The sequence below is a fragment of the Tenacibaculum sp. genome, from assembly GCF_048269885.1.
Classification (GTDB): Bacteria; Bacteroidota; Bacteroidia; order Flavobacteriales; family Flavobacteriaceae; genus Polaribacter.
This window is the reverse complement of the sequence record NZ_JBLWTZ010000018.1, coordinates 1-57671: the sequence shown is the minus strand read 5'-3', so window position 1 is coordinate 57671 and position 57671 is coordinate 1. Positions and strand designations below refer to the sequence as shown.

Annotated in this window: 61 protein-coding genes (1 of these 61 running past the window's edge); 28 read left to right on the top strand and 33 right to left on the bottom strand. The window is 31.6% G+C overall.

Translation table 11 applies throughout. The annotated features are described in order from the left end of the window. The 3 genes from ACN0WY_RS13525 to ACN0WY_RS13515 all read left to right on the top strand — a co-directional run. On the top strand, positions 1–98 hold the 3' portion of the coding sequence (locus ACN0WY_RS13525; RefSeq protein WP_417800699.1) for a TolC family protein. Its footprint begins 1354 nt before the window's first position; 98 of the gene's 1452 nt are visible here — the last part of the coding sequence; its start codon lies off the left edge, out of view; its stop codon occupies positions 96–98. Between the two features lie 187 nt (positions 99–285). Continuing rightward, positions 286–1158 carry a cation diffusion facilitator family transporter gene (locus ACN0WY_RS13520; protein WP_330488087.1) on the top strand — a complete coding sequence of 291 codons (873 nt, stop codon included), beginning with the start codon at positions 286–288 and terminating at the stop codon, positions 1156–1158. An 18-nt stretch (positions 1159–1176) separates the two neighbouring features. Continuing rightward, a complete protein-coding gene (locus ACN0WY_RS13515) occupies positions 1177–2109 on the top strand; it encodes an NAD-dependent epimerase/dehydratase family protein (protein ID WP_330488086.1) in 933 nt (310 codons plus the stop codon). Between the two features lie 65 nt (positions 2110–2174). Here ACN0WY_RS13515 and ACN0WY_RS13510 read toward each other — a convergent pair whose 3' ends face one another. Beyond that, complete coding sequence (locus ACN0WY_RS13510) at positions 2175–2807, bottom strand: 7-carboxy-7-deazaguanine synthase QueE (protein ID WP_164723437.1); 633 nt, start codon at positions 2805–2807, stop codon at positions 2175–2177. A gap of 87 nt (positions 2808–2894) precedes the next feature. On the opposite strand from ACN0WY_RS13510, the gene ACN0WY_RS13505 reads away from it, so the two are divergent. From ACN0WY_RS13505 to ACN0WY_RS13490, 4 genes are all read left to right on the top strand, one after another. Continuing rightward, on the top strand, positions 2895–4415 hold the full coding sequence (locus ACN0WY_RS13505) for a helicase HerA-like domain-containing protein (protein WP_417800698.1): 1521 nt from the start codon (positions 2895–2897) through the stop codon (positions 4413–4415). A 32-nt stretch (positions 4416–4447) separates the two neighbouring features. Continuing rightward, positions 4448–5008, top strand: a complete 561-nt coding sequence (locus ACN0WY_RS13500) for a hypothetical protein (protein ID WP_417800697.1) — start codon at positions 4448–4450, stop codon at positions 5006–5008. A 65-nt stretch (positions 5009–5073) separates the two neighbouring features. Further along, a complete protein-coding gene (locus ACN0WY_RS13495; protein ID WP_417800696.1) occupies positions 5074–5616 on the top strand; it encodes a hypothetical protein in 543 nt (180 codons plus the stop codon). A 279-nt stretch (positions 5617–5895) separates the two neighbouring features. Then, on the top strand, positions 5896–6261 hold the full coding sequence (locus ACN0WY_RS13490) for a cupin domain-containing protein (protein WP_330488082.1): 366 nt from the start codon (positions 5896–5898) through the stop codon (positions 6259–6261). 45 nt (positions 6262–6306) lie between these two features. Here the strand turns inward: ACN0WY_RS13490 and ACN0WY_RS13485 are convergent, their stop codons facing one another. The 6 genes from ACN0WY_RS13485 to ACN0WY_RS13460 form a co-directional block, all read right to left on the bottom strand. After that, positions 6307–7095 carry a hypothetical protein gene (locus ACN0WY_RS13485; RefSeq protein ID WP_330488081.1) on the bottom strand — a complete coding sequence of 263 codons (789 nt, stop codon included), beginning with the start codon at positions 7093–7095 and terminating at the stop codon, positions 6307–6309. Positions 7096–7191: 96 nt separating this feature from the next. Continuing rightward, positions 7192–7833: a response regulator gene (locus ACN0WY_RS13480; RefSeq protein WP_417800695.1), complete on the bottom strand. Its 642-nt coding sequence runs from the start codon at positions 7831–7833 to the stop codon at positions 7192–7194. Positions 7834–7895: 62 nt separating this feature from the next. Next, positions 7896–9599, bottom strand: coding sequence for an ATP-binding protein (locus ACN0WY_RS13475; protein ID WP_417800694.1), 1704 nt, complete (start codon positions 9597–9599; stop codon positions 7896–7898). Between the two features lie 2 nt (positions 9600–9601). Beyond that, entirely contained in the window at positions 9602–10252 is a 651-nt protein-coding gene (locus tag ACN0WY_RS13470) for a hypothetical protein (protein ID WP_417800693.1), read from the bottom strand. A gap of 105 nt (positions 10253–10357) precedes the next feature. Continuing rightward, positions 10358–11035, bottom strand: coding sequence for a ZIP family metal transporter (locus ACN0WY_RS13465; RefSeq protein WP_417800692.1), 678 nt, complete (start codon positions 11033–11035; stop codon positions 10358–10360). Further along, complete coding sequence (locus tag ACN0WY_RS13460; RefSeq protein ID WP_330488076.1) at positions 11032–11760, bottom strand: class I SAM-dependent methyltransferase; 729 nt, start codon at positions 11758–11760, stop codon at positions 11032–11034. The genes ACN0WY_RS13465 and ACN0WY_RS13460 overlap by 4 nt, the downstream gene beginning before the upstream one ends. A gap of 113 nt (positions 11761–11873) precedes the next feature. Here ACN0WY_RS13460 and ACN0WY_RS13455 point away from each other — a divergent pair, with 113 nt between their 5' ends. Then, on the top strand, positions 11874–13055 hold the full coding sequence (locus tag ACN0WY_RS13455) for a THUMP domain-containing class I SAM-dependent RNA methyltransferase (protein WP_417800691.1): 1182 nt from the start codon (positions 11874–11876) through the stop codon (positions 13053–13055). Positions 13056–13093: 38 nt separating this feature from the next. Here ACN0WY_RS13455 and ACN0WY_RS13450 read toward each other — a convergent pair whose 3' ends face one another. The 7 genes from ACN0WY_RS13450 to ACN0WY_RS13420 all read right to left on the bottom strand — a co-directional run bounded on the left by ACN0WY_RS13450 (position 13094) and on the right by ACN0WY_RS13420 (position 20042). Then, positions 13094–14530, bottom strand: a complete 1437-nt coding sequence (locus ACN0WY_RS13450; protein ID WP_417800690.1) for a serine hydrolase — start codon at positions 14528–14530, stop codon at positions 13094–13096. A 1-nt stretch (position 14531) separates the two neighbouring features. Then, complete coding sequence (locus tag ACN0WY_RS13445; protein ID WP_417800689.1) at positions 14532–14966, bottom strand: MarR family winged helix-turn-helix transcriptional regulator; 435 nt, start codon at positions 14964–14966, stop codon at positions 14532–14534. A gap of 358 nt (positions 14967–15324) precedes the next feature. Beyond that, positions 15325–16095: a pentapeptide repeat-containing protein gene (locus ACN0WY_RS13440; RefSeq protein WP_417800688.1), complete on the bottom strand. Its 771-nt coding sequence runs from the start codon at positions 16093–16095 to the stop codon at positions 15325–15327. Between the two features lie 121 nt (positions 16096–16216). Continuing rightward, positions 16217–16489: an HU family DNA-binding protein gene (locus ACN0WY_RS13435; protein ID WP_099216100.1), complete on the bottom strand. Its 273-nt coding sequence runs from the start codon at positions 16487–16489 to the stop codon at positions 16217–16219. 186 nt (positions 16490–16675) lie between these two features. Beyond that, a complete protein-coding gene (fmt, locus tag ACN0WY_RS13430) occupies positions 16676–17620 on the bottom strand; it encodes a methionyl-tRNA formyltransferase (protein WP_417800687.1) in 945 nt (314 codons plus the stop codon). Beyond that, entirely contained in the window at positions 17621–19507 is a 1887-nt protein-coding gene (locus tag ACN0WY_RS13425) for a RecQ family ATP-dependent DNA helicase (RefSeq protein ID WP_417800686.1), read from the bottom strand. Then, entirely contained in the window at positions 19500–20042 is a 543-nt protein-coding gene (locus tag ACN0WY_RS13420) for an AAA family ATPase (protein ID WP_417800685.1), read from the bottom strand. Before ACN0WY_RS13420 ends, ACN0WY_RS13425 begins: the two co-directional genes overlap by 8 nt. A gap of 116 nt (positions 20043–20158) precedes the next feature. On the opposite strand from ACN0WY_RS13420, the gene ACN0WY_RS13415 reads away from it, so the two are divergent. The 6 genes from ACN0WY_RS13415 to ACN0WY_RS13390 all read left to right on the top strand — a co-directional run bounded on the left by ACN0WY_RS13415 (position 20159) and on the right by ACN0WY_RS13390 (position 25751). Next, on the top strand, positions 20159–20440 hold the full coding sequence (locus ACN0WY_RS13415) for a DUF493 family protein (protein ID WP_330488068.1): 282 nt from the start codon (positions 20159–20161) through the stop codon (positions 20438–20440). Positions 20441–20449: 9 nt separating this feature from the next. Further along, entirely contained in the window at positions 20450–22048 is a 1599-nt protein-coding gene (locus ACN0WY_RS13410) for a peptidylprolyl isomerase (RefSeq protein WP_417800684.1), read from the top strand. Between the two features lie 4 nt (positions 22049–22052). Continuing rightward, a complete protein-coding gene (locus tag ACN0WY_RS13405; RefSeq protein ID WP_330488066.1) occupies positions 22053–22910 on the top strand; it encodes a hypothetical protein in 858 nt (285 codons plus the stop codon). After that, positions 22873–24249, top strand: a complete 1377-nt coding sequence (locus ACN0WY_RS13400) for a peptidylprolyl isomerase (RefSeq protein WP_330488065.1) — start codon at positions 22873–22875, stop codon at positions 24247–24249. Before ACN0WY_RS13405 ends, ACN0WY_RS13400 begins: the two co-directional genes overlap by 38 nt. A gap of 100 nt (positions 24250–24349) precedes the next feature. Continuing rightward, positions 24350–25303 carry an AAA family ATPase gene (locus ACN0WY_RS13395; protein ID WP_417800683.1) on the top strand — a complete coding sequence of 318 codons (954 nt, stop codon included), beginning with the start codon at positions 24350–24352 and terminating at the stop codon, positions 25301–25303. Position 25304: 1 nt separating this feature from the next. Then, positions 25305–25751 (top strand): YybH family protein, encoded by a 447-nt coding sequence (locus tag ACN0WY_RS13390; RefSeq protein WP_417800682.1) that lies wholly within the window; start codon positions 25305–25307, stop codon positions 25749–25751. An 82-nt stretch (positions 25752–25833) separates the two neighbouring features. On the opposite strand, the gene ACN0WY_RS13385 is transcribed toward ACN0WY_RS13390, so the two are convergent. Next, positions 25834–26178 carry a winged helix-turn-helix transcriptional regulator gene (locus ACN0WY_RS13385; RefSeq protein ID WP_417800681.1) on the bottom strand — a complete coding sequence of 115 codons (345 nt, stop codon included), beginning with the start codon at positions 26176–26178 and terminating at the stop codon, positions 25834–25836. 132 nt (positions 26179–26310) lie between these two features. Here ACN0WY_RS13385 and ACN0WY_RS13380 point away from each other — a divergent pair, with 132 nt between their 5' ends. Next, positions 26311–27177: an MBL fold metallo-hydrolase gene (locus ACN0WY_RS13380; protein ID WP_417800680.1), complete on the top strand. Its 867-nt coding sequence runs from the start codon at positions 26311–26313 to the stop codon at positions 27175–27177. Positions 27178–27230: 53 nt separating this feature from the next. Here ACN0WY_RS13380 and ACN0WY_RS13375 read toward each other — a convergent pair whose 3' ends face one another. From ACN0WY_RS13375 to ACN0WY_RS13365, 3 genes are read right to left on the bottom strand one after another with little or no spacing between them, the layout of a single operon-like run. Continuing rightward, a complete protein-coding gene (locus ACN0WY_RS13375) occupies positions 27231–28118 on the bottom strand; it encodes a 3-hydroxybutyryl-CoA dehydrogenase (protein WP_417800679.1) in 888 nt (295 codons plus the stop codon). Positions 28119–28131: 13 nt separating this feature from the next. Next, complete coding sequence (locus ACN0WY_RS13370; RefSeq protein ID WP_028892570.1) at positions 28132–28473, bottom strand: hypothetical protein; 342 nt, start codon at positions 28471–28473, stop codon at positions 28132–28134. Positions 28474–28476: 3 nt separating this feature from the next. Continuing rightward, a complete protein-coding gene (locus tag ACN0WY_RS13365; RefSeq protein ID WP_330488059.1) occupies positions 28477–29436 on the bottom strand; it encodes a Gfo/Idh/MocA family oxidoreductase in 960 nt (319 codons plus the stop codon). 219 nt (positions 29437–29655) lie between these two features. On the opposite strand from ACN0WY_RS13365, the gene ACN0WY_RS13360 reads away from it, so the two are divergent. Beyond that, positions 29656–30297: a protein-L-isoaspartate(D-aspartate) O-methyltransferase gene (locus tag ACN0WY_RS13360; protein WP_330488058.1), complete on the top strand. Its 642-nt coding sequence runs from the start codon at positions 29656–29658 to the stop codon at positions 30295–30297. Here the strand turns inward: ACN0WY_RS13360 and ACN0WY_RS13355 are convergent. From ACN0WY_RS13355 to rlmD, 11 genes are all read right to left on the bottom strand, one after another. Then, the gene (locus ACN0WY_RS13355) at positions 30294–31016 is read right to left on the bottom strand and encodes a hypothetical protein (RefSeq protein ID WP_330488057.1); all 723 of its coding nucleotides are present in this window, start codon (positions 31014–31016) and stop codon (positions 30294–30296) included. The genes ACN0WY_RS13360 and ACN0WY_RS13355 overlap by 4 nt on opposite strands. A gap of 70 nt (positions 31017–31086) precedes the next feature. Then, positions 31087–31257 (bottom strand): hypothetical protein, encoded by a 171-nt coding sequence (locus ACN0WY_RS13350; protein ID WP_330488056.1) that lies wholly within the window; start codon positions 31255–31257, stop codon positions 31087–31089. An 18-nt stretch (positions 31258–31275) separates the two neighbouring features. Further along, positions 31276–32136 (bottom strand): substrate-binding domain-containing protein, encoded by an 861-nt coding sequence (locus ACN0WY_RS13345; protein WP_417800678.1) that lies wholly within the window; start codon positions 32134–32136, stop codon positions 31276–31278. Next, positions 32137–33006, bottom strand: a complete 870-nt coding sequence (locus ACN0WY_RS13340) for a nucleoside phosphorylase (RefSeq protein ID WP_330488054.1) — start codon at positions 33004–33006, stop codon at positions 32137–32139. Beyond that, a complete protein-coding gene (locus tag ACN0WY_RS13335) occupies positions 33007–33951 on the bottom strand; it encodes a DUF1835 domain-containing protein (RefSeq protein WP_417800677.1) in 945 nt (314 codons plus the stop codon). It abuts the gene before it with no gap. A gap of 147 nt (positions 33952–34098) precedes the next feature. Further along, positions 34099–34422, bottom strand: a complete 324-nt coding sequence (locus ACN0WY_RS13330; protein WP_073183642.1) for a translation initiation factor — start codon at positions 34420–34422, stop codon at positions 34099–34101. A gap of 5 nt (positions 34423–34427) precedes the next feature. Next, a complete protein-coding gene (locus ACN0WY_RS13325; protein WP_330488052.1) occupies positions 34428–35375 on the bottom strand; it encodes an isopenicillin N synthase family dioxygenase in 948 nt (315 codons plus the stop codon). A 60-nt stretch (positions 35376–35435) separates the two neighbouring features. After that, a complete protein-coding gene (locus ACN0WY_RS13320) occupies positions 35436–36161 on the bottom strand; it encodes a DUF6048 family protein (protein WP_330488051.1) in 726 nt (241 codons plus the stop codon). Further along, positions 36142–36618 carry a DUF6452 family protein gene (locus ACN0WY_RS13315; protein WP_330488050.1) on the bottom strand — a complete coding sequence of 159 codons (477 nt, stop codon included), beginning with the start codon at positions 36616–36618 and terminating at the stop codon, positions 36142–36144. Before ACN0WY_RS13315 ends, ACN0WY_RS13320 begins: the two co-directional genes overlap by 20 nt. Before the next feature lie 152 nt (positions 36619–36770). Beyond that, positions 36771–37133, bottom strand: a complete 363-nt coding sequence (locus ACN0WY_RS13310) for a four helix bundle protein (RefSeq protein WP_417800676.1) — start codon at positions 37131–37133, stop codon at positions 36771–36773. A gap of 44 nt (positions 37134–37177) precedes the next feature. Beyond that, entirely contained in the window at positions 37178–38629 is a 1452-nt protein-coding gene (gene rlmD, locus ACN0WY_RS13305) for a 23S rRNA (uracil(1939)-C(5))-methyltransferase RlmD (protein ID WP_417800709.1), read from the bottom strand. Positions 38630–38765: 136 nt separating this feature from the next. On the opposite strand from rlmD, the gene ACN0WY_RS13300 reads away from it, so the two are divergent. Both ACN0WY_RS13300 and ACN0WY_RS13295 read left to right on the top strand, forming a co-directional pair. Further along, positions 38766–39311, top strand: coding sequence for an RNA polymerase sigma factor (locus ACN0WY_RS13300; protein ID WP_417800675.1), 546 nt, complete (start codon positions 38766–38768; stop codon positions 39309–39311). 5 nt (positions 39312–39316) lie between these two features. Next, positions 39317–39694, top strand: coding sequence for a DUF6768 family protein (locus tag ACN0WY_RS13295; protein WP_330488047.1), 378 nt, complete (start codon positions 39317–39319; stop codon positions 39692–39694). 71 nt (positions 39695–39765) lie between these two features. Here the strand turns inward: ACN0WY_RS13295 and ACN0WY_RS13290 are convergent, their stop codons facing one another. Both ACN0WY_RS13290 and ACN0WY_RS13285 read right to left on the bottom strand, forming a co-directional pair. Further along, the gene (locus ACN0WY_RS13290) at positions 39766–40461 is read right to left on the bottom strand and encodes an OmpA family protein (protein WP_417800674.1); all 696 of its coding nucleotides are present in this window, start codon (positions 40459–40461) and stop codon (positions 39766–39768) included. Positions 40462–40475: 14 nt separating this feature from the next. Beyond that, positions 40476–40952, bottom strand: a complete 477-nt coding sequence (locus ACN0WY_RS13285; protein ID WP_330488045.1) for a hypothetical protein — start codon at positions 40950–40952, stop codon at positions 40476–40478. A gap of 210 nt (positions 40953–41162) precedes the next feature. Between ACN0WY_RS13285 and rocD the strand changes: the two genes are divergently transcribed. Further along, positions 41163–42407, top strand: coding sequence for an ornithine--oxo-acid transaminase (rocD, locus tag ACN0WY_RS13280; protein WP_417800673.1), 1245 nt, complete (start codon positions 41163–41165; stop codon positions 42405–42407). 275 nt (positions 42408–42682) lie between these two features. On the opposite strand, the gene ACN0WY_RS13275 is transcribed toward rocD, so the two are convergent. After that, entirely contained in the window at positions 42683–45658 is a 2976-nt protein-coding gene (locus ACN0WY_RS13275) for an AAA domain-containing protein (RefSeq protein ID WP_417800672.1), read from the bottom strand. Between the two features lie 289 nt (positions 45659–45947). Here ACN0WY_RS13275 and ACN0WY_RS13270 point away from each other — a divergent pair, with 289 nt between their 5' ends. From ACN0WY_RS13270 to ACN0WY_RS13230, 9 genes are all read left to right on the top strand, one after another. Continuing rightward, positions 45948–46256, top strand: a complete 309-nt coding sequence (locus ACN0WY_RS13270) for a hypothetical protein (protein ID WP_330488042.1) — start codon at positions 45948–45950, stop codon at positions 46254–46256. Positions 46257–46988: 732 nt separating this feature from the next. Continuing rightward, positions 46989–47471 (top strand): hypothetical protein, encoded by a 483-nt coding sequence (locus ACN0WY_RS13265; RefSeq protein ID WP_330488041.1) that lies wholly within the window; start codon positions 46989–46991, stop codon positions 47469–47471. Positions 47472–47473: 2 nt separating this feature from the next. Continuing rightward, positions 47474–48388 carry a hypothetical protein gene (locus tag ACN0WY_RS13260; RefSeq protein WP_417800671.1) on the top strand — a complete coding sequence of 305 codons (915 nt, stop codon included), beginning with the start codon at positions 47474–47476 and terminating at the stop codon, positions 48386–48388. Then, positions 48388–50778 (top strand): TonB-dependent receptor domain-containing protein, encoded by a 2391-nt coding sequence (locus ACN0WY_RS13255; protein ID WP_417800670.1) that lies wholly within the window; start codon positions 48388–48390, stop codon positions 50776–50778. The genes ACN0WY_RS13260 and ACN0WY_RS13255 overlap by 1 nt, the downstream gene beginning before the upstream one ends. A gap of 23 nt (positions 50779–50801) precedes the next feature. Continuing rightward, a complete protein-coding gene (locus tag ACN0WY_RS13250; RefSeq protein WP_417800669.1) occupies positions 50802–52022 on the top strand; it encodes a DUF4374 domain-containing protein in 1221 nt (406 codons plus the stop codon). An 8-nt stretch (positions 52023–52030) separates the two neighbouring features. Then, positions 52031–52732: an ABC transporter ATP-binding protein gene (locus ACN0WY_RS13245; protein ID WP_167713967.1), complete on the top strand. Its 702-nt coding sequence runs from the start codon at positions 52031–52033 to the stop codon at positions 52730–52732. Between the two features lie 43 nt (positions 52733–52775). After that, complete coding sequence (locus tag ACN0WY_RS13240; protein WP_330488036.1) at positions 52776–54206, top strand: DUF3526 domain-containing protein; 1431 nt, start codon at positions 52776–52778, stop codon at positions 54204–54206. Next, positions 54203–55624 carry a DUF3526 domain-containing protein gene (locus ACN0WY_RS13235; protein WP_417800668.1) on the top strand — a complete coding sequence of 474 codons (1422 nt, stop codon included), beginning with the start codon at positions 54203–54205 and terminating at the stop codon, positions 55622–55624. The genes ACN0WY_RS13240 and ACN0WY_RS13235 overlap by 4 nt, the downstream gene beginning before the upstream one ends. 15 nt (positions 55625–55639) lie before the next feature. Then, a complete protein-coding gene (locus ACN0WY_RS13230) occupies positions 55640–57013 on the top strand; it encodes an MATE family efflux transporter (protein ID WP_417800667.1) in 1374 nt (457 codons plus the stop codon). 19 nt (positions 57014–57032) lie between these two features. Here the strand turns inward: ACN0WY_RS13230 and ACN0WY_RS13225 are convergent, their stop codons facing one another. After that, entirely contained in the window at positions 57033–57641 is a 609-nt protein-coding gene (locus ACN0WY_RS13225; RefSeq protein ID WP_417800666.1) for a class I SAM-dependent methyltransferase, read from the bottom strand. Between the last annotated feature and the right edge of the window lie 30 nt (positions 57642–57671).

Sequence of the window (57671 nt, the reverse complement as noted above, 5' to 3'; positions counted from 1 at the left end):
AAGCATTAGAATCTAAAATTGAAATCATAGAGACCAAAAGAGACCAATTATTAGCAAACGTAAAAATATACAAAGCCTTAGGTGGAGGCTGGAACTAATTTTTTCATTCGTTATTAACTATTAATTGTTGTTAAAGCGGTAGTTTTATAAACTATCCAAAAAGACTCGCTAATTGGCGAGTCTTTTTTTAGTAATAGACTTTCTATTGTATAATTTGGGGTTTTTCAATACTTTTCAAGTACCTTCGTACTACCTCATAAAAAGAGATTGTAATATTATAACTTCATGAGTAAAGAAGAATTAGCCATCAAAACCACCTATTTTAGTATTCTTAGCAATACCAGTTTAGCAATTATTAAAGGATTAGCAGGTATTTTCGGAAACTCATACGCATTAATAGCAGATGCAATTGAATCTACGACCGATATTTTTTCTTCTATTTTGGTGTTATTAGGATTGAAATATGCGAAAAGACCCGCAGATAAGAATCATCCCTACGGACACGGAAAAATAGAACCCTTAATCACTTTTGTAGTAGTAGCCTTTTTAGTAACTTCAGCTACAGTAATAGCCTATGAAAGTATACAGAATATCCAAACACCACATAAAACTCCTAAACCGTGGACGTTACTCGTTTTAGGGGCAATTATTATTTGGAAAGAAATATCTTTTCAAATTGTAATTAGAAAAAGCAAAGAAACGAACAGCTCTTCCTTAAAAGCAGATGCGTGGCACCATCGAAGTGATGCAATTACCTCTGTAATGGCATTTATAGGAATTTCTATAGCTCTTATTTTTAAAGAAGGTTATGAAACAGCTGATGATTGGGCAGCTTTATTAGCTTCGTTTTTTATTCTATACAATAGTTATCTAATTTTCAGACCAGCGCTGGGTGAAATAATGGATGAACATGTATACGATGACTTAATAGATGAAATAAGAAAAAAATCTATGGAAGTAGCAGGTGTTTTAGGAACCGAAAAATGCTTTGTTCGTAAAGCAGGAATGAAATATCATGTAGATTTACATGCCATTGTAGATAGTACTATTACAGTAAAAGAAGGACACGATATTGCTCATAAATTAAAAGACTATTTAAGAGAAAAACTTCCGGATTTAGGACATATTTTAATTCATATAGAACCTAATGAATATTAATTATTAAACTTAAGAAGTATGCAAACAGTATTAGGAGCTAACGGTCAAATAGCGGAAGAATTAACGAGAGAATTGTATAAAAACTATACAAAAAATATTAGGTTAGTTAGTAGAAATCCTAAGAAAATACATGAGACAGATGAGCTCTTTTCTGCGAATTTGCTAGACCTTAAAGCGACTAAAAAAGCAGTAGAAGGATGTGAAATAGCATACCTTACAGTTGGGCTTCCAATGAATTCTCAAATGTGGGAAGACCAATTTGAGATAATGATGAAAAACGTTATTGAAGCTTGTAAAAAACATTATTGTAAACTGGTGTTTTTTGACAATACTTACATGTATGCAAAAACAAGTGAACCTCAAACAGAAGAAAGTCGATTTGAACCAATAGGAAGAAAATCAGTTGTAAGAGCAAAGATGGCTGAAATGCTGTTGAAAGAAATCAAGAATAAAACTATAGAAGCTGTTATTTGCAGAGCTCCTGAGTTTTATGGACCTAATAAAACACAAAGTATCACTAACACGTTGATTTTTGATAACATTCAACAAAACAAAAAACTAAAAGTACCCTTAAAAGATATTACTAAAAGAACATTAATATGGACACCAGATGCTAGTAGGGCAATGGCTTTGATAGGAAATACACCAGAAGCATATAATCAAACCTGGCATTTACCTTGTGACGATAGTAGACCTACCTATAAAGAATTGATTGAAATAACATCAGAAGTTTATAAAAAAAAAATTGCATATACAGTGGTAAAAATGTGGATGTTTAAGTTGGGAAGTCTATTCAAGAAGCAAATAAAGGAATTACAAGAACTCTTACCTAGGTATAAATATGATAATATATTTATTTCAGATAAGTTTAAAACAAAGTTTCCAGATTTTAAGATTACGACTTTTAAGGAAGGAATAGAAATAATTAAAGCAGAGAAGAGTTTATCGTAAAGTATAAAAAACAAAAAGCAACCTTTAGGTTACTGAGCGTAGTCGAAGTAAGGTTGCTTTTTTGTTTACGGTATATTTAAATATTTATGAGTTTGTAAGGAAATTTTCCATTGTGGATGCTCCATCACATAATCAATAATTTGCGGTGTCATTTTTTCCTTTTTACTCCATTCAGGTTGTAAAAACAACTTACACTTTTTACCAACTTTAGCGGCCTGTTCCTCAGCAAACTGAAAATCATTTTTATTGTGAATAATCATTTTCAATTCATCTGCTTCTTGATAAGCACGTTCTAAAGGTAATTTTGTTTTTTTAGGAGACAAACAAAACCAATCCCAAACTCCAGAAAAATCATAGGCTCCAGAAGTTTCAATATGTGTTTTAATACCTTTTTCTTGAAGCTGTTGTGTAATATAATCTAAGCTCCACATTAAAGGTTCACCCCCTGTAATAACTACAGTTTCGGCATATTTCTTTGCATTCTCAACAATAATATCCGTTTTTGTAGGTGGATGTAAATTAGCATCCCAGCTTTCTTTTACATCGCACCAATGGCAACCTACATCGCAACCACCAATACGAATAAAATAAGCAGCAGTACCAGTGTGCGCTCCTTCTCCCTGAATCGTGTAAAACTCTTCCATTAACGGAAGCATTTCTCCTGTATTAATTAACTCTTGTACTTCTTTTTTCAACATAAGGGTGCAAAGATAGGCAACATTAAAATTTAATGAATGATTTTTGTTACTTTTACGTGTTTTTATCACAAAAAAAGGTCAAAAATAATGAGTAATACTTCAGCGTTTTTCAATTACATCAAAGAAGGCTATACAACAAAAGGAGAGTTTATTACGCTAGGAGCAGGAATGTTAGGGGAAGAAACAGTAACAAATGCTCATGTAAATATCCCTTTAAAAACATTAAACCGACACGGATTAATAGCAGGTGCAACAGGGACAGGAAAAACAAAAACCTTACAAGTGCTGGCAGAAAATATGTCAGAAAAAGGAATTCCTGTATTGTTAATGGATGTAAAAGGAGATTTAAGTGGATTAGCACAACCAAGCCCTGGACATGCTAAGATTGATGAACGTCACGAAAAAATTGGATTACCCTTTACACCAACAAAATTTCCCATAGAAATTTTATCTATCTCAGAACAAGACGGAGTACGCTTACGAGCTACCGTTTCTGAATTCGGGCCTGTCTTATTATCGCGTATTTTAGATTTAACTGAAACACAATCAGGTATTGTAGCGATTATTTTTAAGTACTGTGATGACAACCAATTACCATTATTAGACTTAAAAGATTTTAAGAAAATTCTTCAATATATAACTCATGAAGGAAAAGAGGAGGTTCAAGAAGAATACGGACGAATTTCTACGGCTAGTACAGGAGCAATACTTAGAAAAATTATAGAAATAGAGCAACAAGGAGGGGACTTATTTTTTGGAGAAAAATCATTTGATGTTGACGATTTAACCCGTATTGATGAAAACGGACGTGGCGTAATTTCTGTATTACGTTTAACCGATATTCAAGACAGACCAAAACTGTTTTCCACCTTTATGCTACAATTACTAGCTGAGGTATACGAAACATTCCCAGAGCAAGGAGATAGTGGTCGACCAGAATTGGTAATTTTTATAGACGAAGCCCATTTGGTGTTTGATGAAGCTTCCAAAGCGTTATTAAGTCAAATAGAGAGTATTGTAAAGTTAATTCGTTCAAAAGGAATAGGATTGTATTTTGTAACACAAAATCCGAAAGATGTTCCTGAAGATGTATTAGCACAATTAGGAATGAAGATTCAACATGCCTTACGTGCATTTACAGCAAAAGATAGAAAAGCAATTAAATTAGCCGCTGAAAACTATCCAGATTCTGAATATTACGACACCAAAGAAGTATTAACTCAGTTGGGGATAGGAGAAGCCCTAATTTCAGTTTTAAATGAAAAAGGAATTCCAACTCCGTTAGCCCGAACCATGTTGCGTGCGCCTATGAGTAGAATGGATGTGTTAACAGAAAAGGAACTTAAACAGGTTTTAGATAATTCGAGATTAATTTCTAAATACAACGATACTATTGATAGGGAGAGTGCTTACGAAATGCTAAACGAGAAGATTGAAAAAATAAACGAAAAGAAAACTGAAGAAGCACGTAAAAAGGAAGAAGAAAAAACAAGAAAAAGTTCATCAACACGTAGTAGAAGTACTCGTATGAATCCTGTAGTAAAGGTATTAACAAGTGCTACCTTTATTAGGGCAGCTTTTGGAATCTTAAAAAAAGTAATAAAATAAGAAATAGACGTTTTAAATATAAAAGAAGACACATGAGAACATTTATGAAACCCTTAGTTATTGCAGTAATATCAGTGCTATTTATCCAGTGTGGTAATAGTAAGTTTGATATTGCTAAAGGAAAAGTAGGAAAATTAACTACTAAAACAACTGTTAATGAAATAGAAAACGTATTTAAGCAAGATTCAGTAGTAAAAGTATTAAGTGAAGGAGCTAAGGGCGAAAATCTTTTTCAGGAAGACGATAAGTACTTGGTCTATGAAAAAGGAGGAAAGCACTTGTTAACAATTACACCAAAAGAACAGTTAGATTCTACATCAACTATTAAAAGTATAGAGATTTTTGATGATCGTTTTAAAACAAAATCAGGAGTAAATATAAAATCTACTTTTCAAGAAATTAATGCCAATACTAAAGTAAGTAAGGTAGAGTCATCATTTTCATCAGCTACTTTATTTATTGATGATTTGAATGCAACTATAACCATTGATAACGAAGATTTAGGGCTGAAAGAATTCAGTACTCAAAAAGTAACCAAAGAGCAAATCCCAGATTTAGCCAAAATTAAATCATTTACCATTTGGTTTAACTAAAATATTCGAAGCCGAAACAGATGTTTCGGCTTTTTAATTAATAATAGCTATGTAATTTTTAAAAGATGGAAGTAATAAAAATAGCATTTTTTGTATTGGGAGTTTTCTTTGGAGAAAACAGTAGAATAGGAGCGGAGAAAACAACAGTTACCATAAACCCAAATAAGCAAACAATAACCATAGTTCAAGAAAACATATTTGCACTTATAGCGAATGAAGCAGATAGTATGCATGTTAGTTCAGAACTAAAAAAAGTGGTAGCAAGAAACTGGAGGAAAGAAATAGAAACCTATCCATCAAAATCATGTACTTTTTATGTTACTGATAAAGGGGATTTAAACGCAAAAATTACACTGAAGTATCCTTCTGAAAATGTATTAAGAGATTTTGCGTTAGATTTTAATAAAGAAGCAAAAGAGTTCTCTTTAATTAATATTCCTGATTGGAATGTTGAAACAGAAGATGGAGCATTAAAAGGAAATTATTGGCGATTTAGTGCCGATAACAGCTTTACTTTTGTTGTTACTCCTTTTAAAAACATGCCCAATAAGTTTAAAGGAGCAAAAAGAAATCTCAAACCAATTTGGGAAGCTGAAAAAGAAAAATAGGGCATTAAAAAGAAGGTTTTCGGATACTAATTGTTATTCAAAAACAAAATAATTTTTTTAAATTTGTGTTTATAATCACTAACCGAAGTGTGCAGTATATTGCCGGGGGGCTTGTAACTGCACATGGAAAAGATTGAGCATCCATTTTGGGTGCTCTTTTTTATTTTCAACATGTTGAATAGTAGCCCTCTTCATACTCTTGCTAGCAAGATATGAGAAAAATTAAGTAAGTTCGTAAAAGAATTACAGCTTTAAAAAGCGGAAAAAAGTAAGAAAAAAATGAGTAAAAAATATACCATTCAAAAAAGTCCGTTTGTAGTACCAACTACAGATGGAAAATTAATTGAGGAACACTTTGGAAATGCTACTGATGGAAATTCGAAAGTAAGTATTGCACATATGATAGCACCTCCTGGATGGAGTGAGCCATTTCAAACACCAGAATTTGAAGAGTATACTTATATAATAAAAGGGAAAAAACAATTCAATATTGAGGGGGAAATTGTGGTGTTAGAAGCGGGGCAATCTATAAAGATAGAAAAACACACACGTATTCAGTATGCCAATCCATTTACAGAACCTTGTGAGTATTTGGCGGTTTGTTTACCTGCTTTTTCGATGGAGTTGGTACATAGGGAAGAGTAAAACTAAAAGAGCACTATAAGTTCAACTCATAGTGCTCTTAAAAAATTAATCTTCATCATAAATTTCTTCAAAAACAGTATAGGACTCGATATCGTTGTTCAGTTGCTCTTGACTTTTGTAAAAAGGAGTTGCACTTTTTACTTTGTAGTTGTCAAATACCTTTTTAAAAAGTTTAGTTTTTACTTTAGATAAACGAAACATAGGTACTATTCCTTCTTTTCCTAAAATTTGTGTTTCTAAATTTTTACTATTCTTAATACTCAAGCCTAAATCGGCTTTAGCAATATCTAATTCAGAGGCAGAAAGTTCTCCTTTAGCGGTAATGTCTACTGTGTTATTTTTGCTTTTAGAAATTAAGATAGTACATGTGTCTGCTTGTGCAATTTCAGTAACAACCACTAAGTCTTTATCCCAGCGCTCACTAGGATTGCTAGATCTATATCTTCTCATAATTTCTTGCCCTAAGCCTAATTGATCTTCAATAGAATGATTAAAAACATTATTTGCTTGAAGTAATATGGAGTTTTCCTTTTCCATTTTTACACAAAAACCAGCTTCTAAAGTAGTTAAAGTACTACCAGTAATAGGAGAAACCCCTGATCCTTTTAGGGTAATTTCAACTTCACCTTTTGAAGCATGTGAAAGATTTACCGGGTCTTCATCTTTGCGCATTTCGAAATCAATTCCTAGTTGTTTAAGATTTGATTTTCTAATAAATAGTTTTCCTTTGACATACCCCACATCTCCTAATTCAATTTCAGTACCAGGTATCCAGCCTGCAAAGTAGCCAAGTTCTCTATGAATCTCTCTTGTATATTTATTTAATACTCCCATGTGATTTTGTTTAAATTAATAATTATTTTATTCAAAACTAATGAGGAAAAAGAATCAATAGTATCCCTATATGTAGGTGTTTTTAAAATATAAAAGCTAAAAATTATACTTTCTTTCTATAGCATATTTTATCAGCTCATTACCACTAGATAAATTCAATTTGCGAATCATGTTTTTTCGATGGGTATCTACTGTTGTTTTGGCAATAAATAGGGTTTCAGCAATTTCTTTTGAAGTACTACCGTTGGCTATAAGTTGTAAAATTTCTTTTTCTCTATTGGATAGTATAATTTTTTCGGGTTTGCCAACAGTGATATTTTCATGTATGTAATCATTCATAAAGTTTAAAGCTACGTTGGGATCAAAAAAAGTGTTGCCTTTTACAATAGAAGTTATGGCTTTTGATAGCATTTTAATACCTGAATTTTTCAATAAATACCCAGAAGCGCCAGCATCTAACATCTGTTTAATCGCATCAGGTTGATCGAACATCGTTAAAGCTAATACTTTTATGTGTGGAAATTCTAACTTAATTTGTTTGGTAGCTTCAATACCATCCATTTTAGGCATGCGAATATCTGTAATAACCAATCTAGGTTGCTTTAGACGAACTAGTTTTATCAACTCTTCTCCATTGTTTACCGTACCAATGATGTTGATATCTTCATCGTATTCAAAAAAAGACGTAACACCATCAATCAACATTTGATGATCTTCGGCCATGGCGATTGTTATCATGTTGTAAGCATTTGATCAAATATACTAAATGAGTTTTTACAAAAACTAACTAATTGTAGGTATTATAGTGTGGGGATGTTGATGATAATAGAAGTGCCTTTATTTGGAGTAGAATCAATAGTAAAGGTCCCTTTTAAATGGTTTACTCTTGTTTGTATAGAGGTGATTCCCATTCCGTCTTTCTCTCCTGCGTTATTAGAAGGGACAAATCCTTTTCCATTGTCTTCTACAATGATATTTAAATTTTGGTCGTATAAAGCAATATTTACAGTTGCTTCAGTTGCTTCAGCATGTTTGATAATATTGGTAATAAGCTCCTGAATAATTCTAAAAACCGTAATCTCTATATTGTTGTCTAATCTTTTATTCAATCCGAAATCGAGTACCTGTATAGTAATTTTATTAGCATCCGATATTTTTTCAGCCATGAGCTTAATAGCTGTTAACAGTCCTTTATTAGCGAGAACCCCTGCATTTTTAGCATGGGCAATATTTCGAACCTTTAAATAGGTTTCGTCTATGAGTTTCTCTGTCTTTTCATACAATTCTTCTTGATTAAAGTGTTTTTTTTCTCGGTTGAGTTGTAGGTTTTCAAAATGCAATTTTAAAGTAGCTAAAACACTGCCAATATTGTCATGTAAGTCTTCGGCAATACGAATGCGTTCTTTCTCTTGACCGTCAATCATTGCATTGATCGTATTGATTTCTTGCTCTTTTAATAAAGTTAGGTTTTTTTGTTGTTCTAACTCTTGTTGTTGTTCTGCTAACAAGCGTTTTTTGTGGGAATTTTTTAAGGTCAATAATCCAATAATTCCTCCAAAGCAAAGAAGAGAAAGTGCAGCTATAAATAAATTGCGATTTTGTTTTCTTTTTGATTCACTAATAAGGTTTTCAGCCTTTAATTTTTCATTATCATATTGTTCTTTGATTCTTGAAATTTCAGTATTTTGCTTACTATTATTTAAAAGTTCTTTGATAGAATCAAACTTTATAAAGTAGTTGTTTGCAAGTTTATATTCCTTATTAGATTGATAATTTAAAGCCAAACGTTCATATAGTTTTTTCAATAATTTTTTATTGTAGTGTTCAATCTTAACTGTTTCTGCTTTTTTAAGATACTCAATAGCTTTTTTATAAGATTTCTTTAAACGATAATGCTCAGCAATATTTAAGTAAGAAGAAAATAACTTACCATCCATGTTTAATTTGTGATATATGTTTATAGCTTTTTTATGGTTATTAATATCTAATATCGTATCGTATTCATTGTAGAGTGCTCCTAAATTGGTGTAAAAATTTGCTTGAAATAATTCGTTGTTAATTAGTAAGGATTGTTTTAATCCTTTTTTGTAAAATTTTTCAGATTTTTTAAAATCTTTTAAAAAATAATAAGAAGCAAGGTAGGCATTAGAAATAATTTGTCTGATAGTATCATTTGATTCTTCTGCGTAATTTTTGTATTTTATGAGATAGGGTAAAGGGTTTTCTGAGTTGTTTTTTTGAGAGTCAATGATATAAAATAGCTTTAAGTTACATTCAGCTACACTGTCTTTCAATTGTCTTGCTTCATATATTTTAAGGGCTTTTATAAAGCTCATATAAGCTAAGTCAGCTTTGTTTTGGTAACTATAGTTTAGCCCTTGATTAAAAAAAGAATAGGCAGAGCGCTTCTCTTTTTCTTGAGAAAATATCGGGTTTGATAAGAAAGGATTTATACTAATTATTAGTATAAATCCTATAAGTATATATGTATTTATAAAATTCATTATTAAGGAAAAGAAACAATAACTCCGCCTCCACTTTCTTTAGGTTGTTTGTCATCTATATTAAAATACTCTTGAAAAAAAGAATTTTCACAACTCCAAGTCCAATCTCCAACCCTTTCTAGTACAGCATGATGTCGATTGATGTATTTTAAAGAGTCTTTGAGAAAATTAGGAAGATAATCGTTAAAAACAAAAGTTTGTAAAGAATCTTTCATTTTTAAAGTAAGAGGTAAATTCGTTCTATAGTGTTTCAGTTTATGAGCAAATACCAGAGTGTCTAGTATATGTGTTTTTTCGCTAATTTCACAAACCTCATTTTTTGAATTGTCAGAAATAATAACAAGAATTCCTTTATTATTTCCGTTGGTTATATTGTAAATATTATAAAATTTAAAATTGTCATTGGCTACAGGAATTCTTAAAACAATTGAGTCTCGTGTATCTTTATCGAAATAACTAAAATCTCGACTACCAGTTACTATTTCTAGTTGACGTTTGTATATTTTCTTCTCTTTGGCTTTTATTTTTCGAGGTTTCTTCTTTTTAGAATAAGTTGTTAGGAGAAGAGGGGCTGTAACTTTTTTTTTAGGAGTCTCTTCACAGGAAAAGAAAAAGATGGTTATTAGGGTAATTAAAAGCACATTGTTTTTCATAATAAAATTTTGTTAGTTAGTACTTCTTCAAATTTCAGAAAAAGTTACAACATGACACTTACCTACAAGTAGGTAATTTTAGTTTTCTAAAGATAGAAAAACAAATTATAACGTAAAAACAGTCAATAAAACTCCCAAAACAATCGCTACAAATTTTTTGTAGTTGAATTTGTGATTTTCAGTACTTTCAAAGAGAATAATGGTTGAAATATGTAAAAATACTCCAACGATTAAAGCAGTAATTTCTGTATGATATTGTGCTATTAAAGGAACTTTGTTAGACACTAAAATTCCGAAGGGACTCATGAATGCAAATACCGTTAAAAAGAAAAAGATTGTTTTTTTCGAATACTTTGCATGTAGCAAAAAGGTAGTTAAAACGATTGCAATTGGAATTTTATGTACAATAATTGCCCATAATAAATTATCACCTGCATGATGAATTGGTAAGCCTTCCGAAAAAGCATGAATACACAAACTAACAAAAAGTAACCAAGGAAATTTAGACGAATCAGAATGCAAATGTATATGCCCGTGTTCAGCTCCTTTTGAGAACGATTCTAAAACTGATTGAATAATGATTCCTACCAAAATTAAAATTCCCACAGACTTGGTGTTGTCGGTATGATGATATACTTCGGGTACTAAATGTAAGATGATTACCGAGAGCAAATAAGCACCACTAAAGGCTAATAATAAACGAACGAAGGTAGTACTAGGTTTTAGTGTAAAAACAAATAAAACACCTACTAAAACAGAAATAATTAGTAATAAGTAACTCATTTAGCAACAATAATTAAGCGGTCAGAAGATTGTGAATTAAATTCATTAAGATTGTAATTGCCAAAAACATGTGTTACTTGTAGGCCAACACGATCAAAATACGATTGTAGTTTTTCTAAAGTTAGAAACTTTACACGTTCTGTATACGAGTGTGATTTTCCTTCAGCAGTAAAAGAAATATGTTTTAAGATAAACCCATCCTTAATTTCTTTTTGAATATTGAATTCAATGCCATCAATAGTTTTTATTTCTTCTTTTACAAGTGTATTTTTTACTTTTTCAACATTTAAAAAATCCAAAACAAAGACACCATTTTCTTTTAATCCGTTTTGAATACTTTTTAAAACAAGAATATCTTCATTATCATCTTCAAAATAACCAAAACTGGTAAAAAGGTTAAAAATAGCATCGTATTTGCTTTCAATAGGCTTTCGCATATCCCAAACTTCAAAACGAAGCGTGTCATTCTCAAACTGTTTGGCATGTTCAATGCTGTTTTCGCTTAAATCACCTCCCACAACGTCATAGCCTAACGAGTTTAAGTACACCGCATGACGCCCTTTTCCGCAAGGTAAATCAGCAATACGACTCAATTTAGGAAGTTGTAAAAAAGAAGTGATATTACGCATAAAAAATTGTGCATCTGCATCGTTTCTATGCTTGTATAAAATATGATAGTATGGTGTATTAAACCACGAAGTAAACCAATCTGTTGTTGTATTCATAACTATAAAGGTCTGCAAAAATACGCAAAACTTACGTTTTTTATATTCAAAGTAGAAAAGATTCACAACAACCCAAAATTAGCTGTACTTTTGCAGTGAAATTTTACAGTTACATGGAAAAAGATTTTAAGATGACCGCCATAACCATGGCAGGTTTAGAAGGAGTTTTAGCAGATGAGTTACGACTGCTAGGAGCAATGGAAGTGAAAGAAGGAGTAAGGAGTGTTGCTTTTAGAGGTGATAAGGGCTTTATGTATAAAGCCAATATAGCTTTGCGTACGGCTATTCGTATTTTAAAACCGATTAAACGCAGTAAAATTTTTGATGAAGAAGATTTATACGAAGCAATTCAACGCGTAAAATGGGAACGTTTTTTAGATGTTGATGGTACATTTGCAATTGGTTCGGTAGTAAACTCAAAGAACTTTACTTCAAATTCACATTATATTAGCTTAAAATCGAAGGATGCTATTGCCGATTATTTTATGCATAAGTATGAAAAACGTCCGAATGTAGATTTAAAATACCCAGATGTAAGAGTCCATGTGCACATTCATAAAGAGTGGCTAACTATTTCGTTAGATTCTTCTGGCGAATCATTACACAAGCGTGGGTATCGAAGTGCAACAAACATAGCACCGATTAATGAGGTATTGGCAGCAGGATTAATTTTGCTTTCAGGATATAAAGGAGAAGAGAATTTTATCGACCCGATGTGTGGTTCAGGTACTATTTTAATTGAAGCAGCAATGATTGCCAATCAAATTCCTGCAAATATCAACCGTAAGCATTTTGCTTTTGAAAACTGGAAGGATTATGATGAAGATTTATACTTTGTTATTCAAGATTCGTTATTAAAAAAAATACGAAGTTCTCATTTTAAAATTATGGGATTTGATAAGGCTCCATCGGCAGTTAGAAAAGCACAACAAAATATTATCAATGCGAATTTAGATGAGTTTATAGGTGTACATCACGTAAACTTCTTCAACTCAAAAAAAGAAGTGTTTGGTAAAACAACTATTTTGTTCAATCCGCCTTATGGAGAGCGTTTAAATATCGATGTAGAAGAGTTTTACACAAAAATTGGGGATACCTTAAAGAATAACTATCCGAATTCAACTGCGTGGTTAATTACGTCGGATATCCAAGCTTTAAAACATGTCGGTTTACGAACGTCGAAAAGAATACCGCTTAAAAATGCAGATTTAGACTGTCGCTTTGTAAAATATGAACTCTACGAAGGAAGTAAGAAAGCAAAGAAGAACTCTTCATTTAACGATGAAGAAGAATAAAAATAAAACTCCGCTGAAAGGCGGAGTTTTTGTTAGTGCTAATTATTCATAGCCAATAATTCGCGTAACTTCTCCTTTCCATTTAAATTCTCAGGGTTTATTTCTAAACTTTTTTGATAATTTTTTATAGCTTTTCTTATTTGTCCGTCCTTCATATAGGCTTCTCCTAAAGAATCATAGGCGTTATAGGATTCAGGAAAGTAAAGCATTTCAAGGGTAAATAAATCGATAGCTTTTTTATAAAAACCTCTTTTAATCATATCATAACCTTTGGTATTTAAGTCAATTTCAGAAATTTTAAATTTTGATTTTCTAACTAAAGACGTTGCTTCTTCTAAGTTTTTAGTTAGGCAAGTTTTAATTACTTTTTTGGTAAAAAAGTAATTGTCTAGTTTGGGAGTATTTCCAGAAATAGTTTTTTCTATAAAATAGCGTACATCTAAAAAGCCTTTATCAGCATCTTTATTTGTAAGAATTATTACAGTATATCCTTCTTGTTTATAAACTCGCCATTCGCTACCTACCCCATAATGTCCTCCACTATGACCATATATATTACCTTCTTTTGGGGTTGGAAATTGCATTCCATAACCATAATGACTGTTTTTATTTAAAGGAGTAGTGAATAGTTTAGTGTGTTTTTTATTAAGTAGTTTAAAGTCTTTCAAAGCATTAGAAAACTTATACAAATCATCTAAGGTGGTATATCCGCCCCCATGAGCACCACCTCTTACAGGGTATGTGTGAAAGTTTATTTTTAATTTATTTGGATAAATATCTGAAACAGTATAACCTTCGGCAGCATTATTAATAGGGTGGTCTAAATCATAGTTTCCAGTATTTTTCATGGAAGCGACAGAGTAAATATTTTTTTCTAAGTAGTCATTATATTCTATACCAGATATAGCTTCAATAATCCTACCTAGTATTAAATAATTGGTATTACGGTAGGAGAATGTTTCACCTGGCTTGGACTCCATTGGTTCATTTTCATACAGAGAACTAAAGTCATTTGTATGTCTAAATAAATCTTTAGACCTTCTTATAAAGGATTCTCTGGCAAAAAAATGAGGGATTCCACTTGTATGGGTTAAAAGGTGAGCTATTGTTACAGAATCTCTAACAGTTTTATTAGGGTAATTTGGAATAAACTTTCCGATATTATCTTGAAGTGATAGTTTTCCTTTTTGTATTAACTGTAATATGGCTACAGCAGTAAATGACTTACCAATAGAACCTTGATTGAATTTTGTGTTTGTTCTATTTTTAACTTTATGACCTAAATGAGCATATCCATAAGCTTTTTTGAATAGGGTGCTATCATTTTTAGCAATTAAAACTGCTCCACTAAATCCATCTAAAGAATCTACATAGTTAGCAATTTGAGTTATTTTTGGACTTTTAAAAGTAGTAGGTTTTTTATTAGTACAAGAAAAAGTTATTATAAGTACAAGTAAGTAGGCTAATCTCTTCATTTTAAGAATTGCAATTTTTAGTTATTTTTTTTAAAATTTTGTATAATTGTTCTAACTCTTCGTTGGACACATTATTTAAGGCAGTTTGTCTGTTTTTTTGTATTATCGGACTTAGTTTTTTTATAATTTCCTTTCCTTCATCTGTAATTTCTAACTTAGCCTTTCGCTTGTCTTTTCTATCTGTTGTTTTAATTAAATAGTTTTTAGATATCATTAGTTTCACTATACGTGTCATAGAAGCATAGTCTTTAAAAACTAAATCGGCAATTTCTGTTTGAGTTGTATTATTATTTTCTAATAACAATAAAATTAAGGCTTGGTCTACAGTAATATCAGGAACGACCTGTGAAATATTATATTGACTTAGTTTACGATATGCTTTTATGGTTTCCTCTATAGAGTAGAGTACGGTTGTTGTTGGAGTATTAAATGTCATTTTTACTTGATATATCAAGTAAATATATTATTTTATTTGATATATCAAGTAAAATAAATGATAAATATCTTGTATATGAAGGAGTTTACAGTTCTAAAATACTCTCGTTCAATACCATACTTAGGTATAGTATTAAAGTTCGTTTTTAGTTATTTCATTTTTCAGATGCATCCTTATTTTTTAATGTTTTTTTGATAATCGTAAGTTTGAAGATAAAGCGCTAGTAAATCAAGTTGCTATAAATTACCAATAAGAGTGTCAACTTAAGTTTTTTAAACAAAAAAACTCGTAATATTCATCACGAGTTTTTTGTTTTTAAGCTAAGTGTATTTTAGCCTCTTTATGGGGCGTATAGAGTTTACTTTTTCATTAAATACTTATTAAAACTTTTCCCGTTTATTTTAGTGTATTTAGAATCTATATCAAAAGCGACTTCCATTCCTGTAATGTCAAACTCTCCTGATACTTTGGTATATTTAATATTTAAGTCTTCTTCAAATTTTACATTTCTAAATGATACTCCGTCTTTAAATTCAGTGTATTTAAAAATAGCACTTTCTTTAAAAGCAGCGTTTTTAAAACTTACAAAACGGTTAAAATCTGCATATTTAAATGTAGCTGGTTCTTCAAAAGAAGTGTTTTCAAAAGTAATGTCTCTGTTAAATTTAGCATATTTAAAAGTAGAGTCTCCTTTAAACTTGGTATTAGAAAAGTTTGTGTTTCTTTCAAAGTCTGAATATTTAAACATTGCTTTTTGTTTAAAAGTACAGTCTTTAAATACTACGATATCTTCAAAATTAGCTACAAAAGTATAGCCACTTTTTTCGTGAGGAATGTAAGCTAATACATCATCATCAAAAACACAGTTTACAAAAGAAATTTTATTGGTAATTTGTTTTTCAATAGTATTAGATCCTCCGTTATTCCACCAACTTTTTCTTTTTGGTAATTTAGGTAAGGCTTCATCCATAAAAGTAAAGTCTAAGGAACCCTTAATTGTGGCGTTAGAAATTTCTATTGCTTTTCCGTTTTTAATATCTTTCATAAGATCTGATGCACTGACCGTTTTTTGTGCAAAAGCAGTTGAAAAACAAAATAAAAGGGCGACAACAGTAAGTATATTTTTCATTTTTAATGGTTTTAAGTTCTATATAATAGACAACCAGTATTTGTTTTTTGTGACACTTAAATAAAAAAAAAACAGCATTTAGTTGCCTAAATGCTGTTTGTAATATGTTTCGTGGAAAATATTAGTTTACTGAATTGCTTAAACCAGCACCAGCTTTAAACTTAACTACATTTTTAGCAGCAATCTTAATTTCTTTTCCTGTTTGAGGGTTTCTACCAGTTCTAGCAGCTCTCTTAGAAACAGACCAAGTTCCCCATCCAACTAAAGCAACTTTATCACCTTTCTTTAAAGTTTTGGTTACGTTATCAGTTAAAGAGTCTAATGCAGCTTTAGCAGCAGCTTTTGAAATTCCTGCATCAGCAGCCATCGCATCGATTAAATCTGATTTGTTCATAATTTAAATAGATTTTAAAATTAATTAATATTTTTTTGCTTCAATAGCTCAACAAATATAGACGGAATGCGGGATTGTGCAAGATTTGACTTAAAAAAAACACCCTTTTGTTAATAAGTTGCTGTAAATTGTTAATAACCACTTATTGTTTTTTGTTAAAAACGTAAAAACCGCATAAACAAAGGGCTACAGCACTTTTGCTTCTTTTTCAAATTGATAACCATTTAACAAACTCTGAGCATCCATTAATTTTTTACCAGAAATTTTAATTTGATGAATATTTAAGTAACCATCTGTAACAGCTATTTTTAACTCTTTTTTAGAGGTGACAATAGTACCAACCTCAAGATTATGGGAAGAAGGGTCTTTACTAACTCCGTATATTTTAGCTGAAAGTTCATCCTCTCCATTTACAATGGTAGTCCAAGCAGCAGGATATGGATTCAATCCGCGAATATGATTGTAAATATCATTTATGGGTTTAGACCAATCTATTTTACAGTTATGAGGATATAATTTTGGAGCCGATTTTTCTTCTAGTTCAGGTTGTTTAGTAGTGGCAACCTCTCCTTTAGCAATTAAATCTAAAGTATCTGCAACTAGTTGAGCGCCTAAGTGCATTAATTTGTCGTGTAATTCCCCAACAATTTCATCTTCTTTAATAGTTACTTCACTTTGTAAGATAATTTCTCCTGTATCAATTTTATCATCAATAAAGAAAGTAGTAACACCTGTTTTGCTTTCGCCATTTATAATTGCCCAGTTAATAGGCGCAGCACCACGATATTCTGGTAATAATGAAGCATGTAAATTAAAAGTACCATACTCTGGCAGTGCCCAAACGGATTTAGGTAACATTCTAAAAGCAACAACTACTTGTAAGTTAGCGTCCCATTTCTTTAAATTTTCTTGGAACTCTTCACTTTTTAAATTTGTAGGTTGAAGAATAGGCAAGTTTTGAGAAAGTGCATATTTTTTTACAGCAGATTGATTAAGCTTACGACCTCTACCAGCAGGTTTATCTGGAGCAGTAATAACTCCTACTACATTATAATCATTCTCCACTAAATGCTGTAAAATGGTAGCCGCAAAATCAGGAGTTCCCATAAAAACGATGCGTAAATCTCTCATTTATTTTAAAAAGTATTTATTGTTTTTTGTGTGTATTTTTTCTTCTGAAAGAAGCTCTCGCAAAAGTATTAAAATGTTCGCTTCTTTTTCATTTAATAGCGAGCAGATTTCAGTAACTGTATAGGTTTTTCCTTTTTGTAAGTTAGAAAGAATATCTTTTGGGTTTACATTAACTTTATTTTTTCTTTGTAAACAAACATCACAGATTCCACAGCTTAGAGAGCTGTGTTCACCAAAATAGGAAAGAAGTTGTACGCTTCTACAAACCGAATTGTTTTCTATAAACTGAAGTAAATCTCTATTTTTTTGTTTTTTCTGTTTAATGTATTGTTTGATGTTTATAGAAATTCGGTTGATGGTTTTATCATCTTCTCTTGGGTGTAAAAAGAAAAGCTCCGAATTATTAGTAGCTTTTGTGTAAGCTATTAATTCTTTTTGAGCTAACTTTTCTAAAGTGTCGATTACGAACCAAGAGGTAGTACCTAGCTTTTTAGCAATGTAAAATTCATCAATTTTTACAGGGCTTTCAAAAATACCACCATACATACGTAAAATTTGTTGGACAAAATTTTTAACTTGGGAGTTTTGATTTGTGTGCGATATAACTTGTTTGCTTGAGGCTAAAAACTGAACTGTTGATTTTTGCTGAAAGCTATGATTTAATTCAATAATTCCGTTATTGTTAAGTATTTGAAGAGTATTGAATGTTGTATTTGGAATCAAATTATACTTGTTACAAAAATCCAAAAAATTAAAATCAAAAGCTGTTTCTATCAGTTCTCCTTTAGCAATTTGAAAATGTTGATATAGTTTTTGATGAATCGTTTTTATTTCTTCAAGGGTTGGCAGTGCTTTTTCAAGCAATTCACTACTTAAAGAAATATCACTATCGTTTGTTAATACTACAGAAAAAGCCTTCGTTCCATCTCGCCCGCCACGACCTGCTTCTTGAATATAATTTTCTATAGAAGAAGGCAAGTTAAGATGAACAACAACACGAACATTGGGTTTGTCTATTCCCATACCAAAAGCGTTGGTAGCAACTATAATCGGTGTTTTTTCTGTCATCCAATGATCAAAAGCTAATTTTTTTTCTACAGGAGAAAGACCTCCGTGGTAAAAAGAACTTTTAAAACCATGAGCATTTAAGTAGCTGCTAATTTCCTTGGTTTTACTACGGGTGTTTACATATACAATTGAAGGAGCTTTTGTTTTGGTAAAAATCTGGTTGAGTTTACCAAGTTTGTCTTCAATTTTAAAAATTTGATAGGCTAAATTCTCTCTAAAAAAAGACTTTTTAAAAATCGTAGGTGTTTCTAATTGAAGAGAAGAAATAATATCTGAAATTACTTTTTGAGTTGCCGTAGCTGTCAAAGCAATTATAGGGCTAGAGGGATGAAGCTCTTTTAAAACAGTGATGTTTTGGTAAGACGGACGAAAATCGTGTCCCCATTCAGAAATACAATGTGCTTCATCAATAGCTATTAAATTGACATTTAGTTGCTTAATTTTTTCTTGGATAAAATGCGATTGTAATCGTTCGGGAGAAATGTATACAAATTTGGTATTTCCAAACCGAATATTGTCAAAAAGCGTAATAATATCATCTTGTGTGCTTCCAGAAGGGATTAAAGTTGCTTTTATACCTTTATCAGTAAGGTTTGTAACTTGATCTTGCATCAAAGCAACTAAGGGAGAAACTACGATGCAAACCCCCTCTTTAGCCAATGCAGGTACTTGAAAGCAAATGGATTTTCCACCACCTGTAGGCAGTAAAGCAACAACATTATTTCCTGCTAAAACTTCAGTAATTATTTCTTGTTGCGGTTTTCTAAAAGAAGTATATCCCCAATAATGTTTTAATATTTGTAGCAATTTATCATACATCGTGTTTTAACGAATGTAAAATAAAATCACAACGTTCATGCACCGATCCAAAAGGAACATCAATAATATTGTAGCCTACTTCCTCATACGCCTCTTTTAAAAAGGCATCTATTTTCACCGATTGTTCGAAGGTCTCGTAACGTTCGTTATCCGATTTATAAATAGTCTCCCATGGGGCACACATAAACACTTTATTGTATAAATATTTATTGCTTTTTTCAATAAAAAAATCGGGGTAGTCAGAACCTAAATAATTCATATATGCATGTACATCAGGAATTCCTCTATCAAAAAAGATAATCTCAGCATCACTTTGATGTGCATCTATATACTGTTGCTCTCTTCCTTCCAATAGTAGTTGGCTAAATAATAAAGGTTGCTCTAAAAAAAGCTGATCAATTCCATCTTTTTGAGCTTTAAGTGTAACCTCTCTTGAAATCTCTGGCATACATTCATAACCACGTCTAATAAATTCTCTTAAAATAGAGGACTTACCCGTACCAGGACCACCTATTAAAACTATTTTTTGTTGCATGGGGCAAAAATAAAAGTTTCAAGTTATAAATATAATAAATAGTGTAATTTTGTGCTTCATCATTACAATTTCTATATTTTTTGATGTTTTTTAATACAAACAGTAATTTTTGAGTTATGCAAGATAGAGAAGCTTTTTACGCAAAGTTAAAATCACAATTAGAAGATACGACAACGTTTCCCGCTAAATATTTATACAAGTTTATAGTTCCTACAGATAGCAATCAAGTACAAGAGGTACAAGATTTATTTGACCAAGGAGGAGCGGTTATTGATACTAAAAAATCTAAAACAGGAAAGTATGTGAGTGTATCAATACATATAACGGTTAAAAGTTCAGAAGAGGTTATTTCATACTATAAAAAAGCGGAAGCTATAAAAGGAATTATTTCTTTGTAAATTTATAGCATGAAAAAACTACTTTTCTCAATAGCTATATTTTACGGCACCCTAGCATCTTTTAGTCAAAAAGATTCGGAATTGTTCCGCATTAATGATACTCCTGTAATGGTTTCTGAGTTTAAGCAGATGTACGAAAAGAATTTAACCATTGCAGAAGACACAGAAGCTACTAGTGTTGAGAGTTATTTAGAATTGTTTATTAATTACAAGCTAAAAATAAATGAGGCTTATAATTTACAATTAGATACTGTAACGTCATACCAAAGAGAATTAGAAAGCTATAAAAAAGAATTGTTAGTACCTTATTTGCACGACACAGAAACGTTACAAGCACTGGTGAAAGAAGCGTATGATCGTACTAAAAATGAAGTTAAAGCAAGTCATATCTTAGTAAGGTTTCCAGGCAAAGGATTGGCTGTAGACACCTTATTTTTAAGAAATAAGATTGTAGGATATAGAAATCGTATTTTACAAGGAGAAGACTTTGAAAAAGTAGCAAAAGAGGTTTCAGAAGATCCTTCTGTAAAAAGAAATGGAGGGAATTTAGGTTACTTTAAAGCCTTTCAAATGGTATATCCTTTTGAAACAGTAGCTTACAAAACAAAAGTAGGAGAGGTTTCTGAACCTTTTAAAACAAAATTTGGTTGGCATATTGTAAAAGTAACGGATATAAGATCTTCTAAAGGAGAATTTGAGGCTGCACATATTTTAGTTAGAAACTCACCTAAGAGTGAGGCAAATATTCACTCGTTATATAAACTTCTTGAATCTGGAAAACCATTTGAAGAAGTAGCAAAGGAACATTCAGAAGACACCAATACAGCCAAAATAGGAGGTAGGTTACCACGATTTGGAACTGGAAAAATGGTAGACGAGTTTGAGAATCATGTAAGGAGTTTAAAAGTACCTGGAAGTTACAGTACTCCCTTTAAAACTATATTTGGTTGGCATATCGTTAAGCTTATAAAAAGCTATCCAGTACCTTCTTTTTCTGAAATGAAAAACGAATTAATAAGAAAGGTAAAACAATCTAAAAGAATAAAAATATCAGATAAAGCATTGCTAAATAAGCTAATGGATACATACGAAGTAAAAGAATATCCTGAAGCCATGGTAATTTTTCTAAAAACAAAAAAAGAAGCCCTGAAAGCAAGTGAATTACATGCTACTATACTCTCTGTGAATAAGGAAGAATTTACACAGAGAGATTTTTTAGAATTTATAAAATTTACAAACAAAACAGTAAAAGAAAATTTTAAAGACTTTAAAAAGAACGCATTGCTAAGTTGTTTTAAGAAAAATTTAGTTCATACCAACCCAGAGTATAGAAATACCTTGTTAGAGTATAAAGAAGGCTTGCTTTTATTTGATTTAATGCAGCAAAAAATATGGAATAAAGCTTCTAAAGACACTTTAGGGTTAAAATCTTTTTTTAGTGCAAATAAAGTAAAGTATGGCAAAGAACTTGATGCTATAAGGGGACAAGTAATTAGTGATTATCAAGATGCCTTAGAGAAAGAATGGATTAAAGAGCTACGAAAAAACAATACGGTTAGAGTAAGAAAAAGAGCATTAAGAAAATTAAAGAATACGTATAACCAATAGTAGAGTGAGAACATATATTTTTTTAATTACATTATTAATAATAGTTTCATGTGATCTGGTAAGTTTAAAAACTAAAAAGGTTACGAATGAAAGACCAATAGCTACTGTTTATAATAAGCATTTGTATAAGAAAGATATTGCAGGCTTATTACCCAAAAATCTTTCACCTAAAGATAGTTTAGTAATAGTAAAAGGCTTGATCAATTCGTGGGCAAAGCAAGAATTATTATATATAAAAGCTGAAGAAAATATTTCTGAAGTAAACAGTGAAGAAATACAAAGCTTAGTTAACGACTATAAAAAAAGCTTGTATATCAATGGCTATAAAGAGCGTTTGATAAAACAACAACTAGATACGGTTGTTACAGAGGAAGAGATAGCATTGTATTACGAAGAAAACAAAGAAAATTTTAGGGTAAGTGAGGAGCTTGTACAATTTGAATATGTACATTTTGGTAAAAATTATTTAGATAAAAAAGAAACAATAAAGCAGTTCAAATCAGAGAAAGATGAAGACAAGGAAGATTTAGAACGACATTTGTTAAATTTTAAATCATACCGCTTACAAGATTCAACTTGGGTAACTTTTGATTATTTAAAGAAAAAAATTCCACCTTTTCGTAATGAAACGAAAGAAAACTTGTTAAAAATATCAAAATTCATACAAAAAGAAGATAGTTTAGGAGTATATTTGGTCGCTGTAAAAAATATGTTGCCACAAAATGCTACGGCTCCATTAAGCTATGTAAGCCCTAGAATTAAACAAATTATTTTACATAAAAGAAAATTAGAATTAATACGAGATATTGAAAAAAAGCTGATAAATGATGCAATTGAAAACAAAAACTTTAAAGAATATTAGTATAGTATTTATGTTGTTTTTAACTGGTTTAACAACATTAAATGCGCAAAAAACAAAAGTAGACGGTGTTGCTGTTGTGGTGGGTAAAAACATTGTTTTAGATTCTGATATAGATAAGTTTAAGCAAGAAGTAGAACTTAGAAGTGAAGGGAAAGTAAAGATTTCTGACTGTGAAATGTTAGAAGAATTAATGCAGCAAAAACTATTAGCTCACCATGCAATTATCGACAGTGCAACCGTATCTCAATCAGAAATAGACAGTAGGGTAGATAGAAGTATAGCTTTTTTTACTCAAGAGTATGGAAGTGAGGATAAAGTGGTTGCAGCTTACGGATTTAATGATATTGAAGATTTAAAGAAAGAGTTAGGAAGAGTTCAAAGAGAGAACTTGTTAATAGAAAAAGAACAGAAAAAAATTACAGAAAATATCGATGTAACTCCTGAAGAAATACGCATCTATTTTAAAGGATTACAAGATAAAGATGAGCTTCCTGAAATACCTGCTGAAGTTCAATTACAACAATTAGTAGTTAAGGCTGAACCAACAGAAGAAGAGAAAGAACGTATAATTAACAAGCTAAAAGAAATTAAAAAAGAAGTTGAAAACGGAGCTAGTTTTAAGTTAAAAGCAATCATTAACTCAGAAGACCCCGGAGTAGCACAAAACGAAGGAAAATACGTAATAACTAAAGATAGTCCATTTATTAAAGAATTTAAAGAAACAGCCTTTTCGTTAGACGTAAATCAAATTTCTGAGCCTATTAAATCAGCTTTTGGATACCATATACTTCAATTGCATAAAATTAAAGGAAATCAACGTGAAGTATCTCATATTTTAATGCAACCTGAAGTTTCTGATGAAAAATTAAAAGAAACCAAAGAACAAATAGAAAAGATAGTAGCTGATATAAAAGAAGGAAAGATAACTTTTGAAGATGCGGTAAAAAAGTATTCTGAAGATGAAGAAACAAAAAATAGTGCGGGTATCATAATGAATCCGTATACTCAAGAACCTACTTTTGAGTTAACAAGAATGCCGCCAGACTTATTCGCAAGAATTAGTGAATTAAAAAAAGGAGATTTATCTGATATTTACTATGATGAAACCCGTGAGGGAGAAAAAATGTATAAAGTAATCTTATTAAAAGAGAAAACAGATACTCACAAAGCAGATTTGGTTGAAGACTATGTAAGAATGCAACAATTTGCTTTGGCCAAGAAAAAAGAGGAAGAAATTACAAAATGGACAAAAGAAAAAATCCAAGAAACGTACTTAAAGTTAAGCAACGATTATAAGAAGTGTACGTTTAAGAAAGATTGGAAAAAAGAAAACAAATAAAAAGTAATAAATTTAGTATATTGTCATTCCCGCGAAAGCGGGAATTTCATTTTATAAAAGTTTGTAATTAAAATTATTGAACAAAGAAAAACTTTGATTTATGTCTGACGTAACAGCAGTAAACACATTAGTAGAAAAATACAGTCAACTACAACAAGAAATAGGAAAGGTTATCATAGGTCAGCAAGAAGCGGTAAACTATACGTTACTTTCGATTTTTTGTGGAGGACATTCGTTGTTAATTGGAGTACCAGGATTGGCAAAAACCTTATTAGTAAACACAATTTCTAGCGCATTAGGGTTGCATTTTAATAGAATTCAGTTTACTCCAGATTTAATGCCTTCTGATATTTTAGGAAGTGAAATACTAGATGAAACACGTCATTTTAAATTTATAAAAGGACCAATTTTCTCAAACATCATTTTAGCAGATGAAATAAACCGTACACCGCCAAAAACACAAGCAGCTTTACTAGAAGCAATGCAAGAAAAATCGGTAACTATTGCAGGACATCACTATAAATTAGAGCTGCCATTTTTTGTATTAGCAACTCAAAACCCAATTGAACAAGAAGGAACGTATCCGTTACCAGAAGCCCAACTAGACCGTTTTATGTTTTCAATTAACTTGGAATACCCAAGTTTTGAAGAAGAGGTACAAGTGGTAAAAAACACGACGTCAATAACTGAACAAACTGTCAATGCTATTTTTTCTTCAGAAGAAATTATTGAAGTTCAAAAGTTAATACGTAAAATACCTGTAGCAGATAATGTTGTTGAGTACGCCGTTGGTTTGGTTGGAAAAACACGTCCTAATTCAGACAAAGCTACTGAATTAATTAAAAAATATATTGATTGGGGTGCAGGACCAAGAGCTTCACAAAACTTAATTTTAGCAGCCAAAGCACATGCAGCTGTACATGGAAAATATTCTCCAGATATTGAAGATGTGCAGGCGGTAGCCATTCCTATTTTATCACACAGAATAGTAAAAAATTACAAAGCAGAGGCTGAAGGAGTGACCGTAAAAGAAATTATAAATGCTCTATTTTAAAATGAAAAAGTTTTTAAGTATTGTTTTTTTAGTGATACTATTTGTTTCATGTAAGCAAGAAGTGGCCAAAACCGTTTCAGAAGAAACAGAAAAACAAGAGATTTTATCGGTGATGAAGGCACAAGAAGAAGCTTGGTCTAATCACGATTTAGAAGGTTTTATGCAAGGGTATTGGAAAAGTGATTCATTAAAGTTTTACGGACGAAATGGAATTACTTTCGGTTGGCAAAAAACCTTAGATAACTATAAAAAAGGGTATCCAACAAAAGAACACTCAGGAACATTAACGTTTAAGATTAATGATATTTCTAAAATTACTGAAGGCGCCTATTCTGTAATGGGTGAATATCATTTAAAAAGAACAGTAGGAGACGCTAACGGCGTTTTTATGATCATCTTCAAGAAGATACAAGGCGAATGGAAAATCATTGCGGATACTTCGTGTTAAGCCCAAAAAAGGCTTTTAGCTAAACGTATAATTTAGGAAACTAGTTCTTTGTTTACTTTGATGATGCGGTGTAATCATCTTTTTAGCTATGTTCAGGAAAAGGAATTTTTTTATGCTCCATGTAGTCAATTCCCCAAGCATGTAATGGAGCTAAAGCATTGACTAAATCATTGCCAAATGGAGTGAGAGAATACTCAACTCTTGGCGGTACTTCAGCATATGTTTTTCTAACAATAATTCCATCAGCTTCTAACTCTTTTAATTGGCTAGTTAACATCTTTTCTGAAATTGTTTCACATGCAGTCTTGATTTGCCCATACCTGAGTGGTTTTTCAACAAGTCTAGAAATAATAAATAACTTCCATTTTCCACTTATAACTTTTGTCGCATAAGTTAAAGGGCAATAATCAGGTAAAAAATTTTTCATTTTTTTTCAATTCTATCTTTTTGGTACTAAAAAAACTAACCAAAAGGTGCGTAAGGTACAAAAATGTAACGTATTGTTTCTTGTTTAAAAGTGCTTTAGTTTCGTAGCTGCATAAGAAAAAAACATATAAAAATGAAGAAAGGGTATCAATTACTACTCGTAATTTTAACCGTGATTAGTGCGTGTCAAACAACTAATAAAACTAGAAAACACAATAGAATAAAACTGGAATACATACGGCAGGCTACGGTGCTTTTAGAAGTAAATTCAAAAAGCATATTAATAGACCCTGTTTTGTCTGATAAAGGAACACAAGATCCGATTCCTTTTTCTAATGATAAACGGATTCCAATGAATGATTTACCGATACCTAAAAATAAAATTATAGAACAAGCCGATGCGGTTTTGATAACACATTATCATCCAGATCATTTTGATGAAGATGCGGAAAAATTACTTCCTAAAAACATACTTATTCTTTGCCAGCCTTTTGATGTAGAAAAATTAAAATCAAAAGGATTTACAAATTTAAAAAGCATAGAGCAGGTTGTAAATTGGTCTGGAATATCGATAAAACGCTACGAAGCACATCATCATGAAGGAGCAACGGGAGCAATGCCTTTTGGTGAATCATCTTCATTTTCTTTGACATTTAAAGAAAATAGAATATTTATTACAGGAGACGCCGTTTTAGATGGTCTTTTAAAGAATGCCTTGAAAAGTGAAAAACCTACTTATATTGTTGCAAATACAGGGGAGTGTACTTTTAGCAAGCCAAACCCTGTTTTAGAACCAGGTAAACATATGACGTTAACTAAAGAAGAAGTACTAAGGATAGCTGTTGAGAATAAGAAGGCTACTTTAATAGCAATTCACATGGACGCAATAAATCATTGTGGATTAACAAAAGAGGAGCTTCGCTTATTTTTAAAAGAGCAAGAAAAATCTATTCAAGATAAAATTGTAATCCCTAATGAAGGTGAAGTATTGCAGTTATAAAACAAAAAGAAGCCCAAAAGGCTTCTTTTTTTATTTTATATTTTTCTTAGTTTTTAAGAAAACATCTTCGCAACTTTCTCTGCTTTTCTACTTTCTGAATAATCGTAAAAACCTTCACCAGATTTCACTCCTAATTTACCTGCTGCAACCATGTTTACTAATAACGGACATGGAGCATACTTAGGGTTTTTAAATCCGTCATACATAACGTTTAAGATAGATAAACAAACATCTAATCCAATAAAATCAGCTAATTGTAGTGGTCCCATTGGATGTGCCATTCCTAATTTCATTACAGTATCAATTTCAGCAACACCAGCAACACCGTTGTATAACGTTTCAATACTTTCGTTAATCATTGGCATTAAAATACGGTTGGCAACAAAACCAGGGTAATCGTTTACTTCAACAGGAACTTTATTAATTTTCTTAGTTAAATCAACGGTAAAGTCCATTACTTCATCAGAAGTGTTGTACCCTCTAATAATTTCAACCAATTTCATAATTGGCACAGGGTTCATAAAGTGCATACCAATTACTTTCTCTGGTCTATTGGTAGCTGCAGCAATTTGAGTAATTGAGATTGATGAAGTGTTGGTAGCTAAAATAGTATCTTCAGCACAAGCTTCATCTAAATCTTTAAAGATCTTAAGTTTTAAGTCAATATTTTCAGTAGCAGCCTCAACCACTAAATTGGTATTTTGCACCCCTTCTTTAATAGAAGTGTAGGTAGTAATATTGTTTAGGGTATTATTTTTATCGTCTTCAGTAATTTTTTCTTTCGCTACCATTCTGTCTAAGTTTTTAGTAATGGTTGCTAAACCTCTATCTAAGGCAGCTTGCGAAACGTCGATAAGTTGAACATTGTATCCAAATTGAGCAAACGTATGCGCAATTCCATTTCCCATGGTTCCTGCTCCAATTACGGCGATATTTTTCATGTTGTTGTGTGTTTTAATAGGAGAAATAAACTCCAATTACTTTATTATTTTGCGGATTATTATTTGAAAGTTTTAGTTGTAAACTATCATTTTCTTGAATCGGCTCCCACATTGTAGCCTTATTTCTAAAGTTTGAACTGTATATCTTATTTTCAAATTTATATTGATAATAAATTTTTTGATGATATCCCCTTCCAGCAGTTCCATAAACAACTTTTATAGAATCAATTTGAGCATTTACTTTTGTGGTTTTACCAAAAAAGAAAGCTATGTTTCCGTAATTCCATAAAAAATACAATCCTCCAAAGAATATTATAAAGTACAATAAAGAACCAAATGCTCGAAGAGAATTCATTTTCTAAAAACAGTCTATAATCTGATGTGCTACACGTAAAGCCTCAGTACCTTGACGTAATGAAACAATAGGCGTAGTATTATTGTGAATAGCATCAGCAAACGACTCTAATTCATCTAAAATAGCATTGTTAGCTACCACTTCAGGGTTATCGTAATAAATTTGCTTTTTAACTCCTTCAGCATTTTGTAAAATCATAGCAAACTCATCAGGTTTTTCTGGTACATCTTTCATTCTAACAACTTCTGATTGCTTTTCTAAAAAGTTTACAGAGATATAAGCGTCTCTTTGGAAAAAACGGCTCTTACGCATGTTTTTCATCGAAATTCTACTTGCGGTTAGGTTTGCTACACAACCATTTTCAAATTCAATACGCGCATTAGCAATATCAGGAGTTTCCGAAATTACCGATACACCACTAGCATGAACACTTTTTACTTTTGATTTTACTACCGATAAAATAATATCAATATCATGAATCATCAAATCTAAAACGACAGGTACATCTGTTCCTCTAGGATTAAATTCAGCCAAACGATGTGTTTCAATAAACATGGGCGTGTCAATTAAGTCTTTTACAGCCATGAAAGCAGGGTTAAAACGCTCTACGTGCCCAACTTGCCCACGAACATGGTGCTGGCTGGCTAAAGTTCTTATAGCTTCAGCTTCTAATACTGTATTCGTAATAGGCTTTTCAATAAAAATATGTTTTCCTTTTTCAATGGCTTGTTTAGCACAATCAAAGTGAGAAAGCGTAGGAGTAACAATATCAACTACTTCAACAGCATCAATTAATGCTTCTACTGAATCGAATAATTTATAGCCAAACTCATCAGCTACTTTTTGTGCATTTTCTGTAAAAGGGTCATAAAACCCTACTAATTCATATTTATCTGATTGTTGTAACAAACGCAAATGGATTTTTCCTAAGTGACCTGCGCCTAAAACTCCAGCTTTTAACATAAGTGAAAGATTATTAGTTATTTGATTGGTTTGTTGAAAAAGAAACGATTTCTACAAAAAATCAACGCAAACAAAGATACACTTTTATACAGATTTATTACTACTTTTATCCTCCCGAAATTTTATAATTAGTAAGCCCCATAATGGGTATTTTAAATAAGAGATAATAGGTTTTATAATCATTTAATTAGTAATTCCTATTGGTAGCGTAATGTAAGAATGAAGGACACAACCAAACACCAAGGACTTAGAAATCAGTTAGCAAATATTTTAGAAGCAAAAGGAATTAATGATGAAAAAGTATTGAAAGCCATCAGAAAAATTCCAAGACACTTGTTTATGGATAGTAGTTTTGAAGCGCATGCGTATCAAGACAAAGCTTTTCCTATTGCTGCTGAACAAACAATCTCCCAACCGTATACGGTAGCGTTTCAATCACAAGTATTGGAAGTAAAAACAGGTGATAAAGTATTAGAAATAGGAACAGGATCTGGATACCAAACAGCAGTATTGTTAGAGTTGGACGCAATAGTGTACTCCATAGAAAGACAGCATGAGTTGTTTAAAAAAACTTCAATGTTTTTACCGAAATTAGGCTATAAACCTAAGCGGTTTATTTTTGGAGACGGTTATAAAGGATTGCCAGAAGAAGCTCCTTTTGATAAAATTATTGTAACAGCTGGAGCACCATATGTGCCTAAAGCATTATTAGGGCAGATTAAAGTAGGAGGTAGGTTGTTGATTCCTGTGGGAGATAAAGAACAAGTAATGACTTTGTTTATTAGAAAGTCACCAAAAGAATTTGAAAAGCATGAACTAGGTGGTTTCAGGTTTGTGCCTATGTTAAAAAAGAAGAATTAGTTTAAGGTTTTAAGATTTCTGATATATTTTTCGCTTTTAATTAAATTCTCAACGATATCTTTGTAAGCAATCTTTATATTATTTGATTTTACATAGATTAAATTTTGGTTATTGTAATTGAAAACAGGGAGGTAAAATTTTAAATTGATACTGTCTCTCTTGGATATGTCATTTCGTTCAAAAATTTTCATTACTTTATCATTATTAAACAAAAGAGGTTTTCCATGGATTAAATCCATTATTGTGTCATTTTTTATTTTTTGATGATGGTAATAAGGCCAATAAACAAGGTTGACAATTTGTTTGTAATTTAATTTATTTTGAAAAGATTCTAAGGGGTTGATTGTGAAAGTATTTAAGCCTGTACTACAACTAACACTGTAGTCAAACTCATCTTTATGTTCAGGGAAATTAGCATTGAACCTATAATGAAAGGAGAAAATAGAATCATTAACAGGAAAGTACACGTTCCACCTATATGTCCAAATAAAGTAAGGTTTTAGTGTTTTATTCTTGAAATTGATTTCATAGATGTTTTTTTGCTTAATGATTTTTAGTTCTAAATCATTAGATATTATTTCTTCTGTCTTTAAATTGTTTTCATAAAAAGGTCCCAAATATAAGTCTGAGAAATAGCCTCTAAAAACATATAGATCTACTAAAATAAATATAATTAAAAAAGATAAAATAGTAAGCGCAAATTTTATCAACTTTTTCATATTTTTAAAAGTAACAAAAAAATCCGCCTAAAAAAGCGGATTTATTGAATTTGAATAAAGAAACATCAACTTATTCAGCGATTGCTACTTCAGTTGCATCTGCCACTACAATCTCTTGTTGATGTTGTTTTTGTTTGTTTTGATTAGTTTTTGCTAAGCCGCATGGACTAGTACTTCCACAAGAAGAAAAACCTAATAAACTAACAGTACAAATTGCAATAAATACTACTTTTTTCATCATTATTCCGTTTTATAAAAATCAAATATACATATTTCTGATTAAGTCACCAGAATTTTCCTTCTTTTCAATAACGTTGAACTCTACCATTTTATTTTGTATGTCCGTAATTATATTCTCAGAAATAGGTTCACCATCATTCCATTCGGTAATTGATAGCCATTCTTGAATATCCTCTATTTGTTGTTCATACCTATGAGAAAGAATTTTATCAATATTATCAAAGTCTTTAAAATCTTTAGTACAAGCGTTAATAATATCATGTACTTTTTTTACTTCTTCAAAATGATTTTCTAAGATTTCATCACGAACAGCAATCACAAAACAAGGCCATGGGGTAGGGCAGTTACCAACTCTTCTAAAAGTACCATTATCTACCAATGGTTTCGTGGTAAAGTGTTCCCACATAAAATAATCGGCTTCTCCATTCGTTAAAGCATCTATTCCTCCCTGTAAATCTCCAACTACTTTAAACTGTAGTTTGTTAATATCCCAACCATTATTATGGGCATTAACAATTGCCATAAGTTGAGAGCCAGAACCAAATCGGCTAATGGCTACTGTAGCATTCTCTAAATCATCTATAGTTTTAAATTTAGAGTTGGCAGCAACATGAATTCCCCACACAAGTGGACTTTTTACAAAAGTTTGTGTAATTTTAGAAGGGTTTCCGTTAATGATATCTTTAATTATTCCTTCAGTAAGTACCAAGGCAATATCAACATCACCAGAGCGTAAAGCTTTCGCCATGGCTCCCGTACCTCCGGGGTAATCTTTCCAACGTAAGTTAATTCCTTCTTTGGTGTATTCTTTGTTTTTCAACGTGATGTACCAAGGATAATTAAAATGTTCTGGAACACCACCTATTTTTAATTTCAGCATTTATTCAACTAATTTCTCAAGAGTATATTCAATCAAATCATTTACTACTTTGTACGGATTTTCACTAAATGTTCCATTAGCTCTGTTAGCAATAATAGCATTCATGGAAGCTGCATTATGACCTAGTAGTTTAGCCAACCCATAAATAGCAGATGTTTCCATTTCAAGGTTGGTAATTCGATTGTTGTTATAGTTAAAACTATCAATCTTCTTATTTAAATCAGGATCTTGTAGGGGTAAACGTAAAACACGTCCTTGAGGTCCGTAAAACCCACCAGCAGTGGCTGTAATTCCTTTATATACCTTGTTAGACATTAATTTGTTTTCTAACATCTGTCCGTTAGAAACAATTAACGGATATGATTTTTTTACACTCCAATTGGTGTGCTTTATAAAAGCTTCTTCTATATCAGGATGTGAGATTTTATCTACTTGATACGATTGTAGCATTCCGTTTAAATCCAGTCCATGAGAACTTAATAAAAAGCTATCAACAGGAATGTCGGCGTGTAAAGAACCAGAAGTTCCAATTCTTGTAATGTTTAATTGTGTATGCTTTTCTTTAGCTTGACGCGTGTTTAAGTCAATATTAACTAAGGCATCTAACTCGTTTAAAACAATATCAATATTATCAGGACCTATTCCTGTAGAAATTACAGAAATTCTCTTCCCTTTATAAGTACCAGTAGTGGTTTTAAATTCTCTTTTTTGGGTGCTAAACTCTATAGTATCAAAGTGTTTGGTAACTTTATCGACGCGATATTGGTCTCCAACAAAAATGATATCGGTAGCAATATGCTCAGGTCTTAAATTCAAATGGTAAATACTACCATCTGGATTTAAGATGAGCTCAGAATGTTGTATACTCATTTACGATGTAATTTTTAACAGCTTATCAGTAGAGTTTACATAGAGATAGCTGTATTTTTTTGCGCCACCAAGATACGAAAAATCAGAACGAATTTTAGCATAATAGTTTGTTTGGTTTTGCAATACTTTTTTGCCTGTTTTACTGAGTTTTACAGGATCAAATGAGGTGAAAAGCTTTTTGAGGTTTTCAAGTTTGTTAACGTATTGAATGTCACCAAATCCGTAGTTCTCTTGATGAGTTAAAAGGTTGGTTATAAATTCGTTTTGGGTAGCAAAAGTATGCTCGTTCGCAGCTTTTAAAATATTATTTTCTATATGATTTAATCCATTTTCAATAGAAGGGAAGCGAAGTAAATGCGCTTTGATCGCTTTTTCTAAATATACAAAAGGAGATTGTGGATTAAATTTATGTGCATTTTCAAGCGCTAACGGACTGTCTGAGCAATATAGCTGCCATATATAGTCAGCATACTCTATGTCGTCTTGAGAAAGTGCTATTTTATTTTTAAAGTGCTCTTTTAATTGGTTGTCAGATAGTTCACCTAAGCCATATAATTTTTTAGAGTCATCTATTTTACCACTAGTAACTAAAGATATTTTATGGTTTTTGCGGTATCTTTTTAGCCAGCTTATTACGGCTAACATGTTTACTTGACAAAACAAATCATATTCAAACCACAAAACAATTTCTTCTTGTTGTTTTTGGTTACAAAGGTTACGATATTCTTTAAGGGTATAATCTATAAACTTCTTCTTCGTAACTTTATAGGTAGTTTTTAAAAAGTCAAAGCGGGTTTTCCAAAAGTCTTCACTACCTACGTCTACTGATGTTTTTCCTTCACACAACATTTCACGCCACGTAATAATATCACCTTCAATATTTAATTTTTGAAGTCTTTGAGTTGTGACGTCTCCATTGGTTATGTGTAATAAAGAATGTTTCATGATTTTTAGGGAATTGGTTGATTTCTTTATTTATATAAAATAAACGGTTTATTTTATACGTTATTATTTATTAATTGATATTTAACACTTTACAAAAGTTGTAAATATAAAAAAAATGTCGAAGAATAAAATTCCCGACATTTTTGCTTATCCACCAACGCGTTTTACGTTGAATCCTTTATCTTTTAAAAGTTGCATTATAGTATCTCTATAATCTCCTTGAATTATGATTTTATCATCTTTAAAACTACCACCAACACTTAGTTTAGTTTTAATTTCTTTAGCAAGTTTTTTAAAATCTTGGGTAGCTCCATTATAACCGTCTATTATAGTTACAGGTTTCCCTTTACGTTTTTCATACTTACAAAGAATAGGTTCATCTTGTAACCAAACATCAGGCTTTTTTTCTTCAGGTTTTTCTTCAAACTGATGATCTGGGAATAAATTTTTTAATTGATCTTGTAAATCCATTAAATTTATTTTTTCAATCCTAATTCGCGTAAACGTTCGTCTAAAAATTCACCTGCAGTAATGTCTTCAAATTGCTTTGGGTTGTTTTCGTCAATACAATTATCTAACACGTCTAATTTCATATCAGAAACAGGGTGCATGAAAAAAGGAATTGAATAACGAGATGTTCCCCATAATTCTTTAGGAGGATTAGTTACACGGTGAATTGTTGACTTTAATTTATTGTTGCTATGACGTGATAGCATATCACCTACATTAATCATTAATTCGTCATCTTCCGCTATAGCATCAATCCAGTCTCCTTTGTGGTTTTGTACTTGTAGTCCTTTTCCTTGAGCTCCCATTAATAAGGTAATTAAGTTAATATCACCATGAGCAGCAGCCCTTACAGCTCCTTTAGGTTCTGTAGTAATAGGAGGGTAGTGAATTGGACGTAAAATACTATTTCCATTTTTAATGTAGTTGTCAAAATACGTTTCTTCTAAGCCTAAGTGTAGGGCCAATGAGCGCAACACGTATTTAGCTGTTTTTTCTAACATTTGGTAAGCTTCTTTACCTACCTTGTTAAATTCAGGTAATTCTTCAACGATTACATTTTTTGGGTATTCTTTTGCGTATTTCGAATCTGTATCAACATACTGACCAAAGTGCCAAAACTCTTTTAAATCTCCTTCTTTTTTTCCTTTAGCACTTTCTTTACCAAATGAAACATATCCTCTTTGACCACCAATACCTGGAATTTCATATTTTTCTTTTACATCTGTAGGTAAATCAAAAAACTTCTTGATTTCAGCATATAAGTTATCCACTAATTCATCATCTAAAAAGTGCCCTTTTAATGCTACAAATCCTATATTCTCGTAAGCGTCACCAATTTCATTGATGAATTTTTGTTTTCTTTCAGCATCGTCCGATAAAAAATCTGCTAAGTTTACGCTTGGAATTTTATTCATTGTTAATAAGTTTTATTATTCAGGCAGTAAAGTTAGTGAAATCAAGCGTATGCTGATAATTTATTTATTAACAAAAGGGATTAAGTACGATATTGTATAGTTAAATCCGAAGCCTGTACTGCTTTCAAAAACACGATTAAAACCGGGGGTGTATAGTGTTTTAAAGCCTTTTTGATCGTCAACACTTAACATTATTTTATACGAAAAGCTAAAACCTATAAACAAGTTTTTAAAGGTTTCTGCTTTTATACCTAACTGTAATTCAGTCCAATGAGCGGTTAGCCCGTCATCAGACATAGGTGTTGTAATTGGGTTTGATGGAAAATAAGGAGGTAAGTTTTCGGTACCCGAAGAAACATTAGGTTGGTAGCTATTTAAGGTATGATCAAATATGGCAAAACCGTAACGCATACCCACATAAATTTCGTTATTCATGTCTAACCAATTCTCGTAAGCATTGTAATTTGCTCCAAGTCTAATATAACTCCCTTTTGAACTAGAAGAAGAAAAGTCTTCATAAGTGGTTTCATCTTCAAAACCTAATTCAGTAGCGATATACCATTTTTTAGATACTCTGTAATCACCCACTAATTCAAGTCCGCTATAACTTTTATCAATAATAGCAAGACCAGGTTTACTAATATCTAATCCGATACGTAAGCCATATCCTGTTTTATAGGTAATGGTATCTTTTTTTTCTTTGGTTTCTTCTTTAGATGTATTTATTTGTGAGTATCCGTTGACAAATACAAAAACGAAACATAGACTAATGAAATACTTGTACATGGGCGCTAGCTTGATTGTCGATTAATGGAATTTCTGTAGTAGATAAACTGTCTATCCAACCAGTATGGTTTAAGGTAGCATTTTCAAAAATAACTCTGAAACCACAAGAGCGAGATACAAAATCTTCCTTAGGATTGTACTCTATAGTAAGCGTGGCTGTTTGGTTATTGGCCATAGTACCATCTACATTATTCATTTTTAATGTATATACTGTTTTTTGAGACAAACTGTTTAACGGAATAGCAATGCTGTCTGCTGTTCTATTGGTAAAAAGACTGTCAGTTTTTCCTTCTGCAATTACAGATAAGCGTTCTACATTTTTTACATTATTGGTTTCGATTTTATCATAAAAGCGTAGTACTAAATTAGGAGTCACAGGATTTTGTGTACAGAAATCATCTTTTTCACAGGCTGTTAAACCTGCTATAAGTATGAATAGAGCAATGTATTTTTTCATGTAATTGTTTATCTGTTTAGTTGTTTATGGGTTTAGTTGTTTAGTTGTTTATGGGTTTATACGTTTAGTTGTTTATACGTTTAGTTGTTTAGTTGTTTATCTGTTTAGTTGTTTATGGGTTTAGTTGTTTATACGTTTATACGTTTAGTTGTTTATGCGTTAAGTTGAGATTTTCTTAATGCGTTTAACATATTGGTTATCTTTTCTAACTTTTTTCTGACTAAAATATAATCTTTTTCAGAAATATAGTTTAGTTCTCTTGAGATTATGATTTGATTTAACACTTCCATTGCTGAACTATAAGAAATAGTAATAAAACGTGCTTTATCTTTATTACTTTTTCGTGCTGTACCTTCTGCTAAGTTAGAGGCTATTGAAACTGTAGCTCTTCTAAGTTGTGAGATTAATCCGAATTTTTCATTTATGGGAAAGCTATTAGTTAAACTATATATATTTTTAGTTAGTGAGATACTTTCTCTCCAAACTTCTAATTTTTCAAAAGAATAAATTTTCATAGCAAATAAACTTTTAAACAATTAAATGAATTAACTCAACCATATTACTTCTCAAACAAAACTACCGTTTCTATATGTGATGTATGTGGAAATTGATCTACTAAACTAATCTTTTTTAATTGATACCCGTTTTTCATCAATTCTTCAGTATCACGAGCTTGCGTTGCTGGGTTACAAGATACATAAACCATTCTATCTGCGTTTAAGTTTATGATTTTCTTAAGCGTTTTTGGCGCAATTCCTGCACGCGCTGGATCTAAAATAATGGTTCTTATTTTGTTTTTATATTGTGGATGTTCATTTAAAAACTTTCCTACATCAGCTGCATAAAATTGTAAACCTTCAATATTGTTTCGTTCTGCATTCTTTTTAGCATCTTCAATAGCAGAAACCACAATATCTACACCAACAATTTTAGTGTTATTCGACTTTGAAGCAATAATTTGCCCAATAGTTCCAGTACCACAGAATAAATCCATGACTACGGTATTGTCAATTGCATCTTTGTTTTCTAACGCATAATCAACTACTTTGGTATATAGTTTTTCGGCAGATTTAGGATTGGTTTGAAAAAAGCTTTTCATGCTGATTTCAAAATTTAAGCCTAATAATTCTTCTACAATCTTATCTTTTCCGTATACCAACTTCACACTTCCAGAGGTAGCAATGGTTCTATCACCAGTTTCGTCGTTAATAGTGTGTAACAAACCAGCTACTCTATCGCCAAAAAGTTCTACTAAATAGTTGGCGAATTCTTTTAAATCAAATTTTGATAACTCGTGAGAAGTGGTTACTAAGTTGAATAATAGTTCGTTGGTTTTGTATGATTTTCGTACCACAAAATACCTAAAAAAACCTTCTTTTTTAGGTCCGTGCCAAGGAGCTAAACCAGTTTTTTTACAGTATTCTCTAATGTTTTTGATGTTATCTTCAACTTGTTTGTCAAATAAACCAGAATCTTTTTCAAGATTATCTCCCATCCACCAAACACCACGACGTTTAAAACCTAAGGTAAACTCATCTATATCGGTTTTGTTTTCGCGATCGTAACCAATGGCAGAGAATCCGTATTCCATTTTATTTCTGTAATGGAATACATTAGGAGAAGCGATAAATTCATCAAACAAATCTTCAATATTTTCAACTTTACCAATGCGTTTAAATAAAGATAAAGTACTTTCTTGCTTGTATTGGTGTTGTAAATCAATAGGTAATTGAATGTACGGTGCTCCAGGAATATCTTGATAAGGAACAGTTACTTCATCATCAGAATGTTTTAAAACATCAATTAACTTACACTCGGCATATTTTTTCTTTGATTTGTCTACACGTGCTTTTACTAACTGTCCCGGTAAAGTGTTAGGAACAAAAACGACAAAAACACCTTCTTCTGAACGTATTCTTCCAATCCCTTTTCCGCCGAAGGCATAATCTTCAATTAAAATTTCAATGATTTGTCCTCTTTTTACAAATTTATTTCGTTCTCTTCTTGGCATTCTATACTGTGATTTATAGTGTGCAAAATTAGGAAAAGATATGGTTTGTGTAACTTTAAACTCAAACATTAATTCTTATTTTTAATAGAAAATTGAACCTTTTTATTTTTTCTACGTCTATGAGGTGTAATCAATTATGAAAAACTTGGAAAATATAACCGACACAGAATTGGTTTTAGCATATCAATCAGGAAACAAAAAGGCACTCAATGCTCTGGTTAAAAAATGGCATTTACAGTTTTGCAAATTTGCTTTTTGGATGGTGAAAGATGCTGATGTTGCTAAAGATATAGCACAAGAGAGTTGGAAGGTGATTTTTGGAAAACTCAAGGATTTGAAAGATCCAACAAAGTTTAAATCGTGGGCAATAAGTATTGTAAATCGAAAATCGATAGATTATTTGCGCTCAAATCAAAGAAGAACTAAAAGCTTAAAAAAATATCATCAAGAGCAATTTAGGGTAAATCTTAGCGAAGATAATGGTGATATTACTATTTATAAGAAAAAAATAAAAGAGGCAATAGTAGCGCTTCCTAAAAATCAAAAAATAGTTATCGAGCTTTTTTATAAACAATGTTATTCTTTAAAAGAGATAGCAGAGTTGTTAAACATATCAGTAGGAACAGCAAAATCAAGGTTGTTTCATGCAAGAGAAAAGTTAAAATTAATTATTAAAAAATAGAAATCATGAGTAAATTAGAAGATATTGATGCATTAATAAAAGAAACATTATCAGAAGAAGAAGCAAAATTTTATGATGAACTAGAAGAACAAAATGTTCTAGAAATGGTAGGAGGGTTGTTTGAAGGAAAAAATAAATGGATTATGTATATGATGAATGTTGTTACCTTGGTGTTTTTTGGGTTGTTTATTTATTGTATTGTGCATTTTTTTCAGGCTGAAGAAACTAAAGAGTTACTTAAATGGGCAACAGGTACTATAGTTTTTTTAGTAGGGGTAAGCATGTTAAAGATTTTTGCTTGGATGCAAATGGATAAAAAAGCAATTATTAGAGAAGTAAAAAGGTTAGAGTTGCAAGTGTCTTCGTTGTCTAGTAAAGTATAGACGGTTAGAGTTTATATAAATAAAAAGACTACTCATTTAGAGTAGTCTTTAAATCTTGTTGTGAAGGCTTTTTATTGGCCTGCTTCTTTTTTAGCTTCTTTTATCATTTGCTCATTTGCAACAATAGCAAACTCAACACGTCTGTTTTTACTTCTTCCTTCAGCAGTATCGTTCGTAGCAATAGGATCTTTAACTCCTAGTCCTTTAGTTTCAAAACGACTGTTGTTCAGCCCTTTGTTAGCTAAGTAGTTTTTTACTGAATTGGCTCTTTTTTCTGAAAGTTTTTGGTTGTAATCAACAGCACCTGTACTATCTGTATACCCATAAATTACAATATTAGTGTTCTCATAATCTTTAAATACAGGAACTAACTTATCTAAGTTAGCTTGTGCTGTAGCTGTTAAAGTCGCTTTGTTAGTAGCAAAACGAACAGCATTTTCACCTAAAGTAAGTTTAATACCTTCACCAACTCTTTCTACTTCTGCACCTGGTAAAGCTTCTTCAATTTCACGGGCTTGTTTGTCCATTTGGTTACCAATTACACCACCTGCAACACCACCTACAACACCTCCTAAAATGGCACCTAATTCAGAGTTGTTTTTACTTCCTACATTGTTACCTATTACAGCACCTATTACAGCACCAGCAGCTGTACCAATGGCAGCTCCTTTTTGAGTGTTGTTCGCATTTTGAACAGATTTACAAGAAGTAAAAATAGTTCCTGCTATAAATAAGATTGATAAACTATAAATGATTGATTTTTTCATAATGTCTTTGTTAGTTATTGTCTTTGAAATGAGTATGTTATGTCTTTTAGTTGTCCTGCAACGTTCACTTGATCAATTAAATCAAAACTAGTTTCGGTAATGTTACGTACGCTTAAAATATATCCAGCATTAACGTCTTTAGCTTTGTGATTATTAATAATTTTTAATACAAAATTACCATCTGTATTCACATACCAAGTAATGGGTGAGCTGAAGTCTTTACATTCTGTACTAGGGGTATTTAAACTCATTTCTCCTTTGTTGTTGTTTGAAACAAAACTCCAGTTACTACCAATAAAACAACTCGAATCTTCTAAGTTAAAAGAATTGACTTTTAAGTAGTCGGAACCTGAGAAATTAACCGCAGTAATAGTCCAGTTTCCTTTTAACATTCGCTCAGTTTTATTGTCAAGTTTGGTGTTCGTTACAGAAGTAGATTTACACCCTATAACCGCAAAAATTAATAGGCATATGATTGAAAGTTTTTTCATAATTAAAAGTTTAGTGTTTTTTATTTAGACCCAAAGCTACGAACAAAGTCACTAAATATTTAACTCATTACAATTTTTGTTGTGCTCATTTATTTATTAATTTGCACCTTTTTAGGGATGATTTCTTTCCCACGCTGAATTTTCGAGCTTTCGAAAGGATAAAGGTAGACAAGGAATGGTTATTTTATTCACATATTAAAAAATATTAAAATGGCTGTTTTAGACCAATTAACTTCGCAACAAGCGATTGACTTAGAAAACAAATACGGAGCGCATAACTATCATCCATTACCAGTAGTATTAAGTAAAGGAGAGGGAGTATATGTATGGGACGTTGAAGGAAAAAAATATTATGATTTTTTATCAGCGTATTCTGCGGTAAACCAAGGGCACTGCCATCCAAAAATAGTGGGAGCTATGGTAAACCAAGCGCAAACATTAACATTAACGTCTCGTGCTTTTTATAACGATATGTTAGGGAAGTATGAAAAGTTTGCAACTGAATACTTTGGTTTTGATAAATTATTACCAATGAATACAGGTGCTGAAGCTGTTGAGACTGCCTTAAAGATTTGTAGAAAGTGGGCGTATGAAGTAAAAGGAATCAATGAAAATGAGGCCCAAATTATTGTTTGTAAGAATAACTTCCACGGAAGAACAACTACCATTATTTCATTTTCAAATGACCCGGTAGCACGTAAGAATTTTGGACCATTTACTGACGGATTTATCAAAATTGAGTACGATAACTTACAAGCTTTAGAAGAAGCCTTAGAAAACAACGATAATATTGCTGGTTTTATGGCGGAACCTATTCAGGGTGAAGCAGGAGTTTATGTGCCTTCTGAAGGGTATTTAGCAGCAGCGAAAGCCTTATGTGAAAAGCATAATGTATTATTTATTGCTGATGAAGTACAAACAGGTATTGCACGTACGGGTCAGTTATTAGCAGTAAACCATGAAAATGTACAACCAGATATTTTAATTTTAGGTAAAGCATTAAGTGGAGGTGCGTATCCAGTATCTGCTGTATTGGCAAATGATAGCATTATGAATGTGATTAGACCTGGTAACCACGGTTCTACTTTTGGAGGAAACCCAGTTGCGGCAGCAGTAGCAATTGCAGCTTTAGAGGTAGTTAAAGATGAAAAATTAGCGGAGAATGCTGAGCGTTTAGGTAAAATCTTTAGAGAAGAGTTAGCTGAGTTTGCTAAGAAAAATGACTTAGTAACGTTAGTACGTGGTAAAGGATTGTTAAATGCTGTGGTAATTAACGATACTGAAGATAGCTCAACTGCTTGGGATATTTGTATGAAGTTACGCGATAACGGATTATTAGCAAAACCAACACACGGAAACATCATTCGTTTTGCACCACCATTAGTAATGAATGAAGAGCAATTAAGAGACTGTATTAATATTATTAAGAAGACTATTACTGAGTTTAAAAAATAAGCTTACAGCATTGTATATAAATAAAGGAACGATTTAATCGTTCCTTTTTTTGTTGTTATTTATTGGTTTTTTACTTACTAAAATAAGAAACTAACATTTTTCTAAATGTTATTAAAAATGTTTAATAGCAAGTTAGGTATTTTTCTGTACACTTTTTAAGTTGATAATTTTTTTGGTGTACAAGTGCTGTACACTATTTTTTTTATCAAATTTTTTAGTGTACAAGTGTTGTACACTTTTTAAGTTGGTAATTTTTTTGGTGTACAACAACATAATTAGTTAGCCATTTCATAAATGTTTAAGTGTCTTTTTAAAATTCCAGAAGGGGTGTTTTTGGTTTCATCAAAAATTCGAGTGTCTCCAAAAAGAATAAAGCTTTCTTTGGCTCTAGAAACTGCTACATTTAACATGTTAGGTTTGTTGTCTTTTTCAAAAAACATGGTTCCTTCATCATCATTAGAGTATACAGAACTGAACAAGATAATGTTTCGTTCTGCTCCTTGTAAAGCGTGCACGGTACCTAGTTTAATGTCGCTAACTTTATAACCCGCATCGGTTAAGGCTTTAGATAATTCTCCTTTCTGACTTGCAAAAGGAGTAATAATTCCTAAAACAGGTTCAATAGCATCTACATCGTATGCTTCTTGAATGGTTTCTTTATTTTGTTGTAGCCAAGAAATAATAGCTTTTACTTCACTCATATTTTGACGACTGTTGTATTTGCGTTCACTAACTCCTTCTATATGATATGCCATCATTGATGGAAATGCTTGATTTTCTTTCGCCTTTCCTTTCATAGGTTTTAAAATACCATCGTAGGCCAATTCGTTACAAAAACTAATAATTTCATCATTACATCGTCTGTGTTCTAATAAAACCAATCCTTGTTCTTTTTTTGCGGGTAATGGCGTTTCAAATTCGCAGGCATTTTGAGCCATTTTCATAATACTTCCGCTAGAAGCTAAAAAACCTAATTCGTCTAAATGTGCGTCATTTTGATTTTCAATAATATCAAGGCTTGTTAAATTTCCTTGGTCAATTTTTTTAGGAATAGACCAAATAGGTTCAATTTGTTGTAAATCACCTACTACAAAGGCTTTTTGAGTTAATGAAAATACAGGGATGCTTACTTCTGGAGTAACCTGACCTGCTTCATCAATAATTAACAAATCTAAAAAGTTGTATAGTGGTAAGTATTCAAAAATAGGTTTTCCGTTTTCGTTTTCTCCTTGAAATTGACTGTATAAAAAGTGACTTGGTGCTGTATAAAAAGTAGCTACAAAGCAAGGAGTAAGCATCGCTCTTCGTTTCCATTTTGCTTTAATAGCATATTCTCCTGTTCCTTTTTCGGTGTTCTCTTCTAACATTTCTCTGGTTTCTAGTAACCAGCGCGCTTCCCAATAATGGGTTGCTAATAAGAATGCTTTATGACGTAAATCAATATCTAATTCATCATAAAAGAAACGCTGGGTTGCATCGTTAGTTTTAATTTTTTCATATTCATACGCCCACATTTGTTCTTCTGAAACAAAAGGAAATCCTTTAATATTGTTTTCATACTTCCAATTTTTTAGGCTTAAATGTGATTGCAGTAGCAGGTTTACATTGTTGGTACATTCTTTTATATATGCTGCTGCTTTTGTAGCATCCAACAGTGTTTCTGCTGTAGCTTTAAAAATATGTTCAGCATTTCTTGTTTCAAACTGAGCTTCATCAATAAAATAGTGTTTTACTTTATCAATAAAATCAGTGTCTTTTGTCGATGTTTTTAAATCGTTTAAAACAGTTCTCCATTCTTGTAGTTTGGAGATTTTAAACGTACTTTTTTGAACAAAATCTTCTTCGTGTACAAGTATGCTGTTAATGTAATTTACAGCATTTATATAGTTTCTAGAGAAATCAACACCATCGGCTAAAATAGTTTGAATACCCATAATTTCTTCTTGTAGATGGTTACACACATCGTCAAGTGAATTTGTTTGGGTATTGAAATACTGACAGTAGTTTGTTAAAAAATAGTATTCTGCTTCAGAGATATATTTTTCATTCTCCAGATTACAAAGTGTTCCTTCATGACCAAATAGGTTTCCTTTTAAGTAATTGATATTGGCTAGTTTCTTCTCGCTTTTTGAACTGGATGGGAGGTAGGTTGCATATCCGTTAAAATCAGGAATCCAACGGTTGGCTAATTCTCCCATAGTACTTTCAGAGTTGATAAAGCTATCAATAATATTGGTTACTGCTTGGTTGTTGTTAGAACAAGCTAAGATAATCGGTGCTTCTTCACCGTTAATAGCGGCTTTTACAAACTCGGTAGCAACCAAGCTTTGCAATAGGGTAGTTTTTCCAGTTCCTGGAGGTCCGTTTACAGCGGTAACTGCATTTTCTTCGGCTACTAAATACGATAGTAATGTTTTTCGCTGACTAACAGAAAGCGGGAATTTATTCGACATTTGCCCTAAATGCAAATGATTGTAAACTAAGAATCCGTTATCGGTAATGGCTTCTTGTCGCTCTCTAGTATATGGATTGATGATTTTGGAGAGTACGGGTAATTCATCCGTGTTTTTAAGTAGGTTTTCGTACAGAAATAAAATACTTTTTGCGGTAGAAATTTTAGAACTTAATGCGAAATAAGTAAGCTCATATTGTGTGGTATAGCGTTCTACTTGGTAGCGATATAGATTGCTAAAAGTTATCGCAGAAAATACTTCGTTAATATAGTTCCAGTATTCATCCCAAGGTATAGGTTCTTCGCTATTTTCAAAATCGGGAGCGTCTAGGTCTTTGGCATCTAAAACGGTGTCGATAGAAGAGAAGATAAAATCATTCTTAATATCTGCCATAGGAGTTAGATAGTTACGAACAATTAAAGGAAAGCCATCTTTTGGAGCTGATAATTGTCCTGAACGATTTACAATAGCACTCACCCAAAAAGGATGAATAGTGCGTTGTTTAAATTTTGTATTATCGGTTTGATATACTAAATGAAAAGGTGCTATTAATAGTTTAGTTTCTTCTACCTTATGCCACTTAGGGTTGTCTTTTTTAGTAATTCCTTTTAACCGATTAATTCTACGTTCTTCAACATCTAGCAGTTGATTTGCTTGTTTAGAGTTGATGAGTGCGTTACTTAAATCGGATGATTTTTGATGAAAAAGGTTTTTTATTTTACTAATGTCGATAGCTAGGTTTTCACTATCAGATAAGCTGTTTTTATAATATTGTAACCAGTTTTTTTCGTCGTTCATAGTTGTTCTCGTACCCTTGAAATGTGATTTTTTCTGTAAGAAAGGGTGCGAAAATACTATATTCAACGGGTGAAAAAATAGTTTTTGTTAGCTTTTTATTAACGAAAAAAGAGGAGAGAGGATAGTGGGTTTGTTTTCAGTAAATTAAAAATTGTTGTTAAGATGTTGTTTTACACTATGCATAGTTTTTCCATAAATATAGCTAGTTTAACTACGAGAGTTTATAATAAAATTTAAGTAGTAAAAAAAAAGGTGTTTATATAATTTAATTTATTATATTCGTAACCAAATGGAAAGTAATCGTTTAAAAAATAGCATTGCATATTTATTTCTTGTCCTGTTTCTATCAATGAAAGTAGGCGGGTTGCACGTGCTATCCCATACAGACGATAAAGACCATACATCACACTGTACTATATGTGATCATACAGTTGCAAGTGATTTAACTCCGTTAGTTACTCCTGATACTCTAGATTTTTCAGTAGAAAACACCGAGCACGTTGTTCAGAGAGAAGTAATTAAAAGTTATAATTTTATTATTTCAGGTACTATTACTGCGGAGCAACTTTTTTCTAGACCTCCACCTTTTTTAGTGTAAGAGTTTTTATTTTTACATTTAATCTTTCTTATTAATGTTTTTTTATTCAAGTATTTGAGCAGTTATAGAATATTAGCTTAAATAGTGCTTGTAATGAATATGAGATACGTTGTTGTGATGTCTCAGTTTTAAAGAGGAGAAAAATACAAGCTTAAAAGCTCTTACCACCACTTTGTTTTTATTTTAATAACCTAATTTTCTTTATAGCTTTAAAGGAATAGCTCATAGTATATTTAGATGTAGGATTATCATCTAAAACATATTACAGCAGCTTAGATGTCTTTACATGTTTTTAAGGGTTTTACAACAGTTATAGACATTAGATAATATAAGAAGAGAGAAAGCCTCCTAAATATACTAGAGCATAGGTTATTACTAAAATTTAAATTTCAAAAGAATCTTTACAGAAATCTTTTAGTTTTTCAAAAGACTAAGTCTCATTTTGAAAAGCCTAGGGATTCTATTGGATTTATGTACCATAATATTAAAGAAGTTGCAACAAAGGGGATGCTGAAAACCTTATAGAATAGAGTAGGCCAAACTTTAAAATTTTTAATTATGAAAACCAAAGAATCAATGATTTCAGAAATTTTAGCTGATAAGTCTAAGCAAGCAGCTGGAACTACACATTGTAGTAATTGTGGACACTGTGTTAACACTTTATAGTCTGCAAATTTATTGCGGTAGGAATTTATCCTACCGCTTTTTAAAAAGTAAAAACAGTTAAATATAATGGAAGGAAAAGTTACAGAAGAACAATTAGATAAACTCCTAACTTTTAGTGATGAAAATGTAATATCTAGGTTTTTAGATATGTATGATGTTACAGAAACTGAAGCTGAAGATATATTAATGGAAACCTTGAAGTTTTTGTACATAAGTCAAATTCCGGGAGTCTTCATTCCAGATGATTTATTAATTATAGATGAAATGTGGCACAACCTTATACTGTTTACACCACTTTACCATAAGTTTAGTAAAGAATACTTAAACACCCCTTACTTTCATCATCTTCCTGCAACTAAAAAAGAAAAAGATGAAAGAAGTGAGGCTATGAGAATTGCACCAGATGAAGCAAAAGAAAAGTACCTCAAGAAATTGGAATTTTTGTTGTCTACAACCTACGATTATTTTGGAGAAGAAACCATGGTAAAATGGTTTAAAGTATATCCTCAAAAATACAGCAAAGAAAATATTAAAAAATTGAAAAAATAAGGATGAGCATTTTTCCCAAAAGAACCATTCAAGGTAAAACCGTTACCATACACTGGAATTTTAATACAGCACACTTAAAAGGTAAACACTTATGCCCGTTGGTAAAAATAGGAGTAAAAGATCCTAAAGGTAATGTAACAATGCTTTTTGAAAATCATGTTGTTGCATTTCCAGAAGAAAATGAAAATAAGGAAGTAGTACCACAAAAATTAAAATATTTAAACAAAAACACTCCGCTTTTAGTGTTGGCTTCATATTTAGAAGGAGCTTGTAAACGTGAAAAACTTGTAGAAATTCTTACAAATATACAGGCGGGTCGCCATTATTATTTTACATATAATATACCCGATAATGCTCCTTTAGGAAAATATACTCTCGTATCTGAGGTACATAATAATGGAAATATAAAGTACTCAAAAACTCACTTAGACGATCATTTTTGGGTAGAAAAAGTTTCGCTAATCAATGTAAAAAAAGAAGAAAAAATAGCAATGGTTTACAATCATTCAGAAGAGAAAACTCCAGTAAAAACAGTAAGGTGCTTTATCAACTCTGAAGGTTGTATGAAAACAGAAATGGAAGCTTTTGAAATGAATCCAAATGAAACAAAATCACTTTCAATTTCAACAGGAAAAACTTTTTTACTCTACAATGAAGAACGAGAAATAGTGCCTTTATTAGAAGAGAACCCCGCACACTTAATAAAGAATCACGAAATACTATTAGTTAGTAAATCACCAGAACTTAATTACCTCATGAAAAAGGATACTGATGAAGCTTTTTCTCTTAGATCAGAAGCAAAAGAATTATGGGATAAAGCCGACGGATTACTCACTAAAAACAGTTTATCAAAAAAAGAATTAGAGGTATTTAAAGAAATGGAAGCAGAAGGACTGATAAAGCAAGTAAGGTTATAATGGCTAAAAATTATTTTAAATCAGAGATGTTATACTTTGAAAAAGTAGGAAGTAAAAAAGTTATATGCATACTATTTTTTAGCCTGTTAACAAGTAGTTTTTTGTATTCGCAAACAGTAAAAGTTTCAGGAGTAGTAACTGACAATTTAGGAATTCCTTTATTTCAGTCTCATCTCCAAATACAAGAACTTAATAAAAATGCAGTAACCAATGAAGATGGGAAATTTACATTTAAAAAGATTCCGAAAGGAAAATATAGCTTAAAAGTATCTTATATAGGTTTTAAAACAAATTACCAGACGATAGATGTTTTAGATGAAAAAACGAATATAAAACTTACGATTCAATTAAAGCCTGAGCAAAATCAGCTAAATGAGGTAACTCTTGAAGGAAAATCAACAGTTCAAAGATTAAGGGAGAGTACAGCTAACGTGTCAGTTTTACAAATGGAAAAGTTTCGAGAGAGGAACATTAATACAAGTGATATTGTAAAACAAATTTCAGGGGTAAATGTACGACAAACAGGAGGCTTTGGTAGTGATGCAAAAATCTATGTAAATGGGATGACTGGAAAATCGGTGCCCTTTTTTCTAGATGGAATTCCTTTATCATATTTTGGAGCGGGATTAGGGTTAAATGTATTGCCTTCAAACTTAATAGAACAAATTGAAGTTTATAAGGGAGTAGTACCTGTAGACTTAGGAGCAGATGCTCTTGGAGGAGCGATTAATATAGTTCCTAGAAAATCATATTCAGATTATTTAGATGTTTCCTATTCAGCAGGATCGTTTAATAGCCATAAAATGAGCGTAAATGCGCAATTGATGAGTTCAGACAATCAATGGATGTTTGGGGTAAATTCATTTTTTAATCACTCTGACAATAGCTATAAAGTAGATGTTGAAATACCAAACGAACAAGGAAACCCAAAACCAGCAAGAGTTAAACGCTTTCACGATAAATACTCTAACCATCTTTTAAACATTTATGCAGGAGTTTTAGATAAAAAGTATGCAGATCGATTGGTTCTCAGTGCGCGTTATTCAGGACTTGACGATGATATACAGCACAATGCTATTATGGCTCAACCTTATGGGGAAGCCACTTATAGTGAATCAACCGTTGGAACTTCTTTAGAATATGAAAAAAAGAATATTTTAAAGAAAATGAACATGAAATGGTATAGTGCTTATAACCGTACCAGAGGACATTTTATTGATACTACCCTGAATGCCTATACTTGGGATGGTAAAATATATCGTAAACGGACAGATGGTGGGGAAATTTCTACCTCACGAAATTCTTTAAAATTAACCTCTCAAAGTGTTTTAAATCGAGTTAATTTAAACTACCATCCTTGGAAAAAAGGAAAGTTTACGTTGAATCTTTTTTCATCTTGGTTCAGAAGAGTAGGAGAAGACCCAATTGCGGCTGAGTTTTATGGAGAAGACTTTTTTAAGAATCCAACCCAGCTTTTTAAAAATGCTTTAGGAATAGCTTATGAGCACCGTTTTTCAAAAAATTTAACGAGTTATACAGCAGCAAAACATTTTTGGTTAGATGCGGATGGGTATGAAATAAAAAACCTTGATTTTGTTCCTAACCAGCAAGAAACATCAAATTTTGGATTTTTACAATCGCTTCGTTACCATCTTACAAAATCTTTTTTAGTAAAGTCTTCTTACGAGTATGCTACGAGACTTCCTGATGAAGTGGAGCTTTTTGGAGACTTTACCTTAATAAAATCCAATCCATTTTTAGAGCCAGAACAAAGTCATAATCTTAATTTAGGTTTTCAGCTAAAAACAAAAAAGGTTAATTGGGATACGAATCTTTTTTATCGAGGAACAAACAATGTTATTTGGTTGCGAACCTCACAGTTTTATTCCCAATATCAAAATTTACTAAAATCACGTACGCTTGGGGTTGATATGGAGCTGCACTATCGTCCGGTTGATTTTCTTGATATAAAAACAAATGCTACTTATCAAGATTTACGAAATCGTTCACCGAAAAGTATTACTGGTGCTGTGGATAATCGTTATTTTAATGCAAGACTACCTAACATTCCTTATTTTTTTGGAAATGCAGAAGTACGTTATCACAAAGAAAATTTCTTGCACACAAAAAATACTATTTCAGTATGGTGGTCTGCAAACTACGTAAATGAATTTTATCTGTTTTGGGCTGTAGATGGTAATAAAGATTTAAAAAACACCATTCCATCTCAATTTACTCAAAATTTAGGGATTACTCTTTCTCGTCCAGAAAATAGATGGACGGTTACTGCCGAAGCAACCAATATATGTAACGAAAAAGTATTCGATAACTTTAGTGTACAACGTCCTGGAAGAGCATTTTATATAACACTTAGAACATTTATAAATTAAAAATAAACATCAATAAATAAAAAATGAAAACACAATTCTTAAAAAAAATAAGTTTAGTATCACTTTACACATTTGTATTAGTTTTTACATTCATAGGGTGTAGTAGCGATGATAATTCACCAGTTGACGGAACCGATCCAGTAACTATTAATTTTGGGATTACAACAGTAAGTGGAGCATTTCCTAATCAGACCTCTTATATTCAAGGAAAATCAAGTTTAGAATTTTCAACGATAGGAAATGACAAGGCGTTAGAATTAACTGGAAATACAAGAACAGTTTCTTATAATAAAGAGTTGTATGCATTGCCTTTTGGAGCACCTGCAACTCTTGCAAAGTATTCATTTAATGAAGAAGGAAATGCAGTTGAAGATCAACGTATTGTTGTTCCTGGAGCAAATACTTTTTCTGCCCTTTACTTTGAAAGTGAGGAGGTAGCGTATGCTTCAGTAGCAGGGGGAATTTCAAAACTTATTATTTTCAATCCAACTACGATGCGCATTACAGAAGAAGTAGCTTTAACATTAATTAAAGAAGAATTTCCTGAAGCTACACGTACCTATTATACAGATATGATTGAACGCGATGGAAAGTTGTTTATGGGAGTGCATTATGAGAAGAATTTTGCTCCAGTAAACGATTGGGCATATGTAGCGGTAATTGACTTAAAAGAGAAAAAGGTAGAAAAAATAATTTCGGATAAAAGAACAGGAATGGTGTTTGGCGGACATGCAGCAAATGCAGGAATGGTTAAAACTACTAATGGAGATATTTATGTACAAGGTTTAGGAACTACAATGAGTAGTGGAAGTAGCCCTAGTGGTTTACTAAAAATACCTAATGGAGAAACTTCTTTTGACCCAGATTATTTTATGAATATGCAAGAAGCAACAGGAAATGTATGTTATGGAATTTATCATGCACCTAATGGAAGAAGCTTTACAGCAAGAGTAGAGGAGGTAAGTGATTTTTATGAGTATCAAACGGGACAACCGCAATTCAAATATTTTGAGATTGATGTTCAAAAAAAGTCGAGTTTAGGAGCGGTACCAGGGCTTCCTATCACTTATGGATCTCGTAGTATGATTATTCTTCCTTATAAAGATCAAAAATTATTATTTACAACTGCAACCAATGATGAAAATGCGGTGTTTAGTTTTGACCCCAGTTCAAATACATCTAGTAAAATGTTTACGTCTACAGGAGGTTACATATCAGGTCTTGAAGATTTTAATAACGAATAGAATACACCATGTTAAAAGCACAAGACCTCACAAAAAAATATGGTGATTTTACCGCCTTGAATAGTTTAAATTTAAATATTAAAGCAGGAGATATTTTTTGCTTGCTCGGTGCTAACGGTGCGGGAAAATCAACAACTATTAATTTGTTTTTAAATTTTATTGAGCCTACATCTGGTAGCGCTTTTGTTAATGATTTAGATGTAACAAAGAACCCACAAGAAACAAAAAAATGGTTGTCTTATATTCCTGAAAATCTCCAGTTGTATCAATATATGACAGGACTGGAGAATCTTCACTTTTTCTGTGGTCTACAAGGCGTGGATATAGAAAAAGAAGCATTAGAAAACTTATTAGTACAATCAGGTTTACAAAAAGATTTTATTAAGAAAAGAGTTCGTAGTTACTCTAAAGGAATGAGACAAAAAGTAGGGATTGCTTTAGCGAGAGCTAAAGGAGCGAAAGTATTACTTTTAGATGAGCCTACCTCTGGATTAGACCCTAAAGCAAGTAATGAGTTTTCTGAGCTCCTGCTTAACATGAAGCAACAAAAAGTTGCCACCTTAATGGCAACACACGATCTTTTTAGAGCTAAAGAAACAGGAACACATATTGGTATTATGAAAGAAGGAATTTTGGTTGAAAAGATGGAATCAAATCAAGTTTCTTTTCATGATTTAGAACAAAAGTACTTAAAACACATGCATGAATAGTGTGTAATAAGTCATTACATCTAAAAAATAAAAATGTAAACAGATGATACATCAAGTATTTTTAATAGCTAAAAAAGAACTTACCAGTATAGCAAGGCAAAATGCTTTAAAAATTTTGTTTCCTATTATTTTGTTCCTCTTAGGCTTTTCACTTTATGCTGGGCATATAGCTTATAAACAGGAAATGGATATGGTGAAAAAGGCTCAAGAAGAAAGAAGAACTGAGTGGTTAGAACAAGGAAATAAGCATCCGCATATTGCGGCTCATTACGGGACATATGTTTTTAAGCCTAAAACGCTTTTAAGTCTTTTTGATTTTGGATTGGATACGTATACAGGAACCTCCGTTTATTTAGAAGCACATTATGCCCATGAGTTTATGTTTAGACCTGTACAAGGATATGGTAATATGGCTCGTTTTGGAGAATTAAGTGCAGCTTTGGTACTTCAGTTATTATTACCACTTCTTATTATATTCATTACTTTTCAAACCTTTAGTAAGGAAAAAGAAACGGGAACCTTGAAGTTGTTAATAGGACAAGGAGTTTCAATGAGATCCATTTATTTAGGTAAAGTTTTGGCTTATTTTTTAATAGTCCTACTCATATTAATATTATTTTTTACAGGACTTTATATTGTAGGAATAATTGAAGATGATAGCTTAGTAATGCAAGATGTAGGCTTACGAGTTTTATTTCTCTTTTTTCTTTACGTTGGGTATTTATTTGCTTTTACAAACTTTTCTGTTTGGGTTTCTTTTAAGTCTTCAAATGCGCGAAACTCTCTTCTAACTTTATTAATGTTTTGGATTACGACTGGTATTATTATTCCAAAAACCTCGGCTAATATAGGAGAGAGTTTATATCCTTTACCATCTCTTAAAGCATATAAAGAGAAAATTAAAAAGGATATAGATAAGGGGTTGCCTATGGATGGCTCTAAAGAAGAGAGACTTGTTAAATTAAAGGAACAGTACTTAAAAGAATATGGAGTAGACTCTTTACATCAATTACCACTAAATTTTGAAGCAATACGAATGCAAGAAGGAGAAGAATATGCTTATAAAGTACAAAAAGTTCATGATTCTCTTCTTAACAGAAGGTTTGAATATCAAAATAGAATAGGAAGTATAATTGGGTTTGTTGCACCGTACATTTCAGTAAGAAATTTTTCAATGGCTTTTGCTGCAACAGACGGGTACAGTTTTAATGATTTTCAAGAAAAAACAAAAGCATACCGTCTTAAACTAATGAGAAAAATGAATTATGATATGGCTGTAAATTCACGTTATGGCGAGTTTTATGAATACAAAGCAGGAAGAAATTTATGGGAAACGGTTTCTGGGCTAGAATATCGTACACCTAGTGTAATGAAAACCTTTAAAAATTACAGAATAGAATTAATGTCATTAATTTTTTGGGTTTTAATAATGTTCTTACTAATACCTTCTTCTCACAAAAATAAATTGATATGAAATTAACGATATTATTATGGAGGCGTGAAGGTATTTCAATCGTTAGAAATACGTTTCAAATAATTTTGCTTACCATCGTATTTTTATTGGGTATTTATGCTGTTTATTACGGGCATTCAAAAATAACGGAGCAGCGTAAAATAATTGAGAATGTTAAACATATTGAAAAGAAAGAATTTGAACAGTATAAAGAGAGTTTTTATACCAATCATACTTCGTTAAAAGATAAACAATTATTTGACATAGCTTCTAAGCCTGCTTATGCATGGTATCGACATGGATATCATGCAATTTTACCTCCTCATGGTTTAGCACACATGTCTTTAGGACAAAGAGATATAGAACCTTATTACTATAAGTTAACGGGAATGAGCTTATATTATCAATTGTTTGAAAATGAATTAGCAAATCCACTTAAACTCTATGTTGGAAATTTAGACCTATCGTTTGTTTTTGTTTATTTGTTTCCATTGCTTATCATAACTTTTACTTATGGATTATATGCAGAGGAGAAGGAAAATGGAATGTTACCCTTATTAAGGTTACAATCTATAGGGCTAAGAAAAATCCTCTTAATTAGAATTGCTTTTTATTATGTTTTAGTTTTAGGATTAGGAGTCCTTTTATCTATAATAGCCTTTACGGTTGCTGAAAAAGTAAGTATTTTAAGTGCTTGTTTATGGTTATTAGCAGTCTTGAGTTATTTCAGCTTTTGGTTTGTCTTAATGTTTCTTTTAATAAGCTTTAAAAAGAATTCTTCATTAACAGCCATTACTGCTGCTGGTTTATGGTTACTTTTTTTAATAGTTTTTCCAGCAATATTAAATGTATATGCAAATATTGTACATCCGATAGACAATACTTCATTAGCTGATATAACCCGAAGAAGAAGTCTTGAAAATGAAGAGAATATAGAAGAAGCTAAAGCTGTAGTTGTTGAGTATTTAGATTACCGAGATGATTTAAAAGGAGCAAAATCTTTAATAGATGTAAATACAATGGCCAAGGCTTATGCATCTTTTACTGCGCTTAATGATAATCATCACAGAGAAGAAGTACAGGAGTATTTTAAACAAATTGAGTTAAGACAAGAATGGGTTTCTAAATTTCGATGGGCAAATCCAGCAGTAAATGCTCAAGGAATGTTTAATGAAATAGTTGAAACGGATTCTGAAATTTTTCAATCCTTTTATCAATCAATTGAAGTTTTTCATAAAAATATTACCAATTTTTACTTCAACAAATTGTTTTTGGGCAAGCAAATAACAATAAGAGATTATGAAAGGTTGCCTAAGTTTAAGTTGAATGCTGATTATACTAAAGGTCAAAGAATAGGAAAAAGTTTACTAGAAGTAATACTTATAACCTTTATAATTTTTGGAGTATCACTAGTTTTTTTAAAAAAAATAACTTCTTAAAAGAGTGGTGCAAATATGAGTTCCAAAATAAAAAATAACACAAAACAAAAGCTTGATTTTATTAATGATAGCCTTTGGGGGCTTATGTTAAAACTATCTGTTCCCAGTATTTTGGGTATGATGGTTATATCTATAAACGGGCTTGTAGATATATTTTATACAAGCTATTTTATAGGAATAAAAGCTTTTACAGGAATTTCAATGTTGTTTCCTTTAATGCTAGTTGTTACAAGTATTACTGTTTTTATAGCTGCAGGCTCTGCATCTGTTCTTAGTAGAGCTATAGGCGCCAAACAAATTGAAGTTCAAAAGAAAATAATTCCAAACATGATAGCCTTATCTCTCATAGGGGCAATTTTAGTAACTGTTTTTGGAATTGTTTTTTCTCATGAAATAGTTTCAGTAATAGGAATTTCAGGAGAACTATTTACCTATGCTTTAGAATATTTTAAAGTATACGTTTTGGGAGCATTATTCAGTATTTATGGTCTGTCAGCTAATAGCTTAATACGGGCAGAAGGAAACATAAAAGTAGCAATGCAATTCACAATAGCTTCAGTAATTTTAAATATTTTACTAACTCCCATCTTTATTGGTGTTTTACATATGGGAGTAGCAGGTGCTGCATGGAGTAGTATTATAGCAATGTTTATTTATAGTTTGTTAACATCTCTATATTTTATCCGTGGAAAAGCAACATTTAAAACAGGGGCTTTTCGAATAAGGTTGGAGTATAAGATCCTCAAAAATGTTTTAAGTATTGGTTTTTCAGCATTTACAATGCAACTATCTAATTTGTTTAGACAGTTTTTACTTTTCAGATTAGTGGTTTTCTATGGAACAGTAGAAGCTATGGCGTTTTTTAATGCTGTTTTTAGGTTGTTTACTTTTTTAGCTATTCCGCTTTTAGGACTTTACCAATCTATGCAGCCAATTATTGGAATTAATTTCGGAGCCAACAAGCCGTCTAGGTGTTTAAAAGGAGTAAAAATATACAGGTTAACAGGAATTGTTCTTGGTGCTGGACTGTTAATTCCGATACTGATTTTTCCTGAGGCAATGGTTAATGTTATATTACCTAATGTAAAACTTAATGATACAGAAATTTTTAATGTACGAATGCTATTGAGTATTTTATTGGTTATTCCAATATCTTCTAGTAGCATAGTTCTTTTTCAAGCTATAGGAGAAGCAAAATTAGCAACGTTGTTACCTATTGGAAGACAATTATTATTGTTTGTACCGGTAGTATTACTTTTAACTAAATACTTTGGAATAGAGGGGATATATTACAGTTTAGCTTTAGAAAATATATTATACGCTTTGGTTTTATATATTGTATCTAGAAAAACACTTAAGCAAATATCTAAGGGAATAATACAGGAATAAGTATAAATGTGGTAGCTTATTATTTTTGAAGGTGTTTCTTTTTTGCCACAATATGAAAAACATGCCAAAACTTTTCTTTTCCAGATAATGTTTTTCCTTTTTTAGAAACTTCATTAAAATAAAGAAGCTCAAACTTATCAAATAAGTTTTTTACATCTTGTATATTGTGAAAAGTCATGTCAGAATTAGAACTCCAAGAATCTTTTGGACCAAAAAAATGTCCACAAAAAAATCCTTCAGGAGGTATACATTCGATGATATTCAACCATAATTTATCAAATTGATTAGGAGGACAAAAAGGAAGTGAAAAAGAAGCATTAACCAAATAAGCAGAAGGTAACTTTTCTAAATTCTCAAAAGAAACGTTACTAAATTTTAATAATTTAGAATGTTTAGGAGCTAAGTTTTGTTGCAGGTAAAGTAATGAGTTAGGATTACTGTCTATGGCAACTACAGAAAAATCATTTTCTAACAAAGCAAATGTATCTACCCCATTACCACAACCCAAGTCTACAGCTGTTTTTTCTGTTATATTATTTTGGGTGGCTATAAAATCTAAAGCTTTACGAAGTGTATAAGCTGGGGGATGTTTTTCTTTTTTAATTTTATTATAATGCTCTTTCCACATTCATTATACTTTTTCTGAGATAAACAAATA

Excerpts from the sequence above, each read along its gene's own strand:
- ACN0WY_RS13520 (WP_330488087.1), top strand. The coding sequence starts at position 286 with ATGAGTAAAGAAGAATTAGCCATCAAAACCACCTATTTTAGTATTCTT.
- ACN0WY_RS13515 (WP_330488086.1), top strand. The coding sequence starts at position 1,177 with ATGCAAACAGTATTAGGAGCTAACGGTCAAATAGCGGAAGAATTAACG.
- ACN0WY_RS13510 (WP_164723437.1), bottom strand. The coding sequence starts at position 2,807 with ATGTTGAAAAAAGAAGTACAAGAGTTAATTAATACAGGAGAAATGCTT.
- ACN0WY_RS13505 (WP_417800698.1), top strand. The coding sequence starts at position 2,895 with ATGAGTAATACTTCAGCGTTTTTCAATTACATCAAAGAAGGCTATACA.
- ACN0WY_RS13500 (WP_417800697.1), top strand. The coding sequence starts at position 4,448 with ATGAGAACATTTATGAAACCCTTAGTTATTGCAGTAATATCAGTGCTA.
- ACN0WY_RS13495 (WP_417800696.1), top strand. The coding sequence starts at position 5,074 with ATGGAAGTAATAAAAATAGCATTTTTTGTATTGGGAGTTTTCTTTGGA.
- ACN0WY_RS13490 (WP_330488082.1), top strand. The coding sequence starts at position 5,896 with ATGAGTAAAAAATATACCATTCAAAAAAGTCCGTTTGTAGTACCAACT.
- ACN0WY_RS13485 (WP_330488081.1), bottom strand. The coding sequence starts at position 7,095 with ATGGGAGTATTAAATAAATATACAAGAGAGATTCATAGAGAACTTGGC.
- ACN0WY_RS13480 (WP_417800695.1), bottom strand. The coding sequence starts at position 7,833 with ATGATAACAATCGCCATGGCCGAAGATCATCAAATGTTGATTGATGGT.
- ACN0WY_RS13475 (WP_417800694.1), bottom strand. The coding sequence starts at position 9,599 with ATGAATTTTATAAATACATATATACTTATAGGATTTATACTAATAATT.
- ACN0WY_RS13470 (WP_417800693.1), bottom strand. The coding sequence starts at position 10,252 with ATGAAAAACAATGTGCTTTTAATTACCCTAATAACCATCTTTTTCTTT.
- ACN0WY_RS13465 (WP_417800692.1), bottom strand. The coding sequence starts at position 11,035 with ATGAGTTACTTATTACTAATTATTTCTGTTTTAGTAGGTGTTTTATTT.
- ACN0WY_RS13460 (WP_330488076.1), bottom strand. The coding sequence starts at position 11,760 with ATGAATACAACAACAGATTGGTTTACTTCGTGGTTTAATACACCATAC.
- ACN0WY_RS13455 (WP_417800691.1), top strand. The coding sequence starts at position 11,874 with ATGGAAAAAGATTTTAAGATGACCGCCATAACCATGGCAGGTTTAGAA.
- ACN0WY_RS13450 (WP_417800690.1), bottom strand. The coding sequence starts at position 14,530 with ATGAAGAGATTAGCCTACTTACTTGTACTTATAATAACTTTTTCTTGT.
- ACN0WY_RS13445 (WP_417800689.1), bottom strand. The coding sequence starts at position 14,966 with ATGACATTTAATACTCCAACAACAACCGTACTCTACTCTATAGAGGAA.
- ACN0WY_RS13440 (WP_417800688.1), bottom strand. The coding sequence starts at position 16,095 with ATGAAAAATATACTTACTGTTGTCGCCCTTTTATTTTGTTTTTCAACT.
- ACN0WY_RS13435 (WP_099216100.1), bottom strand. The coding sequence starts at position 16,489 with ATGAACAAATCAGATTTAATCGATGCGATGGCTGCTGATGCAGGAATT.
- fmt (WP_417800687.1), bottom strand. The coding sequence starts at position 17,620 with ATGAGAGATTTACGCATCGTTTTTATGGGAACTCCTGATTTTGCGGCT.
- ACN0WY_RS13425 (WP_417800686.1), bottom strand. The coding sequence starts at position 19,507 with ATGTATGATAAATTGCTACAAATATTAAAACATTATTGGGGATATACT.
- ACN0WY_RS13420 (WP_417800685.1), bottom strand. The coding sequence starts at position 20,042 with ATGCAACAAAAAATAGTTTTAATAGGTGGTCCTGGTACGGGTAAGTCC.
- ACN0WY_RS13415 (WP_330488068.1), top strand. The coding sequence starts at position 20,159 with ATGCAAGATAGAGAAGCTTTTTACGCAAAGTTAAAATCACAATTAGAA.
- ACN0WY_RS13410 (WP_417800684.1), top strand. The coding sequence starts at position 20,450 with ATGAAAAAACTACTTTTCTCAATAGCTATATTTTACGGCACCCTAGCA.
- ACN0WY_RS13400 (WP_330488065.1), top strand. The coding sequence starts at position 22,873 with ATGATGCAATTGAAAACAAAAACTTTAAAGAATATTAGTATAGTATTT.
- ACN0WY_RS13395 (WP_417800683.1), top strand. The coding sequence starts at position 24,350 with ATGTCTGACGTAACAGCAGTAAACACATTAGTAGAAAAATACAGTCAA.
- ACN0WY_RS13390 (WP_417800682.1), top strand. The coding sequence starts at position 25,305 with ATGAAAAAGTTTTTAAGTATTGTTTTTTTAGTGATACTATTTGTTTCA.
- ACN0WY_RS13385 (WP_417800681.1), bottom strand. The coding sequence starts at position 26,178 with ATGAAAAATTTTTTACCTGATTATTGCCCTTTAACTTATGCGACAAAA.
- ACN0WY_RS13380 (WP_417800680.1), top strand. The coding sequence starts at position 26,311 with ATGAAGAAAGGGTATCAATTACTACTCGTAATTTTAACCGTGATTAGT.
- ACN0WY_RS13375 (WP_417800679.1), bottom strand. The coding sequence starts at position 28,118 with ATGAAAAATATCGCCGTAATTGGAGCAGGAACCATGGGAAATGGAATT.
- ACN0WY_RS13370 (WP_028892570.1), bottom strand. The coding sequence starts at position 28,473 with ATGAATTCTCTTCGAGCATTTGGTTCTTTATTGTACTTTATAATATTC.
- ACN0WY_RS13365 (WP_330488059.1), bottom strand. The coding sequence starts at position 29,436 with ATGTTAAAAGCTGGAGTTTTAGGCGCAGGTCACTTAGGAAAAATCCAT.
- ACN0WY_RS13360 (WP_330488058.1), top strand. The coding sequence starts at position 29,656 with ATGAAGGACACAACCAAACACCAAGGACTTAGAAATCAGTTAGCAAAT.
- ACN0WY_RS13355 (WP_330488057.1), bottom strand. The coding sequence starts at position 31,016 with ATGAAAAAGTTGATAAAATTTGCGCTTACTATTTTATCTTTTTTAATT.
- ACN0WY_RS13350 (WP_330488056.1), bottom strand. The coding sequence starts at position 31,257 with ATGATGAAAAAAGTAGTATTTATTGCAATTTGTACTGTTAGTTTATTA.
- ACN0WY_RS13345 (WP_417800678.1), bottom strand. The coding sequence starts at position 32,136 with ATGCTGAAATTAAAAATAGGTGGTGTTCCAGAACATTTTAATTATCCT.
- ACN0WY_RS13340 (WP_330488054.1), bottom strand. The coding sequence starts at position 33,006 with ATGAGTATACAACATTCTGAGCTCATCTTAAATCCAGATGGTAGTATT.
- ACN0WY_RS13335 (WP_417800677.1), bottom strand. The coding sequence starts at position 33,951 with ATGAAACATTCTTTATTACACATAACCAATGGAGACGTCACAACTCAA.
- ACN0WY_RS13330 (WP_073183642.1), bottom strand. The coding sequence starts at position 34,422 with ATGGATTTACAAGATCAATTAAAAAATTTATTCCCAGATCATCAGTTT.
- ACN0WY_RS13325 (WP_330488052.1), bottom strand. The coding sequence starts at position 35,375 with ATGAATAAAATTCCAAGCGTAAACTTAGCAGATTTTTTATCGGACGAT.
- ACN0WY_RS13320 (WP_330488051.1), bottom strand. The coding sequence starts at position 36,161 with ATGTACAAGTATTTCATTAGTCTATGTTTCGTTTTTGTATTTGTCAAC.
- ACN0WY_RS13315 (WP_330488050.1), bottom strand. The coding sequence starts at position 36,618 with ATGAAAAAATACATTGCTCTATTCATACTTATAGCAGGTTTAACAGCC.
- ACN0WY_RS13310 (WP_417800676.1), bottom strand. The coding sequence starts at position 37,133 with ATGAAAATTTATTCTTTTGAAAAATTAGAAGTTTGGAGAGAAAGTATC.
- rlmD (WP_417800709.1), bottom strand. The coding sequence starts at position 38,629 with ATGCCAAGAAGAGAACGAAATAAATTTGTAAAAAGAGGACAAATCATT.
- ACN0WY_RS13300 (WP_417800675.1), top strand. The coding sequence starts at position 38,766 with ATGAAAAACTTGGAAAATATAACCGACACAGAATTGGTTTTAGCATAT.
- ACN0WY_RS13295 (WP_330488047.1), top strand. The coding sequence starts at position 39,317 with ATGAGTAAATTAGAAGATATTGATGCATTAATAAAAGAAACATTATCA.
- ACN0WY_RS13290 (WP_417800674.1), bottom strand. The coding sequence starts at position 40,461 with ATGAAAAAATCAATCATTTATAGTTTATCAATCTTATTTATAGCAGGA.
- ACN0WY_RS13285 (WP_330488045.1), bottom strand. The coding sequence starts at position 40,952 with ATGAAAAAACTTTCAATCATATGCCTATTAATTTTTGCGGTTATAGGG.
- rocD (WP_417800673.1), top strand. The coding sequence starts at position 41,163 with ATGGCTGTTTTAGACCAATTAACTTCGCAACAAGCGATTGACTTAGAA.
- ACN0WY_RS13275 (WP_417800672.1), bottom strand. The coding sequence starts at position 45,658 with ATGAACGACGAAAAAAACTGGTTACAATATTATAAAAACAGCTTATCT.
- ACN0WY_RS13270 (WP_330488042.1), top strand. The coding sequence starts at position 45,948 with ATGGAAAGTAATCGTTTAAAAAATAGCATTGCATATTTATTTCTTGTC.
- ACN0WY_RS13265 (WP_330488041.1), top strand. The coding sequence starts at position 46,989 with ATGGAAGGAAAAGTTACAGAAGAACAATTAGATAAACTCCTAACTTTT.
- ACN0WY_RS13260 (WP_417800671.1), top strand. The coding sequence starts at position 47,474 with ATGAGCATTTTTCCCAAAAGAACCATTCAAGGTAAAACCGTTACCATA.
- ACN0WY_RS13255 (WP_417800670.1), top strand. The coding sequence starts at position 48,388 with ATGGCTAAAAATTATTTTAAATCAGAGATGTTATACTTTGAAAAAGTA.
- ACN0WY_RS13250 (WP_417800669.1), top strand. The coding sequence starts at position 50,802 with ATGAAAACACAATTCTTAAAAAAAATAAGTTTAGTATCACTTTACACA.
- ACN0WY_RS13245 (WP_167713967.1), top strand. The coding sequence starts at position 52,031 with ATGTTAAAAGCACAAGACCTCACAAAAAAATATGGTGATTTTACCGCC.
- ACN0WY_RS13240 (WP_330488036.1), top strand. The coding sequence starts at position 52,776 with ATGATACATCAAGTATTTTTAATAGCTAAAAAAGAACTTACCAGTATA.
- ACN0WY_RS13235 (WP_417800668.1), top strand. The coding sequence starts at position 54,203 with ATGAAATTAACGATATTATTATGGAGGCGTGAAGGTATTTCAATCGTT.
- ACN0WY_RS13230 (WP_417800667.1), top strand. The coding sequence starts at position 55,640 with ATGAGTTCCAAAATAAAAAATAACACAAAACAAAAGCTTGATTTTATT.
- ACN0WY_RS13225 (WP_417800666.1), bottom strand. The coding sequence starts at position 57,641 with ATGTGGAAAGAGCATTATAATAAAATTAAAAAAGAAAAACATCCCCCA.